Genomic DNA, 49895 nt, shown 5'->3' with positions numbered 1-49895 from the left:
CACCGAACAGCCGATCACCGACCCGGCCGATGCCGGGATCGATCTCCCGGCCCTGGGTGAGCCCGGGATCGATGCAGCCGGTGTAGAGGGTGAGCCAGGGGAAACGCTCGCCGATCAGGGCCAGGCCCGGTCCTGAGGCCAGAGCCGTGATCACCCGCAGGCGATCGCCCGTCACACCGCGCCTCTGCAACTGCTCCAGCAGGGCCGCCAGGCTGTGGCCCGTGGCCAGCTCGGGGGCGAACACCAGCACGCCGCAACGGCTCTCGATCGAGTCGGGCAGCGTGGTGCCGCATCGGTCCACGTGCTGCACCCGGGCAGCGGGCAGCACCTGGCGGGCCCCATCCCACAGGCCCAGCCCGGCGGTGAGCACGGGAAGGGCCAGAAGCGGTACGGCGGGATCCACCACCATCCCCTCGGTGGAGCCCAGGCATCCATCGATCGGGGTGGCTCGCTGGGGCAGCCAGTCGCGCAGGGCCTCGTAGGTGAGCCAGCGGCCCAGTTCGGCCATGGCCGTGGCGTAGACGGCGGATGGGGTGTGCCGGTTGCGCAGCACGCTGAGCCAGTGGCCGATCAGGGGGTGGGGGGGAACCACCACCCGCAGGGTCATCCCCATGGTTGCCATAAGTTGAGGCTTCACCGTAGTTGTGCGCCGATGGGCCCCGTCCGTTCCCTGCTGCACGCCCTGAGCCGCCGGCTGGTGATGGCCTGCCTGCTGGGCGCGATGCTGCTGGTCCTGGCCCCCGGCGCCCAGGCGATCACCGCCCCCGAGCTGAGGGGCCAGAGGGCCCTGCAGGATCTCCAGCCCGACATGCATGGCCGCAACCTGCGCCAGCAGGAGTTCCTGAAGGCCAGCCTCGAGGGGTTCGACTTCAGCGAGGCCGATCTGCGCGGCGCCGTGTTCAACGGCAGCTCCTTGCGCGAGGCGGACCTGAGCGCCGCCAACCTCGAGGACGTGGTGGCCTATGCGACCCGCTTCGATGACAGCAACCTGGAGGGGGCCATCCTGCGCAACGCCATGCTGATGCAGAGCCGCTTCAAGGGCAGCAGCATCACCGGCGCCGACTTCAGCGACGCGGTGCTGGACCTACCGGAGCAGAAGGCGCTCTGCGCCCGGGCCACCGGGGTGAATCCCAGCACCGGCGTCTCGACGCGCGAGAGCCTGGCCTGCCGCTGACGGCATTCCCATCGCCGCCACGCCCGGCGATGAGGTCGGTGGAGAAGTTCTGGGGTCTGCCCATAGGATCGGACTCCGGTTCCGCTGGTGAACAGCCAGCGGAGGCAACGGGGAAAGCCGGTGAAAGTCCGGCACTGTCCCGCAGCTGTGATGGCGGAGTGAGCCTGGCTCGCTCCCGCCCAGTCAGAACGCCCGCCGGTTTTCCTGATCTCTCGGCGCGGACCGAACCATGACAATCCAACAAAGGGCTGGCCGCTCCACCGGGCTGGGCCTGGCCCTGACGGTGTTCAGCCTGGCCCTGCCGGCACGGGCCCATCACCTGCTCGACATCAATGGCCTCCAGCCCACGCCCCTGAACGGGCTGGTGAGCGGCCTGCTCCATCCCGTGATCGGCCCGGACCATCTCCTCTTCCTGCTGGCCCTCTCCCTGGTGGGCTGGCAGCGGCGGGGCGCCTGGATGGTGGCCTTGCTGGCCGTGGGTCTGCTGGGCAGCGCGGCGGGCCTCGTGGCACCAGGGCTGCCGGGGGCCGAGCTGATCGTGGCCGGCACCCTCAGCGTGGTGGCCCTGGTGCTCTGGGGCTGGCTGCCCGCCGTGGCACTGCTGCCGGCGATGGCTCTGCACGGTTACGTGCTCAGTGGCTCGGTCCTGGGCTGGAGCGCCATGCCGCTGGCGTCCTACGGCCTGGGTCTGCTGCTCAGCCAGGCCGCGCTGCTGCTGCTGTCCCTGGCACTGCTGCGGCGCTTCACCGCCCGACTTCCCGCCGCAGGGCTCCGCTGGGCGGGGGCCCTGCTCGTTGGGGTCAGCGCCACCCTGGCCCTGGCCAGTGGCCTGGCATGAGCCATTCCCCTGGCATGACAGCAGCCATCAACACAGTCCCATCGCCTACCGGAGGCGGCCGGTTGCCGGTCACCGTGGTGACCGGATTTCTCGGTGCCGGCAAGACCACCCTGCTGCGGGAATTGCTGCTGCATGGTCAGCAGCGGCTGGCCGTGCTGGTGAACGAGTTCGGCGAGGTGGGCCTCGACGGGGATCTCCTGCGGGGCTGCGGGTTCTGCCCCGAGGAGGAGATCGACAGCCGCCTGGTGGAACTGGCCAACGGCTGCCTCTGCTGCACGGTGCAGGAGGACTTCTTGCCCACGATGCAGCAGCTGCTGCAACGGGCCGACCAGCTGGACGGCATCCTGGTGGAGACGAGCGGTCTGGCGCTGCCCGAACCCCTCGTGGCAGCCTTCGGCTGGCCGGAGATTCGCGCACGCACCCGAGTCAACGGGGTGGTGACGGTGGTGGACGGCGAGGCGGTGGCCGCCGGCTCGGTGGTGGCCGATCCGGCGGCGCTGGAAGCCCAGCGCCTGGCGGATCCCAGCCTCGACCACGCCACGGCGATCGATGAGCTGTTCGCTGAACAGCTGGAGTGTGCGGATCTGGTGCTGGTGAGCCGCGCCGATGGGCTCGATGCAGCTGGGCTGCAGCGGGTACGGCAGCGGGTGGAGGGTCTGGTGCGGCCCGGCACACCGATCCTGCCGATGGAGCGGGGTCATATCGATCCATCGCTCGTGCTGGGCCTCGGGGACCCGAGCCAGGGCGTCCAGACACCCGACCACGACACCGGTCCTGACCATGACCATGACCACCACGATCACAGCCATGTGGCCGTGGAGGCGGTGGCCATCCGCCTGCAGGGCACCTGGCCCCGGGCAGTAGTGGAGGCGGCGGTGCAATCGCTCAGCCGGGAGCAGGGACTGCTGCGGGTGAAGGGGCGTGCCTGGCTGCCCCGGAAGGCCCGTCCCCTGGTGATCCAGACGGTGGGACCCCGGTTCGACAGCTGGTTCGAAGCGGCCGATGGCGACGGCATCAGCGCGGCAGCAGGCCAGGCACCGGGCCTCGAACTGGTGCTGCTGGGCTTCAGCCTGGATCAGGCCGAGCTCCAGAAGGCCCTGCTGCGGGCCCTGCAGCAGGGCTGATCGATCACGCCCGACTCGACCTAGTGATTTCCCTGGTGACGCGCTCTAGTCGAGCGGGATGTCGCCCTGGGCGCAGATCCCGTCCCAGCAGAGGGCGGGCTCCTCACTCCAGCGGGCTTCCACCGGAATCCAGGGCGAGGCCGAAGTTGGCCGGCTGGGGCTGGGCCGTTGCATGGTGACCGAACCGCGCCCATCGTGGCGGAATTCGATTCTCTGGTCATCGAGGATCAGGCTCCAGCGCTCACCGACGGAGTCCACCAGCATCTGGCAGTCCCGCCACGGACCCTGCCGATCACGGCAGCGCAGGGCGATGGGCTCCTTGGACGGCGGCGCGCCGGAACCATGGCTGCCGGTGGCACCGGCACTCACCGGCTGCCCGGGCAACAGCAGCAGGCCACCCAGCAGCAGGGCCAGAACGCCAGGGGTGGGCCGCGCGGAAACGAGAGGATCCGGAACGACACGATCCGCGTCGCGATCGCTCCGGTGGTGGCGGTGGAGAACGGACACCAGGCCCCGCTGCCTGCTACCTCTTCACGCTGCCAATCGCCAGGGGGGCGGCGGCCTGTGGGCTGCCAAGATTTAACAAACACCCACTCCTCCGTGCCCGTCTACTGCGCCCGCGTGCAGGTTTCCCTGCGTCCCTCGGTTCTCGACCCGGCCGGAGAGGCCACCCGCGCCGCCGCTGCCCGGCTTGGTGTGGTCAACCTGCGCCGCCTGCGGATCGGCAAGGCGATCGAGCTGGAACTGGAGGCGCCCGATGCCGCCACGGCCCGGCAGCAGCTGGAACTGCTCAGCGATCGACTGCTGGCCAACCCGGTGATCGAGAACTGGACGCTCGACCTCAAGGAACAGCCCGAGGAGCCGCAGGCATGACCGTCGGCATCGTGGTGTTCCCCGGCTCCAACTGCGACCGGGATGTGCGCTGGGCTCTGGAGGGGTGCCTGGGCGTGCCGACACGGTTCCTCTGGCACGAGGAACGGAACCTGGACGGGCTGGATGCCGTGGTGATTCCCGGCGGCTTCAGCTATGGCGACTACCTGCGTTGCGGGGCGATCGCCCGCTTCGCCCCCGTGCTCACGGAAGTGCGGCGGTTTGCCGAGCAGGGAGGGCCGGTGCTCGGCATCTGCAACGGGTTCCAGGTGCTCACCGAGATGGGACTGCTGCCTGGCGCCCTCACCCGCAACGCCCGCCTGCATTTCGTGTGTGAACCCACGGGGCTGGCGGTGCATCCGGGCCAGTGCCGCTGGCTGCAGGGCTACGGCGAGGGCGAGACCATCGAGCTGCCGATCGCCCATGGCGAGGGACGCTTCCAGGTGGAGCCCGACCAGCTCACCAGCCTGGAAGCCAATGGCCAGGTGGTGCTGCGCTACGCCGCCAATCCGAACGGTTCAATGGGCGATGTGGCGGGCCTCACCAACGGACAGGGCAATGTGCTGGGCCTGATGCCGCACCCGGAGCGGGCCTGCGATCCGCTCATCGGCGGCATCGATGGCCGACGATTGCTGGAAAGCCTGATGGGCTGAGCGCTTCCGGTCGTCTGAACCTGCCAGGAGATCTCTCCTTGCCATGAAGATTGTCATGAAAAGGGGCCCCGTCAGGGGCCCGGATGGCGCCATGGGGCGCCGGCCATGGTGCTGTGGGAATCAGTTGACCGCAGCGAAGAAGTCCTTCGATTTCACGGGGTCGGGATTCATGGTCTTGTCACCGGGCTGCCAGTTGGCCGGGCAGACCTCGTCGGGGTGGGACTGCACGTACTGGAAGGCCTGCAGGACCCGCAGGGTTTCGTCCACACTGCGGCCGACGGGCAGGTTGTTGATCGTGCTGTGCATGATCACCCCGTCGGGATCGATGATGAACAGACCCCGCAGGGCCACGCCGGCTTCCTCGTCGAGCACGTTGTAGGCGCGGGCGATCTCTTTCTTGAGGTCAGCGATCAGCGGATAGTTGCAGGCACCCAGACCACCGTTCTTGCGGTCGGTCTGGACCCAGGCCAGGTGGCTGAACTCACTGTCCACCGACACACCCAGCACCTCGGTGTTCTTGCTGGTGAAATCGCCGTAGCGGTCGGAGAAAGCCGTGATCTCCGTGGGGCACACGAAGGTGAAATCGAGCGGATAGAAGAACAGCACCACGTACTTGCCGCGGTACTGAGAAAGGGAAACCGTCTGGAATTCCTGATCCACCACAGCGGTGGCCGTGAAATCGGGAGCGGGCAGGCCGACGAGCCGGGACATACGTGCGTGCAAGGTGAAGAACGGAAGGCGCGTGCGGCCGGCCAGGACAGACTGCCTGAGCGTACTCGTACCGACTTCCAGTTACATCCTACAATTTATCACAGGTGCGTGGCGGCCACGCCATAGGCTGGCAGCAGTTCGACGATTCGAGGCTATGGGTTGGGACCCTGCCGTGCTGCGCAAGTACAACACCACGGGCCACTTCCGGCTGCTGAGCCAGCTGAAAGGGGAACTCAAGAGCAACCCGCTCGTCCGTCCCAAGGAGGGACAGACCGTGGGGGAAGTGAACCGCAGCAAGGGTCTGATCAGGGCGATGGAGGCCCGCGGCACCGGCCGCAGCCGACGGGCGACGGCCGCCGCCCAGGCCGCTGCCGCGTACCCGGTGGTCGTGCGGGAAGACCCGGCGGCAGCCCAGGTGGCCTCGGACAGCGCCATGCCGGCTGAGGACGTCGGCGAAGCGCCGTTCACCGGTGATCACGACGGGGAGAACGGCGCGGGCAGCTTCCGCGCCCGCCTCAATGCCATCGACCTGCGCTGAGCACAGGCCGCAAGCGTCTCGGGCTGGCCGGGAGGCAGCCTGAAGGAGTACTCAGACATCACCTCCCCCTGGCCGTTTCCGTGCCTGGGAGAGGCGTTGGATGCCAGCACAACAGTGCCAGGCTCAAATTGTGGCGTGCACTGACGCCGGACAACCCACGGATTGAGGGAAACGCTCTGATGCAGTGAAACCCACTGAAGGGTTGAAACCGGCCTGGACTAAAGGTCCCGACCATGGACCACATTCAGAACGAAATCATGGCCGCAGCTTCTGATCTCAGAAGGCCACACAATGGCTCGGGGGAGACTTGAACTCCCGACCTTGGGGTTATGAATCCCACGCTCTAACCAGCTGAGCTACCGAGCCGCGGTGGGATGAGTGTATCAGGCGCGGGGTGGCAGGAACTGGAGCGGATTGGCGGCACCCTTGGAGGGCGGATGGATCTCGAAGTGCAGGTGCGGACCGGTGCTGCGGCCGGTGCTTCCCATCAGGGCGATGAGGGTTCCCTGGGCCACCTCCTGACCCGCGGACACCATCAGGCGGCTGTTGTGGGCATAGAGGGAACGGCTGCCGTCGGGGTGGGCGATCGTCACCAGATAGCCGTAGCCACCGTCATGCCAGCCGGAGAACGACACCCGGCCGCGGCGGGCCGCCACGATGGGGGTGCCCACGTTGTTGGCCAGATCGATGCCCTTGTGCATCCGCCCCCAGCGCCAGCCGTAGCCGGAGGTGAACACCCCCTTGGTGGGCCAGATCCAGCCGTCGGCGATCACGTTGCCTCCCTGTCCCCCGGGTTCGGTCTCCACGCCGGGGATCTGGGGCCAGCTGAGGCCTCCACTGGTGGAAGGCTTGAGGCCGAGCACGGCCCGCTGGCGCACCGGAGCCGCCTGCACCAGTTGCACCTCGTTGCCGGCCACCAGCCGGGCGGTCTGCATACCGGGGTTGAGGCGGAGCAGCTCCGCCATGGTGAGGCCGTAGCGCTGGGCGATCTTCATCACGGTGTCGCCAAGACGCACCACGCCGGTGGCCTGCACCGGGGGAGGAGCCTGAAGGGGGGGGGTGCGCCGCAGCTCGGTGGTGTCGATGGCCGCCAGCAGTTTCACGGCACGGGTCTGCTGGGAGGGCACCACGAGCCAGTCTCCGCGGTCGAACTCGTGGTCGGAAGCCACGTCGTTGAGGGTGGCGAGCCGATCGGGCTGAATGCTGAGGTCGCGGGAGAGTTCGTCCAGGCTCACCGGACGTCGCACCTTCACCCAGAGCTTGTCATTGCTGGCCTGAGGCAGCGAAGCCAGCAGCTGATCCACAGCGGGATCGTCGGATTCGGCGGCGCCGAAGGCCTGGGTGACGGCAGGCATGCCGGCGGCCAGAGCCGCTGTGAGCAGAAGGGACGTTTTGATTGATGTCAATGGCTTCATCAAAGGTTCCCCAAACGACAAGGCTCAGTAGAGAAGCCGAGATCTCTGAGCCGCGCAGACAGTAGCGGACGGGCCTGGGCGGTTCAAGTGCGCCCGCCTACAGACAGGACACAGGAACAGGCCACTGGCAGGGCGTTCACTGGGATCGGGGCGGGCCGATCAGGGGCGGTCGGCCTCCTGCCGCAGCGCTTCGAACAGCACCACACCCACGGCCACCGAGAGGTTGAGGCTGCGCACGCCCCCCTCGGGATGGTGCCGGGAGCGCCGCATCGGGATCGTGAGCACCGCGTCTGCCCGCTGGAGGGGCTCCGCGGGCAGGCCATCGCTCTCACGGCCGAACAGGAGCCAGTCGTCGGGCTGAAAGCGAAACGCGGTGTAGGGCGTAATGCCGTGGGCGCTGAGGGCCACCAGGCGCCCCCCCTGCCGGCCCTGCACCCCGGTGAAGGCCGGCCAGTCGGCATGGAGCGTGAGGGGCACATAGGGCCAGTAGTCGAGGCCGGCACGGCGCAGGGTGCGATCGCTGATCTCGAACCCAAGCGGACCCACCAGATGCAGCTCCTGGGCCGTGGCGGCGCAGGTGCGGGCCACGTTGCCCGTGTTGGGCGGAATCTGGGGCTGGTACAGCACGACCCGGGGCATGGTCAGGACAGCGGGGGCAGCGGCTGGCTCAGCGGGGCACCGGCTGACTGATGGCCGCCAGATCGAGGGCCCGGCCCGCCACCACCAGCCAGCAGCGCTGGCACAGAGGCGCCAGCCGTTGCTCCAGCGCGCCCAGACGATCGCGGAAGCGACCACCAATGGCCGTGGCGGGCACCACCCCCCAGCCGGTCTGCTCGCTCACCACGATCACCCGGCCGGGGCAGGCCGCCAGGGCGGCGCAGAGCTCCTCGCTGCTGCGGAGCCACTGGTCGTCGCTCTGGTCCAAGCCCCATGCCACCCAGGTGCCCAGGGCATCCACCAGGGCCAGCTCCGCCGGATCCAGATGCCGCAGGGTCTGCGCCAGCGCGGCCTGCACCTCCAGGACACGCCAGCTGGGGGGGCGGCGCAGACGATGGACCTGGAGGCGAGCCTGCCAGGCGGGATCCTGCTGACGGGTGTCGGCGGTGGCGAGGTAGAGCACCGGGCCTGGATGGGCGGAGGCGAGGTGTTCGGCCCAGCGGCTCTTGCCGCTGCGCGCCGGGCCGGTGACCAGCTGGCAGCGGGTGTCAGCGTCCACGCTCAGCCGCCACCGTTCATGTTGCGCAGGGTCGCCACCGAGGATGGGGACACGCGGTTCAGGTAGCGGAAGATCCAGTACTTGAACACCGTGGCCAGCACCACCGGGAAGGTGGCGATGAACAGCATGATGAAGTTCTCCTGGGCGGGCAGACCCAGGTGGTGGGCGACCCCATCCAGCAGCACGGTCCAGCCTTCCGGGCTGTGGAACCCCACGAAGATGTCGGTGAAGAGGATGATCGCGAAGGCCTTGGCGCTGTCGCTCAGGCCGTACACCAGTTCATCCACGAACCCGCGCAGCACCTGAAGATCGCGGCGCCAGAAGAGGCACACCAGCACGAATCCCACCAGTCCGGCCAGGTCTGCCAGCACGTTCTTGATCGCGTGGGTGCTGGCCTGATCGGCTTCCTCCTTGAGTTCCTGGGCCCTCTCGGCCAGTTTCTGGTGCAGCTCGTCGCTGGTGGGCAGGCGGTTGCCGGTGAGAAGGGCGTCGAACTCGATCTCGGCGCGGTACACCCGCAGCTTCTCCACGGCCCGTTCCTCCAGCTGGGGGCGCGGATAACTCAGGAAGCCGTGGTCGGGGGCAAAGCGATCCACCAGGGGAGACACCACATAGGTGCGGCTCACCTGCTGCAGCAGGACGGGCACCAGCACCATCAGCAGCAGGATGCGCAACGACACCAGCGTGGAGTCGCGCCGGCGGCGGAAACCGGCGACCATGTTCGCCTCGGCCTTGGGGTCGAGCTGGCGGCGCACCTGGTCCACCACCCCAAGCAGGCTGCGGGGCAGCACTTCGGGGGAGCGGCTGATGGCCGGCAGGGGCTGGCGGCGCGGGTCGTAGCGGCCCACCACGGTTTCGATCAGCTGCAGCTGCCGCAGTTCCTGGCCCAGCAGCTCGCCGCGGTTCGGCTCGAGCACGGCCAGGCTCTGCCGGCAGACGTCCAGGGCGGCCCGGAACCGCCGCAGCACCTGGTCCTGCACCCCGCGCGGCAGGGCCAGCTCCAGTTCGGGACGCACCGGGCGGTCGTTGTAGTGCTCCAGCTCGATGCTCTGAATCAGCAGCGCCGCTTCATAGCCCCGCTCGAGGTGATGACTGAGATCCAGTGCCTCGGCACGACCGAAGGCACCCAGCCAATCGGTGAGGCCCATGGGAGATCAGCGGGAGAAGACCCACCAGGTGGCCATCGGCACCACGGTACCGACCACCAGCAGCACCACCACCCAGGTGAAGGCGTTGCTCTCGGCGGTCTCTTCCTTGGTGGGAACGTTGGTGGGGAGCGTCTCCACCTCGGCCACCACGGGCTCCCCGGGATCCTCCCCGCCCTGCAGCACGGTCTGCAGCCGGCTGATCCCATCCAGACTGGCCTGGCGGAAGCGGGCGCCGTCGCGGATCGGCTGGGCCATGGTGGTGCGGGCGGTGCTGCGCAGCAGCGACGGGCTCAGTTGGCCCTTCAGCTCAGGCGAGCTCACCACCGCAGCGGAGTTGGTCTGGCTGTCGATCAGGAACAGCAGCTGGCCCTCATCGCCGGCGGTGGCCTGCCAGCGCTCCAGCAGCTCGCTGCCCAGCTGGGGCAGGGACAGGCCGTAATCGAGCCGGGTGAGGGTGATCAGGTGCGCGTCCACCCGCTCGGCCTGCAGCGCCTCCAGCTGACGGCTCACCTCGGCATTGGCCGCCCGGCTGAGCACGTTGGCCGTGTCGAGCACCCGCTCCTCGGGCGGGCTCTCCGGGAAGGCGTTGGCGGAAACGGCCAGGGCGGGGGCGGCGGCCCCCAGGCCCAGCACCAGCACGGCCAGGGCCGCCCAGCAGGCCTGCAGGACACGCTGCCGCCGCGACAGGACGCCGCGGCGGTGTGGGGAGATCAGGGCCTGGGGCAGGATCAACTCGATCGGCGCGCGTCCCCCTAGTTTGCCTGGTTCCGCCAGGCCTGTCCCCCGCGCCGTCATGAGCCTCCCCGCACCCGCCCGCACCGCCCTGGGGTGCGGTGTCCTCGGGCTGGTCCTGGTGGTGGTGAACCAGCTCAGTGCCGGGGGACTGACCCCCCCCCTGGAACGGGCCGGAGTGCTCGCCAGCCTGCTGGCGGTGGGTTTGATGCTGGTGGGGGTGCTGTGGACCCGGGCAAGCCCCGAGGCCGCCGCCAGGTCCCCGCTGGCGGGCCAGGAGGGTCTGGAGCTGGCGGAGGAACTGCCGGCCGAGGCGGTGGAGGAGCTGGGCTGGGGCAGCCAGATGCTGCTCACGGCCACCCCGGCGGCCGTGGTGCTGGTGCAGTGGCGGGGAGAGACCCTGCTGCGCCGGGGGCTGCTCACCAGCACCCCGTTCGAGCCGGGTGCCATCTGCGCCAGGGCTATCGAACGCCAGCGACCGCTGTCACTGGTGAACCTGCACCTCTACCCGGGACGCGCCGAGTTCGAGAGGCTGCTGCCGGAGCTGCCGGCCGTGGTGGTGCAACCCCTGGGCAAGGAGGGGCTGCTGCTGCTGGGCGGCTGGTCGGTGCGCTGCTTCAGCCGCAGCGACCTCACCTGGGTGGAGGGCTGGGGCCGGCGGCTCACAGCCCGATTGGAGCCGGTGCGGCCCGGTCGCGCCGGCTCCGATCCGGCGCCTCCGGAAGCCGAAGCTGGGTCCTGACCCGGGCTCCCGAACCGCCGAACTGCACGAAGCCGTTCTTCGACGCCGTGCCGGTGAGCCGCTCGGCCCTGGTCACCTGGTCGTTCTCCTCCCGCCGCAGGGTCACACCGCCGCTGGCCTCGACGGCCCCGGTGTCCCAGTTCCACTGACAACGCTGCGCCTGCAGGCTGTCGCCGGGCTGGTTCAGGCGGCAACCGGAAGGCACCACGGCCGTGGTGGTGGCGAAGTTGAGCTGGAAGCCCGATCCGCGCAGGCTGGCTTCCCCCAGACGCCCCTCGAAGGGCTGATCGCTGGTGAGCAGGCGGCGCTCCAGATCGATCCGCGCCCCTCGGGCCAGCAGCTCCCCGTTCTGGCCGGGATCCACCACCCGCACGGGGCCGCGCAGGTCGATGGTGCGGTTGCGGGTGTTGGCCGTGAGGGAGGGGGCCGTGAGGCGCTGAGCGGGGCGGTCCGGCACGGCGCGTTGGCCCCGCACGGGCCCGCGGCCCTGCAGGGCGCCGCTGCCGGGCCACCAGTCCACGCGGCTGAGCTCCAGGCGCAGCGGTTCATCCCCGGAGCGCACCAGCGTGGGCTCCCCCTGCAGCTCCAGGCGGTCATCCCCGATCAGGAACCGCACCCGCTGGCTGGTGAGGCGCAGATCATCCTGGGTGGCCACCGGAGCGCGGTCGAGCTCCATCAGCTTGCGGGCCGGATACCACCGCACCCGCAGGGCCGTGATCACCAGGGGCTTGTCCCCCTCCTCCAGCCGCTGCACCCGGGTGGGGCCCTCCAGCTGCACCACCTCGCCGTCGTTCAGCACCACGCCGTTGGCGGCCGTGAAGCGGTAGAGGGGCTTGCCCTGGCTGTAGAGCACACCGCGCAGGTCCCGGGCCTGGGCCACCCGGCGGCTGAGGTCGTAGCGGGTTTCCGGGCTGCTCAGCTCCCACAGGGTCCTGCCGTCGCCGTCCTGCTGGCGCAGGTTGAGGCTGCGGAACACGAAGGGGGGTGCCGCTTCCGGTTCCTCCGGAGGGCCCGTGCAGGAGGCGAGCAGAAGGGTGAGACCAAGGCCGGCGGCCGGCCAGGACAGGCGGATCACAGCGGGGAGTCGAGCTCGAGCCGCAGCAGCACGGGCTCGGGCGGCGGCAGGGGCTGCCCCGGCGGCAGCAGCCCCCAGCGCTGGGCCGCGAGCCACGGGCTGGTGGCAGCCTTGGGCTGGGCCGCCACCCCGCTGGCCGCGCTGTCGAAGGGTTCAAGACCCAGCTGGTGGAGCATGCGGGCCGACAGTTCCGGCACCAGGGGAGCCAGCAGCACCGCCACCGAGCGGGTCGCCTCCAGCACGGCATAGAGGTCGGCGGCCACACCCGTCTCCTGGTCCGGAAGCTTCATGCGCTTCCAGGGAGCCTGGTCGTTGAGATAGCCATTCGCCGCCGTCGCCAGCTGCAGCACCGCCTCCGCCGCCCGGCGGAAGTCGAGCCGTTCGAGGCCGGCACAGGCCTGCTCGCCGGCCAGCCGGGTGGCCTGGGCCAGGGGGTGGTCCCCGGCGCTGGCCTCACCGGCCGGCGGCACGGCACCGTCGAACCACTTGCGCGCCATCGAGCTGGTGCGGTTCAGCAGGTTGCCGATGGTGTTGGCCAGGTCGTTGTTGACCAGGTCGGTGAAGCGCTGCTGCTGGAAATCGCCGTCGTCGCCAAAGGGGATGTCGCGCAGCAGATACCAGCGCACCGGGTCGCGTCCGCAGCGCTCGAGCAGCACCTCCGGATCCAGCACATTGCCCAGGGACTTGCCCATCTTCTGGCCTTCACGGGTGAGAAAGCCGTGGCCGAACACCTGCCGGGGCAGGGGAAGTCCGGCCGAGAGCAGCATGGCCGGCCAGTAGACGGCGTGGAAGCGGAGGATGTCCTTGCCGATCACGTGCAGCTGGGCCGGCCAGCCCCGCTGCAGCAGGGCGTCCAGGTCCACCGGACCGGGCGGGCCGCTGCCATCCGCCGCCAGCAGGGCGGAGAGGTAGCCCAGCAGGGCATCGAACCACACATAGAAGGTGTGTCCTGGATGCCCCGGCACCGGAATCCCCCAGGGCAGATCGATCCTGGAGATGGAGAAATCCCGCAGGCCCTGGGCCACGAAATTCTCCACCTCGCGGCGGCGGCTGGGAGGCTGGATGAAGTCGGGCTGGGCGATGAGCGCCTCGATCTCCGCCTGATAGCGGGACAGGCGGAAGAAGAGGTTCACCTCGTCGCGCCACTCGAGCGGCCGGCGGTGGGTGGGGCACTCCGGATCCTGCGCCTCGTGGGGGTCGTCCTTGAATTCCTCGCAGGCCACGCAGTACCAGCCCTGCTGGCGGCCCTCCACCACATCGCCCCTGGCCTCCACCCGGGCGAAGAACTGGGCCACCAGCTCGTGGTGGCGTGGATCGGTGGTGCGGATGAAGCGGTCGTGGCTGATCTGCCAGCGGTCCCAGAGGTCGCGGTAGCCGGCGCTGATGCGGTCGCAGTGGTCCTGGGGACTGACCCCGGCGGCCTCGGCGGTGCGCTGGATCTTCTGGCCATGCTCGTCGCACCCGGTGATGAACACCACCTGCTCGCCGCAGAGCCGCTGGTAACGGGCGATCGCATCGCAGGCCAGGGTCGTGTACGTGCTGCCCAGATGGGCGCGGTCGTTGACGTAGTAGAGCGGGGTGGTGAGGGTGTAAGACATGCGGCGGGAGATGGTCCGGCGGTACTCCGGGCTCGTTGCGCCGCTGCAGCGGACCTGTGCCGGGGCCGGATCCTACCCATCATTCCCCGGACCCTTCCCCGCCCTGCCTGAACCCCGATGCAAGACGAGCGGTATCCCGTCGTGGTGTGGGGAGGGGGAACCGGAGGGGTGGCGGCGGCCCTCCAGGCCGGCCGCAGCGGCACGGCCACCCTGTTGCTGACCCCTGGAGCCTGGCTGGGGGGAATGGTGAGCGCCGCCGGCGTCTGCTGCCCGGATGGCAACGAGCTCACCCCCTGGCAGACCGGCCTGTGGGGAGCCCTGCTGCGGGAGCTGGCCCGGCGGGAACCGGAGGGCCTGGACCACAACTGGGTGAGCTGCTTCGGCTACCGCCCCGCCACGGCCGAGGCCATCCTCCGGGAGTGGGTGGCGGCGGTGCCCCAGCTGGACTGGTGGCCGAACACGCGGCTGCTGGCGGTGAAGCGGCAACAGGACCGGGTGGAGCGCCTCGTGGTGGAGCGTCCCGCGGCCTCCCAGTACGCGGGCCAACCGGTGACGCTCCACACCCGGGACGGGATCGTGATCGACGGCAGCGACCGCGGGGAGCTGATCGCCCTGGCCGGGGCGGGCTACCGGCTCGGGTGGGAGGCAAAGGAACGGTGGCAGGAGCCGAGCGCTCCCACCGCCGGCGCGATCGCCACCGAGTCCTTCTTCACCGAGCAGCCGGTGCAGTCACCGACCTGGGTGGCGATGGGACAGCTGCAGCACGAGGCCCCGCGGCGGGGCGAAGAGCGGCCGCTGCCGGAGCCCTTCGCCGGCGCCACGGCCAGCTTCGGGTTGGAGCGCACCATCACCTACGGCCGCCTGCCCGGCGGTCTGGTGATGCTGAACTGGCCCCTGCACGGCAACGACTGGCACGAGGGCCTCGCGGCAGCGTTCAACCCCGATCAAGGCCGCCAGCGGGCGCTGGAGCGGGCGATGCAGGCGCACAGCCTGGCCTTCGCGACCGCGCTGGAACAGGCGAGCGGCGGCTGGATCAAGCTGGCGCAGGTGTATCCGCGATCAGTCGCCGAGGCCAGCCTGCAGGGGCCCTCGCCACTGGCCCTGATGCCCTACTGGCGCGAAGGCAGGCGCCTGAAGGGCTTGAGCACGGTGATCGAGCAGCAGCTCCTGCCCGTCGGCAGCGGTGCCCGGCTGGCCCCCCTGCCCTGGCACGACGGAACAATGGAGGCGGTGGCCGTGGGCAACTACGCCAATGACCACCACTACCCAGGAGACGACTGGCCCCTGGCGCCGAAGAGCTGTCCGTGGGGAGGCCGCTGGACCGGCACCCCGTTCTGCATCCCTTTCAGCGCCCTGGTGAGCCGGGACACGGCGAATCTGATGGCGGCCGACAAGGCCATCAGCACGAGCCACATGGCCAACGGCGCCACCCGCCTGCAGCCCCTGGTGCTCAATGTGGGCCAGGCCGCGGGACTGGCGGCGGCGCTGTGCCAGCGGCAGGGCTGCCTGCCGGCCCAGTTGCCGGTGCTCCAGCTCCAGAGGGCGCTGGTGCTGGATGGGCAGGCACCGGCCGGCCCCCTGCCCCTCTGGGACACGCCTTGGCACCACCCGGACTGGCGCCAGCGCCAGCTGGCGGCGCTGCAGGATCCTTCGCTGCTCGGCGGCGATGGCACGCTCGCCGCCAGCACCGCTGCCGAGGGCCTGGGCCGTCTGGACCCGGGCTGGACGGGAGCACCGCCCGAACCCCACGAACGGCTTTGGGAGGGGTGGCTGCGCAGCGATACGGCCGGCCGCTACACCCTGGAGACGGAGTCGGGGGCCTGGCCCGTGATCACCCTGGAGCCGGCGCTGCACCGCTGGCTGCAGCAGCTGGAGGCGCCGCGCGCCGCACGCCTGGTGGGCTGCGCCAACCCCTGGGGGCCGTGGCTGCGGCTCTCGCGCCTGGCTGTCTGACGGGCCCCGCGGCGGACCTCAGGCGCTGGCGACCAGACGCAGCTGATCCCGGAGCGGGTCCACCAGCTGCACCCGCACGATCAGGGCGTCCCCCGGCTCCGCGTCCGCCGGGCAGTGGGCCGCCAGATCCATGGCGAGGTCCTCGAGGTGGACCAGGCCCAGTCCGTCCTGGGCCCTCAGCCAACGCAGGAACTGGGCGGACCACTGACGGGACCGGTGGCGGGAGAACCACACCTGCTGCCAGTGGCGCTGGTCTTCCCGGCTGATCTGCAGCCCCTGGCGAATCGGATCCTCCAGCTGGTCCAGCAGGGCCTGCAGGGCCTCGGCATCCAGCGGAGGCCGGCCCTCCTGCACGGCCAGCAGCTGACGCTGCACCACCAGGTCGCCATAGCGGCGGATCGGAGAGGTGGCCTGCACATAGGCCGGCAGGCCGAGGCTGAAGTGGGCGCTGGGCACGGCTCCGGTATGGCCGCGGCTGAGGCAGCGCTTGATCGCGGCGTGGCGCACCGGGCCTGCCGGCAGTGCCTCGAGCTCGCTGGGGCGCGGCAGCTCGGCCGGCAGCTGGCTGCGGTAGGGAAGCGCCAGGTGGTGCTCCTGGCCATGGGCGGCCACCGCAGCACCGGCAAGGATCATGGCCTCCGCCACCATCAGTCGCGAGGGGCTGGGCTCGGTGATCTCCAGCTCGGGCTCCCCGTCGCGCACGCGGATCCGCCCTTCCGGCTGATCCATCTGGATGGCACCCCTGGCCAGCCGCCAGCGGCGGCGGCGCTCCAACAGGCCATGAAGCTCGGCCAGATCGGGATCCTCGGGCGGAGCCAGGTCGATCAGCTCGTCGGCATCGGCATAGCTGAGCCGGTAGGTGGGGCGCACCCAGCTGCGCGCCAGGCGGGTGGCCGTGATGGCGCCCTCTCCGTCCAGCTCCAGCCCCAGGCTCCAGGCCGCGTTGCGCCGGCCGGCGACGAGGCTCAGGGGTCCGGTGGCCAAGGCCTCAGGGAACATCGGCAGGGTGCCGCTGGCCAGGTAGAGACTGCTGCCGCGGCGGCGCGCCTCCACATCCAGGGGGGAGTCCAGCGCCACCAGGCGGCCGGGATCGGCGATGTGGATCCACAGGCGCAGCAGGCCATCCGCACAGCGCTCCAGCCCGATGGCGTCATCGATGTCGCGGGTGTCGGCGTCGTCGATCGTGACGCAGTGCAGGGCGGTGAGGTCGAGGCGATCCCCATCGCCCGCACATGGACCGTCAGCCCGATCGATCAGGCGCCGGGCTTCGGCCTCCAGGTCGGCGCTGAACCCGGTCTCCCAGGTGGTGGCGTGCAGGGAGGGCAGATGGTGGGGATCCCACTGGCCCAGATCCACGAGCAGATGCCTGACGGCACCACTGTCGGCGGCACAGTGGGCGGCCTGGAGCGCCCGCCGCAGGCCCGGCGGCAGCTCCGGGGCCTCCTGCCCCGCCGCCAGGGCGAGCAGCTGTTCCAGCTCGCGCTGTTGCGGTGGGCCGAGCATCGAGCGCTGCAGCGGCTGCCGCCGTGCCAGGGCCTCATGCCACAGCTGCTCGCAGCGCAGCTCCAGCGCCTGGCGGTGCAGGTCTCGGCGCAGCTGGCGCAGGTCCTCGGCCGGGCGGGCGGTGATGCCCTGCTGCCGCAACCGGAACAGCTGCTGGGGCCCTTGCAGCCACAGCCAGCAGGCCGCCAGCACGATCGGATCCCGGCGACTGCACACCAGCTCCACCCAGTCGGGGAGACTCCAGCTCTGCCCGTCGTCGACGAGCAGGAGCCAGGCCGCCGCAAAGTCCCGCCGGCGGGGCAGGGCAGCGGCCAGCTCCTGCTCGTCGAAGGCCCACGGGGGCAGGCCGAGACGGCCCGGCGGGTCTGCGGTTCCAGGCAGGGGTGCCAGGAGCGATGCAGACCGCCGCGGCAGGGACTGGTGCCGATGCTGGAAGCCGACGCTGAGATCGAGCTTGGAGCCATGCTCCCTGAGCACCACCGCCAGGTGGGCACCCCGCTCGTCCTTGACGCCGACGAGATCGCCGGGATGGAATGCGGGCGTGGCCAGGGGCTCAGCCTTCGGGATTCACGAACGGGAGCAGAGCCACAATGCGGGCGCGCTTCACGGCATTGGTGAGATCACGCTGCTGCTTGGCGGTCAGGCCCGTGAGCCGGCGGGGCAGGATCTTGCCGCGTTCGGTGATGAATTTCTTGAGCAGATCGACGTCCTTGTAGTCGATCGGATCGCCCGGCTTGATGGGAGACAGGCGCTTCTTGAAGAAGGAGCTGGACATGACAGGAGAGGAGAAGGTCTGGAAGGAGGCCGATTGCAGAGGAGGCCAGTGGCAGAAGAAGCCAGTGGCAGACAAGGCCATTGGCAGACACAGCCGATGGCAGAAACCGTGATCCGAAGCGGATCAGCGGAGCACGGCGTTCGATCAGCGGAGCAACGCGCTCACTTGATTTCCTTGTGAACGGTCGACTTGTTGCAATGCGGGCAGAACTTCTTCAGCTCCAGCCGTTCGGTGGTGTTGCGGCGGTTCTTCTCGGTGGTGTAGCGGGACACACCAGGAGACCGCTTGGCGGGGTTGGACCGGCATTCCGTGCACTCGAGGGTGATCACGATCCGGACGCCCTTGTTCTTAGCCATGAAGGACGTTGCGCCGCGTGAGCGATGCGAAAGGACAATGTCGCACCATACGTCCTGAAGGGTCCTGCACCCTGCCTCCGCCGGCGGGGTGCAAAGCCACGCGTCCCTAGGATCCGCCGTCACTGACGCACGACGGACACCATGCGGGTATCGCTCCAGTGGCTGCGCGAGCTGGTGGGCGGGCCTGCGGCGGCGTCCGGATCCTGGCCCGAAACGGCGGACCTGGCCGAGCGGCTGTCGATCGCCGGCTTCGAGGTGGAGGCGATCGATGACCTTGCCGCCCAGGCTGACGGCGTGGTGGTGGGTCTGGTGAAGGAGCGGGCGCCCCACCCCGACGCCGACAAGCTGAGCGTGTGCCAGGTGGATGTGGGCGCCACGGACACCCTTCAGATCGTGTGCGGCGCAGCCAACGTGCGGCAGGGCATCCACGTGCCCGTGGCCCTGGTGGGTACCCGGCTGCCGGCGGTGGATCTCACAATCAAACCGGCCACCCTCCGGGGCGTGGCCAGCAGCGGCATGATCTGCTCCCTCAGCGAACTCGGCCTGGAGGAGGGCTCGGCCGGGATCGCCGTGCTCGATGACCTGCTGGAGCTGGTGCCACCGCCGGGTACTCCGGTGGGTCCGAGCCTGGGGCTGGATGACACCGTGCTGGAGCTGGCCATCACCGCCAACCGGCCGGACGGACTGTCGATGCAGGGCATGGCCAGGGAGGTGGCGGCCCTGCTGGGGCTGAAGACCACCCTGGCGGCCGTGCCCCAGGCCTGTCACGCCGAACCGCTGGTGGTGGCGGCGGCCGATCGCCAGACCATGGAGCGCGGTGGGCTGTTCAGCCTCACCGCCCTCGAGGGGGTCCGCGTGGCGCCGTCGCCCCGCTGGCTGCAGCAGCGCCTGCAGAAGGCCGGAATCCGGCCCATCAACAATGTGGTGGACATCACCAACCTGGTGATGCTGGAAACGGGTCAGCCCCTGCACGCCTTCGACCGCGACCGGGTGGCGGCCCTGGGAGGCGGCAACCCCGACCCAGGCGGGATCGGGCTGCGGCAGGCCCGCCCGGGCGAGCGCCTCACCACCCTGGACAAGGAGGAGCGGCAGCTGGATGCGGAGGCCCTGGTGGTGACCTACCAGGACCGGCCGATCGCCCTGGCCGGACTCATGGGGGGCCAGGGCGAGGCGGTGGATGCCGGCACCGGTGCGATCTGGCTGGAGGCCGCGGTGTTCGCTCCCCGGGACGTGCGTCGCTCCGCCCGCAGCGTGGGACTGCGCACGGAAGCCAGCAGCCGCTTTGAGAAGGGTCTGCCGGCCGAATCGACGCTGGTGGCCAGCGACCGGGCCTGCCAGCTGCTGCAGGAGCTCACGGGTGCAGAGGTTCAGGGCCGCTGGGTGCATCAGCGGCCGGGTAAGCCGCCGGAACGCATACCGCTGCGCCGGGACGCCCTCCACAACATGCTCGGACCGGTGCTGGGCGAGCAGGGCCCGGAGGATCTGGACGACGACCGGATCGGGCAGACCCTGGAGGCCCTCGGCTGTTCCCTCGAGGAGAGCGGCGAGGGCTGGCAGGTGCAGGTGCCGCCATCGCGGGCCACGGATCTGCAGCGCGAAGTGGATCTGATCGAGGAAGTGGCGCGGCTCGTGGGCTACGACCGCTTCGCCTGTCATCTGCCCGATCCGGTTGAACCGGGCGGACTGGATCCTTCCCAGCAGGCGGAGCGGCGGCTGCGGCGGGCTCTGTGCGCGGCCGGCCTGCAGGAGCTCTGCAGCCTGTCCCTCGTGGCTGAGGCCGAAGGCCGCCTGCCCCTGGCCAACCCGCTGCTCGCCGACTACGGCCATCTGCGCGATGAGCTGCACAGCGAGCTGCTGGCCGCGGCGCGTCGCAATCTCCAGTGCGGCCAGCCCGGATTCTGGGGCTTTGAGATCGGGGCCGTCTTCGATGGCGCCGGCAGCCAGAGCCAGCAGCTGGTGGGTGTGATCTGTGGCGAGAACCGCTCCGAGCGCTGGACCAGCAGCGGCAAACCCCAGGCGCCGGACTACTTCAGGGCCCGTGGTGTCCTGCAGCAGGCCCTTGCCGCGCTACGGATCCCGAGCGAAGACCGGCCTCTCACCGGGAACGACCTGCTCCATCCCGGTCGCGGCTGCCAGATCGTGGTGGAGGGACGGCCCCTGGGCTGGTTCGGACAGCTTCACCCCGCCACCGCCGAAGGCCAGGAGCTGCCCACCGCCACCTACCTGTTCCAGCTGCAGCTGCCGCCGTTGCTCACGGCGGCCACCCGGCCCAACCGCTGGCAACCGGCATTCCGCAGTTTTCCCACCGTGCCGTCGGCGGAGCGGGATCTGGCGCTGGTGGTGCCGGTGAACACGCTGGCGGCGGACCTGCTCCAGGTGATCCGCAAGGCCGGCAAGCCGCTGCTGGAGCACGTGGAACTGGTGGACCGCTACGAAGGGGATCAGCTGGGAGAGAGAGAATGCAGCCAGGCCTTCCGGCTGCGCTACCGCGACCCTGAGCGCACCCTCACCGACAGTGATCTGGAAATGGCGCACGGCCGGATTCAGGCGGCCCTGGAACAGCAGCTCGGTGCCAAGCTGCGCAGCTGAGCCGGCGTCCTGGAGTCCCAAGGGACTGCCATCCCTGTTCAGGCCCCCATCTCGTTTCAGGCCATCTGCCTCAGGAGGAGGGCTCCGCACGGCGCAGCACCGCCAGGGTTTCGATGTGGCTGGTCTGGGGGAAGAAATCCAGGGGCTGCACCCGGCTGACGGTGTAGCCGCAGGATCGGGTGAGCAGACCCAGATCGCGTGCCAGCGTGGCCGGATCGCAACTCAGGTACAGGAGCAGGGGGGGAGACGAAGCCTGCAGCGCCGCCATCACAGCCCCATCGAGTCCGCGGCGGGGAGGATCCAGGAACAAGGCCTGGCAGCGGGGCAGCCAGGGCGGCAGCAACGCGGCCACATCCCCGGCCTCGAAACTGGCCAGCTCTGAGAGCCCATTGATTGACGCATTGAGCGCTGCCAGCCGGACGGCCTCCGGGTTGCGCTCCAGGCCATGCACCCGCCAGCCCCCTCGGGCCAGGGGCAGGCTGAAGGTGCCGATCCCGCAGTAGGCGTCCACCAGGAGCCCCGGAGTCAGCCCCTCCAGAGCGTGCTGGAGAGAGGGAAGCACCCGTTCGGCCTGGGCTGTGTTCACCTGAAAGAAGGTGTCGCTGGCGATCCTCAGCTCCTCACCGCAGAAGCGCTCGCGCAGCCAGCTGCGGCCGGCCACCAGTTCGGTGTGGGGACCGAGCAGGGTGTTGGTGGGCTGGGGCTGCAGGTTTAGGGTCACGCCCACGATCTGGGGCCAGCGCGTCCGCCAGGCCTCGGCCCGGCTGGCCAGCCCCTCGAGCTCGGCATGGCTGCTCACCAGGGTCAGCAGCACCTCGCCGGTGTGGTGGCCCAGGCGCAGCGCCAGATGGCGCAGTCCACCCTGCCCTTCCAGCTCCCGGTCCACGGGCCAGCCACTGGCCTCCAGGTCCTGCTTGAGCGGGGCAATGAGGGCGTCCAGGCGCGGATCCAGCACCGGACAGTGGTTCATGTTGACGATGCGGTGGGTACCGCGGCGGTAGTAGCCGGCGCGCAGGGATCCATCCGCGCGGCGCTCCAGCGGGACGATGGCGCGGTTGCGGTAGCCGAGACAGGCGGGGGCCGCCACCACGGCTTCCACCGGAGTCGTCAGCCCACCGATCCGCTCGAGGGCCTCCTGCACCCGCTCTCCCTTCCAGCGGGACTGGAGGTCATCACGGAGATGCTGCAGGCTGCAGCCGCCGCAGTGGTCGGCGAGGATGCAGGGCGGGCGACGCCGGGACAGAGAGGTCTCCAGCACCGCCTCCAGGGCCGTGAGCCAGTGCCGCCGGGCGCGGTGCAGGAGCCGAACCGCCACCCGCTCGCCAGGCAGAGCGCCGGGTACGAAGCAGGCCATGCCGTCATGGCGTCCCACCCCCTGGCCGTCATGGGAGAGACCATCGATGCGGATCTCCACCCGATCTCCCACGGTGCCCCCAGGCCACCGCCCGACCCTAGACGTGCAAAGGGGCGTTACACCTTCTGCGGACATCGCAGGAGTGGCCTGTGATGTGGATACACTTCTGCCTGCGTCTGGTCGCTGCAATGAGCGTCGTTCGGGATCTGATCCTTCAGGCCGATGATCAGCTCCGCTACCCGAGCGGCGGTGAGCTGCGCTCGATGGTGGACTATCTCAGCGGTGGGGCCCAACGCCTCTCCGTGGTTCGGGTGCTGACCGACAACGAGAAGAAGATCATTGATGAAGCAGCCAAACAGCTGTTCAGCCGCAAGCCGGACTACGTGGCGCCGGGTGGCAACGCCTATGGCCAGAAGCAGCGGGCCCAGTGCCTGCGGGACTACAGCTGGTACCTCAGGCTGGTGACCTATGGCGTGCTGGCCGGAAGCACCGAGCAGATCCAGGAGATCGGTCTGGTGGGTGCCCGGGAGATGTACAACAGCCTCGGCGTGCCGATGCCCGGCATGGTGGAAGCGATGCGCACCCTCAAGGACGCCGCTTTGTCGCTGCTGGGAACCGAAGAAGCCGCCATGGCCGCCCCCTACTTCGATTACCTGATCCAGGGGATGCAGACGCCCACCTGAGCTTCCCGCTGGTCGCTTCATCACCTTCAGACCCCTGGATGGCGAGCGGGCACGCCTTCCAGGGGTTTTGTGTTGCATGCCCCAGGCCTTGGCCAGAGCGAGACGCACTCGCGAAGCAGGAGTCTCGCCCTGGACCAGTTACGGGACTTTTAATGAGACCAACGCGAGAGGAGGCAGACGGAACCGGAGACGGGTTCAGGAGGGAGCAGCTGGAGGTGAAGCCAGCTCAATGGCGCCTGAGACGTCGGTCGCCGGCAACGCCATCGACCGACAAGCTTGTCTTGCATCAGTCAGCCGTGACCCGTCCCAAGACTCATCACGGTTCCCATTCGGGACCCCTGGGATCGTCTATCGGGCTTGCGGACCACTTCTTGGTGACGGGTGCCATCGCCAGTCCTGACACCAGGGCCGTTGGTCGCTCTGCCGGCGCAGGCCACACCATCGCCATGAAATTCCTTGCCATGTCATCCCGGCCTGGAGGCAGGGCCGATGTCATCCCCAGACTCCGATCGCCGATCCCAGATGCGACAACGCACGAGACTCGTAGAGCGTCTCATGCGGGACATGTGAGCGCACCAGCGACCTCCTGCCGCCGGCTCGGCCGCACGGCCGCGCTCATCTCTGGCCATTGGATCGGCGTACCTGCATCTACCACAGATACGCGGCAGGACAGAAGCCCGTTGCCACGGGGTTTCTGGTTGGCTCTGGCAGGACCTGGACAACCTGGGAGCCCAACCGTTGGCCAGGATCAGGCTCAGGCAAAAGGCCCAGGGCCGACGTCGTGCTCCATCGGGACCCATGCAGTCGTCAGGAAGCCTGATTCTCACGAATCCATCCAGACCATTCCCACGGGGCACCCACCCGTCCCACGTCCCAAGAGCCCTAGAAGGAATTCAGAATCAGCAAAAAATCAAGGTATGGGGTGTCGCAGACTGGTCTAGTTCCAAGTCCTGCTGCAAGACCTTTCCGAGATGTCTGAGACGGTGATCTCAGGTGCGATGACGCCGTGGTTCGAAGCTGAACCGTGATGAGCATGGCAGCCGTCGCTGCCATTCAGGAACGGCCAATGGAGTCTCAGCAGGCGCAGCCAGGACCCATTGCGGGTCTCAGAAGGCGTCCCATCCGAGAGCTGCAAAACGAACGGATGATGTGACTGATCGGCTCAGCGGGTGCGGTAGAGCTCCTTGAGCAGCTGGTAGGCCTCGTTGAGGCGACGCATCGCCTCCTCAGAGCCCCCGGCGTCGGGATGGTGGGCCAGGGCCATCTCCCGGTAGGCCTCCCGGATCTGCGGCAGGGTGAGACGCTGACCTGGATCGGTGGGAAGCTGCAACAACTTCAGGGCACCGTGCAGGGTCATCGTGTGCTCGAGCGTCTGGAACGAGGCCCCCGGGCGGCGGCGGCGGAAGCGGTGCACGAACCGCCGGATCACCGTGGGGATGCGAAGCTCCAGCGTGGCGCTGCTGAAGGGGTCCTCCAGCACCCCGGCCATCACGATCACCCGGCTGAACGAAGGTGGCTGCTGGGGCCAGTCGGGTGTGAGCTGGCGCATCACTTCACCGGCAAGCGACCAGGTGAAGGGCCGGCCTTCGCTCTGGTCGCTCTGGGGCCAGACGTCTTGAGCCATCCACAGCATCGCGGCTTCCAGCACCGCGGCGTTGGCGGGCTGGCCGTAGAGCTCCAGCCAGTGCGCCTCTGCCCTGGCCAGGGCAGAGGCGATCCGTGCAGCTGGAACCTGGGGGAGCGGCTCGAAGCGACTGGGGGCATCGACCGCTGTCGGATGAAGGCTGCGGCGCAGCTGCTCGGTGCGGCGCTGAACGAAGCCAGGCAGATCGATGCCGCGGCTGGCGGTCCCCCGCCCCGGTGGATCGCCCGGGCCTGGAGCCGGGCCGGAATACGCGGCCTGATCGCCGCCGGCAGCGTCAGCCAGCCCGTCGAACACCAGGTCGCCGGCCAGCCGTCCCGCGCGCAGCACCAGGGCGCCTCGCTCGTCGAAATCGCTGTCGAAGCCGGAGGAGCCCTCGTCAGGGTGTTCAGCCGTCGCCGGGGAACTCGGCGGAGGCGGCACCGCCGCCGAATCCGCAGCGGTGGACGGCCGGTCTGACACCGGTGTCTCCATGTCCAGCGGCAGGCTGGACTGCACCGGACGATCGTCATCTCCGGTGAGCAGGCTCTGCAGCAGCCGTTCGACGATCGCCCCGCGGCTGCGGCAGCCGAACTCGCCCTTGAGCGCATCGATGCGGCTGATCAGCTCCTCCGGCAGCCGCAGGCTGATCTGGCGACGGTCGTGCGGCTCTTGGTCAGCCATGGTCAGCCACAGGCGGAAGGGTGCGCCGGCGTGTTCAAGGACCCATCAGCTCCCGCATCATGCGCCTCTGGGCATCGAGCGCCTCCTGATAGCGATCCAACAGGGAGGGGCTCACCTGTCGGCCCGTGGGAGCCGGGGTTGTCGCTGTGGGAGCCAGGGGCCTGGCTCGGGGCGTGGCAGGCGCCACCGGAGGAGCCTGACGCCGGGGTGTCGCCACCGGTGGGGCGGCTGGTCTGGGGGTGGCAGGGGCTGCCGGAGTGGGCCGAGGGGTTGCCGCAGGCGCCGGTCCGGCGGCAGCGGCAGCCTGCTGGGCCTGCTCCCGGGCCTGCACCATGGCGAGCTGGGTGGCCGGCACCACGCTGAGCAGGTGACCCGGGGTGGCGTCGGCGGGGTAGACCACGCTCACCCGCACCGGATTGCTCACCCCAGGCCGCAGATTGAGGGTGGTGAGACCCAGGCTCTGGCCTGATCGCAGGCCCACATGCACCTCCTCGAGGCCGTCGGGCGTGCGGATCTGAAGCGAGCCGCGAAAGGCGGTGAAGGGGTTGAGGCCCGCCACCGTGGGATGGCTCATCACCAGCTCATAGGGCCCCGAGCCGTAGAGGTTGAGGTCGACATCGAAGCGCACGCCGTAGGTGCCGACGTTGTCGAGGGAGGAATCGATCATGCGGCTGGCCAGGGGGTTCACCTGGATGTCCTGGGTGCCGAAGTGATGCCGCACCGTGCTGGTGAGCGGCACATGCAGGGGACCCTGACGGTTGAGGTCGTGCTTGATCGAGGCCTGGTACTCGTCACCCAGGGCCACGCCTCCGACGCGCGAGAACACCCGCCGGCTGTTGATCGCCGCCACCTGATTGAGGTACACCCGGCCGGGCGCGAGCCGGCGCTGATCGAGCACCGCCACCAGATCGGCATCGCTGTAGGGATTCCGCGCTGCCACCACCGCCATCTGGAACGGGCCGTTGCTGCGACCACGCAGCAGGGCATTGGCGATGCCGAGGGCCGGCAGCTGGGTGCGGAACAGCACCACCCGGCTGCGGGGCGGGATGGTGATCTGCTCGCTGAGCTGGCGATCCAGGTTGCCCCGCAGCATCTGAACGGCCGTGGCATCTCCGGGACCGGTGTTCCAGGGCCGCACTCCCAGGGGCTTGACCCCCATCAGGTGGTTGGCGAGGTAGGGAGCCTCGAAGCTGTTGCGCACGGCACCCCGCTCAAAGCGAATCTGCACCGGCCGCAGACCTGGATTGATCAGGATCAGTCCCAGGGTGAGCTCGGTGCGGCGCTCGCCGGGTCGAATCTGGCTGCGGTAGTCCGGGAAGTATTTGTGGTGCATGTGCACCCCGAACTCCCCGTTGAAGGTGAACTCGGCATTGCGCAGGGCCCGGCCGTCCTCGGCCGCATAGGACATGCCGGGTTCGGTGCTGATCAGGATGCCCGGCCCCTCCACCTCCTCCGGCTGGTTCGAGTGGAGCACCGGCACCTTGTTGAAGCTGCCGTTGAGAGGGCGCGCCCGCTGCCCGGCCATGAGGGCCACGGCTGCCGCGGCGGGCCGCACCGGGGAAGCCACCACCGCCACGGTGGCCACCAGCGCCATCGGCACCAGTGCGGCGGTGAAGGGCGACAGCCGGGAGGCAACCAACGGTCTCAAACTTCTTCGGGGGTGAAAGAACTGAGCAGCGTGGATCTGCAGGTGGGACGGCCGGTCGAGTCCGGCGCGGATCCGACCCGGCCGTCGGTGTCTCCGGCCCCCGGAACTCCGGGATCCAGGCGACGGGTGGTGGTGAAGGAGCGTGCCGTTGAAGCCGACCACCACCAGGTTGGGCAACCCTACAAGAACCGCAGCGGCCCGACCGATCGGGTCAGGCGATCCCCCTCTCGCCAGGGATGAGCCGATCGCTAGAACCGGTTGATCCGATCGCCCCTTCCATGCTCCCTCCTTTTGGCTGCTGCCACGACGCCGACGGCGGGCTGGCGGCCCACCGTCGCTATCAGGAACGCAAGCTGCGCATGCTCCGCTTCTGGCGGGATGGGGTGGAGCGGCAGCTCGCCGCGGTCACCGCCGCGATCAGCACCCTGGAGCAGCAGATGCAGCGTGACGCCAGCCCTGCTCAGGACTGATCAGACAGCCGCGCAGCAGCGCCAGGGCCCTATGCAGGCGACGCTGCACCGTCATCGGGCTCACGTTGAGCGCCGAAGCCGTGCGGCGGTAGCTCCAGCCGGCCAGGATCACCCGTTCCACCACCTGCCGCAGCGGCTCCTCCAGCCCGGCCAGCAGGGCCGCGGGGGCTGAGGCCTCCTCGCCCCGACAGGGGTCGGCGGGGCCGGTCTCAGTCTCGGCGCAGGGCGGCTCGCCGCCGTCATCCAGCCAGAAGTCCAGTGACTGGACCCTCACCAGCTGCTCGGCGGCCTGGAGCCGGTTCCAATGGCTCTGGTCCAGCCCCAGCAGCTGCCGCAGCTCCTGCTCCGTGGCCGGGCGGTGGTGGGCGGCCAGCCAGCTGCTGCGCAGGCGAGCCAGCTGCAGGCGCTGCTCATCCAGCCTGCGGGGCAGGCGGATGGGCAGCGCCACATCCCGCAGGTAATGAAGCAGGGCACCGCGCACATGGGGACGGGCGAAGGCCTCGAACGGCGTGGCGGTGGAAGGGCGGTAGAGCTCGGCGGCCCGCAGCAGTCCCATCAGGCCCACCTGGATCAGATCGTCCAGCGGTTCGGAGCAGCGGTGGTGGTAGTGGAGGGCGATCGGGCGCACCAGAGCCTTGTACTGCTCGACCCGCCGGTTGCGGGCCTGGATCGCGCGGCAGTCCTGGTGGCTGGACAGTCGGCCGGAAGTCAGAGTCGTCATCGGGGCAGAGATAAAAACGGTTGTAGGGAGTCGCCGTGGGGCGGCTCCAGATCCAGCCACGCCCATCCCGGGTGCTCCCCGCAACGGTGGAACCACGGGATCGGGCAGCGTCACCCCCGGCGCCCTCAGCGCGGTGCGGCCACCCGCCGCAGCAGCTCCCAGGGTCCGTGGCGCTCCAGCCAGGCGCCGTCGGAGCGCTCCGTGGCCAGCAGGTAGCCGCCGAAGCCGAGCGCATTGATGCTGTAACCGGCGCAGTGCTCCTGGACGCGCCGCACGGTGACGAACCAGTCGTCGTCGAACAGCAGGTTGTAGGGGTGGAGCGGCTGGTCATCGCGGTCTGGATCGCCCAGCTCGAGCTGCCGGGCCTGGCGCAGGTAGATCGCCTGCAGCTCGGCCGGATCGTCGGGACAGAGCCGGGCATCGATGGCGTAGCGCCAGGGCCAGTCCAGCGGCTCCCCCCCGATCTGCCGCAGGAAACAGGACGCCAGGGGACAGCTGGGCACACCTGCACGTCGCGGCAGCAGCTGCAGATGGCGGTGGGGCTGGCTGGCCCCGGCGGCGGCACAGCTGTTGAAGAACCAGAAGCCGCCGGTGTCGCGGGCAAGCTCGGCCACGGCGCGCCAATCCTCCGCAGCAATCCAGCCCTTCTGCGGTTGCCAGTCCTGGGTGATCAGCAGCAGATGGGCCGGCTGCACGGGGTACTTGTTGAGCAGCACCACATGGCCGGACCCCAGCCGTTCAAGCTCCAGGGCCGGCTCCCAGGGCAGGAACGGGTTCGGACGAGGTCCGCCGCCACGCAGATGCTTGGGGGTGCGGCTCAGCAACCGCCGCAGCACGAACGGGCGCAGCCCCGGGGCCTCCACCCGTTCGGTGCGGAGGGGCACCAGATCGCCACTGGCCCGGGCGGCTTCGGAGAGCGCCAGGGCACCGCGCCAGAGGCGTTCAGCCCGCACCGGCCTTGAGCCGAGCCAGGGCGGCGCCCTGGTAGTAGTGGCCCAGAATCTGGTGGTAGCGGTAGCCCTGCTGGGCGAGATCCTGGGCTCCGTGCTGGCTCATGCTGGCGCCGAGATGGCCGTGGGCTTCCAGGCTGATCTGACGGTTGGCGGCGTAGAGGCTCTCCACGATCGCGCCCTGGTAGCTCAGGATCAGCCCGGCCGTGGAGCCCGTGGCCTGGCGCGTCCGCTCCGTCACGCTGGTGAGGCCCCGGTAGGCCTGCCAGCGGGTGGTGTCGCCGAGATGCCAGTGCCGGTTCGCGGGCCTGGCCATGTGGGCCAGGGCATAGGAACGGGCGGCCACGGCCTGGGCACGCAGGGCTTCCAAGGACCAGCTGCTGGGCATCTCGGCTCCCACCACCGAGCTGATGTAGGTCTCGAGTCCCACGTGGTTCACCAGCCGCAGGCCGCCGCCCTCCTGGATCAGCCGGATCCGGCCGGCGTACGGCTGGCCGTTCACTAGCAGGGCCGGACCGGAGGTCTGCAGCCACGCCTCCGGCACCTGCTGCAGGCCACCTTCCAGGGACACCGGATCACCCGCGCCCCCCTGCTGCAGTAGCTGGCCCTCCCGGCTGAGCAGCTGCCACGGCCCCTGGGCCGAGAGGCGGGGGTAAGAGCCGGCCCGCAGCAGCGCCACCCGGATCTCCAGATCGATCGGCGCGGCCGCCTCGGGCTCGGCCAGTCCCAGCGCCGGGGCCTGGGGGGCGGTGGACGGATCCAGCCGCCGCGCCTGGAGATGGCGCAGCTGGTCGGCCGCTGCGACCGTGTCGGGGGGAGGCGGCGGCACAGCCATCAGGGTGTCGAGCAGCTCACCGTGCACGGCCTCCGGAGCCCGGGGAGCCAGGCTCTGGGCGGCGAAACCCGTGGCCACCGCCACCACGGCCATCGGGGTGGCGAGCAGGAACTGGCGGGTGAAGGGGCTGCGCAGCCTCAGGCCCAGAGGCGGTCCCAGCCGGAACCAGTCGGGGCGTCGGAATCGAGATGCAAGTGTCCGTCCCACAGCAGGTGGCCCGTTCCGGTCAGGCGGATCATGCCTGAAACCGCGGTCTCGCACACCATTCCACCCCCGCGGGGCGAGCATTGCCAGCCCGCCAGGCGCTCGAGGCCCAGGCGCTCGAGCCACCAGGGGGCCACCAGGGCATGGGCCGACCCGGTCACCGGGTCTTCGTCGATGCCGAGACCGGGAGCAAGGAAACGCAACTGATAACGGCAGGGCTCACCCAGCACCTCCCAGACCGGACCATGGGCCGGCAGGGGCTGCATCAGCACCAGGCCCTGGCGGTTGGTGGCCGGCACAGCGGCGGCCGGCAGCGGCGTGGACGCCAGTGGCGCGCTGGCGGGCAGCAGCGCCACCGTGTAGCCGAGGGGGGAGGTCCAGTACTGCTCCGCCGTGGTGCCCAGCAGCTGGTCCAGCATCTGCTGCAGAGCGGTTGGCGGTGGCGCCGGGATCAGCCCCGCGCTGGGCAGCAGGATTGAGCCCGCCGGCATGCCTCCCGGCCCGGAGCCCTCCAGGGTCGCCGTGAGTGCACCGCTCAGACTCCAGAACTCCAGGGGCTCCCCTGGGGTCCCCAGGCCCCAGTGGCCAAGGGCCAGCAGGGCCCCCAGGGTGCCGTGGCCGCAGAGGGGCACCTCGCACGTGGGGGTGAACCAGCGCAGGCCCCAGCGGCCGCCGCGATGCCAGAGGAAGGCGGTTTCCGACTGGTTCAGGCTGCGGGCCACCGCCTGCAGCGTCCCATCGGCGAGGGGCCGCTCCAGCAGCACCACGGCAGCGCCGTTGCCCGAGCAGGGCCTGGCCGTGAACGCCTCCACCAGCACCGCGGGCAGCCTGGTCATGGCCGGGAGGGCGGAGCCACGTGCTCGGGTCTGAGCTCGCGCTCCATCAACCCCCAGGCCGCTTCCACGGGATTCAGGCGTCCATCGAGGAGAGCCACCACCTGGCCGCAGATCGGCAGCCGCCAGCCATGGCGCCGCGCCAGCATCAGGGCGGCCCTGGCGGTGCGCAGCCCCTCCACGGTGGCTCCCACGCCCCGTTCCGCCTCGGCAGGGGAGTGGCCCTGCGCCAGCAGCCGCCCGCAGCGGTAGTTGCGGCTCAACTCACTGGTGGCCGTCGCCATCAGATCCCCGAGCCCCGCCAGGCCGTACAGGGTGGCGGCCTTCCCCCCCAGACCCTCCAGCACCACACCGATCTCCGCCAGGCCGCGGGTGAGGAGAGAGGCCCGGGCATTGGCACCCAGGTCGAGCCCATCGGCGATTCCGGCCGCCAGGGCCATCACGTTCTTGAGGGCACCCGCCGCCTCGGTGCCGAGGGGATCGGCATTGGTGTAGAGGCGCAGGTTGGCGCCGCTGAGGGCCTGCTGCAGCCGCACCGCTGTGGCGCCATCCTCGCTGGCCAGCACGCTGGCGGCCGGCAGCCCCTGACGCAGCTCCGCCGCCAGGTTCGGGCCGCTCAGCACCACCAGGGGCACGGCGGCAGGGAGATGGCGGCGCCAGAGCTGGCCGGGGGTGGCGAGCAGGTCGAGATCCAGGCCCTTGGTGCAGCTGAGCAGGGGAGTCGCCCCGGGCCACAGGCCCCCCAGCCGCTGGGCCAGGCTCTCCACGCCCGCCATCGCCACGGCCGCCACCACCAGGTCCACCCCCTGCAGCACCGCCTCGGGTGCGGTGCCATCCCGCCGCGACCAGCTCGAGATGGCGTGGCCCTGCCGCTCCCAGAGCTCGGACAATGTCTGCCCCCAGGCCCCGCGGCCGAGCACGGCGATGCGTAGGGGCATGGATCGAACCGGACGCGCGCGAACAGGGTCTTGCCATCATGGCCCTCCTGGCCTCCGCCCCCATGGACTCACTCCTGCCGCCCCTGTCGCAGTGGCAAGGGCTGGCCCTGGTCGTGGGCAGCGGTGGCATCGGCATGGCGCTGCTGCGGGCCCTGGCCCAGCGGGCTCCGGGGCTGGAGCTGGTGGCCACATCGCGGCGGCCGCCACCGACCGCCGGCCTCCAGCGCTGGGTCCCCCTGGATGTGACCTGTGACGAGAGCCTGGAAAACCTGAGCCGTGAGCTCGCCCAGGGGCCGCCGCTGCGGCTGGTGATCAACACCGTGGGGCTGCTGCACGGCCCGGACCTGCAACCGGAAAAACGCCTGGCCCAGCTCAGGCGAAGCGCGCTGGAGCGCAGTTTCGCCGTGAACGCCTTCGGCCCGGTGCTGCTCGCCCAGGCCCTGGAGGGGGTGCTGCCCCGCCAGAGCCCGTTCCAGTTCGCCAGCCTCTCGGCGCGGGTGGGCAGCATCGGCGACAACGGCCTGGGCGGCTGGTACAGCTACCGGGCCGCCAAGGCCGCCCAGAACCAGTTGCTCCGCACCCTGGCGCTGGAGTGGCGCCGGCGTTTCCCCCAGGCCTGCGTCAGCCTCCTCCATCCAGGCACCACGGCCACGGCTCTGTCGCAGCCGTTCCAGGCCACTGTGCCCACCACCCAACTGTTCAGCGCCGGGAGGGCCGCCGGTCATCTGCTCGATGTGCTGGAAGGCCTGGGACCGGAGCAGAGCGGCGGGTTCTGGGCCTGGGATGGCCAGAGGATCCCGTGGTGAACGGGGGCACTGGCGGGGGCGCTGAAGGAGGTCTCAGGCCGGGTGCTGACGCAGCACCTCCAGCGGGATCACCTCCAGGGTGCTGGCTTCAGTGGCCTGGAGACGCACCGGCGGTGCCATGCCGTCTTCATAGGCCTCCAGCCAGCGCGGGGCACACACGCACCAGTGGTCACCGGGTCTGAGGCCAGGGAAGCCGTACTGGGGAGCCGGGGTGCTGAGGTCGTTGCCCTGGGCGCGGCTATAGCTGAGGAAGGCCTCGGTCACCACGCAGCACACCGTGTGGCGGCCCAGGTCGGCGCCGTTGGTGCGGCAGGAGCCGTCGCGGAACCAGCCGGTCATCGGCTCGCAGCTGCACACCTCCAGGGGCTCCCCCAGCACATTGAGGGCCTGGGTCTGGGCCGGGCTGGTCTGGGTCACAAGGTCCACACGTGCTTGGGGCCCAGTCTGACGAATGTGACGGACTTCCCGTCATCCCCTTGAAGTTGGCCCAGGGAGTTGACGAAATCCGGGGGGGAGGCGTTAAAGGTCGTTGACCGCGTTTCATCCGTCGTTCGACGCGCCAACCCCTTCATGAGCTGGGAATTCACCGAAGACGCGGCCTTCCTGGCCCTCTGCGATGCCTACAAGGAAAGCGGTGAACCGTCGGCCGTGGAGTTCCTGGCCCACGGTGAGGGAGCCTTCCATTTCCAGGAGCTGACCCAGAACGCGGCCGGCGAGGGCCTGGACCTCAGCGACTCCTCCGACCTGGAGGACTTCCAGCAGGACGTGATCGACGCCCTCGAGGAGATGTGCAGCTGAGCGGCCCTCAGCCGTAGAAGAACGCGATCTCCTTGGCCTTGAGCCCCTCCCAGCCGGCGCCCTTGAGGCGCGCGTCGAGGGTCTGCTGATCCAGGTGCTTGGCACCGGTCTTCACCACCCGGTTCCGCATGGATTTGAGAACGCCCGAGCGGGGCCGGCGGCTCTCCAGCTCCATCACCTCGTTGTAGAGCTCGAGCATCGCCGCGGGGATCGGCGAACCGTCGAGGTCCACCCCCGCCTTGATCGCGGCATCGACTCCATCGGGACCGGCGATGACCATGGCGTGCGAAGGGCTTCGGGCTGGAACCCAGCCACGCTAGGCCCAGTCAGCGCCGATCCAGGGCCGATGGGGGCAGGGATTGCCGGAGCTGGCTTCAGGCGCTGAAGTAACGCGCCTTGCTGTGCAGGGCCACCAGGGCGGTGGTGCTCTGTTCCGGCTCCAGCTGATCGCTGGCGTCCATGCTGAGGCCGATGCGCTCGGCGCCGAGCCAGTCCAGCTGCTGGCGCGAATCGGCCACGTTGGGACAGGCGGGGTAACCGAAGGAATAGCGACTGCCCCGATAGCGCTGGGCCAGCACATCCCGCAGGGCTTCAGGCTCCTGATCGCCGAAGCCCAGTTCATGCCGGATGCGGGCATGGGTCCATTCGGCCAGGGCCTCGGCCATCTGCACCGCCAGACCGTGGAAGTAGAGGTAGTCGGTGTACTGGTCGGCGGCGAAGAGCTGCTGCGCGAAGCGGGTGGCCTGCTCGCCCATGGTGACGGCCTGCATCGGCATCACATCGGTGGGCAGCGGCTCGCCGGCCGGTCCCACGGCGAGGTCGCGGTAGAAATCGGCGATGCAGTAGCGGTTGCCCGCCCGTTGACGGGGCAGGTGAAAGCGCCCCAGGGGCCGGGACCGCTGCTCAGGATCGAACACCACCACAGCATTGCCGTCGCGGCCGCAGGGGAAGTAGCCATAGGCCACCCGGGGGGTGAGCAGGTGCTCCGCGAGGCAGCGCTGCATCCAGCCCTGCAGCACGGGTTCTGCCTTCTCCGTCAGCATCGCCTCGTAGGCCTCGCGGCTCTGCTGCTGGCTCTTGCGCAGCTGCCACTGGCCGGCGAAGAGGGCGTTGCGATCGAGGTAGGCGAACACCTCCTGCAGGGGAATGGCCGCCTCGCTCAGCACCCGGCTGCCCCAGAAGGGGGGCTCCAGCGCCGGCTCCTCGGGCACCGCCTCGGAGCGGTGATCGCCGGCGGGGGGGTGGACCGTCGCGGAGCTGCTGTCGTTCGCGTCCGCCGGGTCGGCGGGGGCGGTCGCGTCCCCCTCGGCCGCGGGGCGGCTGGTCCCCAGCTCCACGCCCTCGGGGGCACCATGGAGGAAGCCCTGCAGGTCATCCCAGCCCTCGGCCGCCTTGGCGTCCATCAGCGCGTCCATGAAGCGCAGATCGGCAAAGGCATCACGGCCGTACACCACCTGGCCGCGGTAGGCGGCACGGCAGTCGCCGTGCACGAAGCGGGGGGTGAGAGCCGCTCCCCCGAGAATCACCGGCACCGTGATGCCGGCCTCATTGAAGGCCTCCAGGTTGTCCTTCATGAAGGCCGTGGACTTCACCAGCAGCCCGCTCATGGCGATGCAGTCGGCCTGGTGCTGCTGCTGAGCTTCGATGATGGCTTCGCAGCTCTGTTTGATGCCGAGATTGATCACCTCATAGCCGTTGTTGGTGAGGATGATGTCCACGAGATTCTTGCCGATGTCGTGCACATCGCCCTTCACCGTGGCGATCAGGAATTTGCCCTTGCTGCTGCTTTCCCCTTCCACCCGCTCCATGTGGGGTTCGAGACGGGCCACCGCCGCCTTCATCGTTTCGGCGCTCTGCAGCACGAACGGCAGCTGCATCTGACCGGAGCCGAACAGCTCCCCCACCACCTTCATGCCGTCCAGCAGGAAGGTGTTGATGATGTGCAGAGCCGGATAGGTCTGCAGGGCCTCGTCGAGGGCCGTCTCCAGGCCGATGCGCTCGCCATCGATGATGTGCTGCTTGAGGCGCTCCTCCACCGGCAGATCGGCCAGGGAAGGCCCCGAGGCGCGGGCTTCCTTGGCGCTGACGCCCTCGAACAGGGTGGTGAGGGCCGTGAGCGGGTCGTAGGTGCAGATGGCACCGGGCTGCTCGCTCTCGAAGCGGCGCCGGTCGTAGATCAGATCGCGGCAGATCTGCTGGTGCTCATCGCTGATCTTGATCAGGGGCAGGATCTTGGCCGGACTGACGATCGCCGCGTCCATGCCCGCCTCGCAGCAGTCGTGCAGGAACACCGAATTGAGCACGATGCGTGCTGCCGGTGAGAGGCCGAAGCTCACATTGCTCACCCCGAGCACCACATGCACACCCGGGAGGTTCTCCCGGATCAGCCGGATCGCCTCCACCGTGGCGAGACCGTTTTCGCGGTCTTCCTCGATGCCGGTGGAGATGGGCAGGGCCAGCGGGTCGTAGAAGAGTTCGTGGGCCGGAATGCCGAACTCCAGGGCATCGCGGTAGGCCCGCTGGGCGATGGCGAACTTGCGCTCCGCCGTGCGCGCCATGCCCTCCTCATCGATGGTGCCCACGACCACACCGGAGCCGTAGGCCCGCGCCAGTTCCAGCACCTTGAAGAAACGCTCGTCGCCGTCTTCGTAGTTGGTGGAGTTGAGGATGCACTTGCCGCCGGCCACCTTGAGGCCGGCCTCCATCTTCTGCCACTCGGTGGAATCGAGCATCAATGGCAGATTCACATTGGTCACGAGCCGGCTCACCAGCTCGTGCATGTCCCGTTCCCCATCCCGCCCCACGTAGTCGACGTTCACATCGAGCACGTGGGCGTTCTCCTTCACCTGGCCGCGGGCCACGGCCACCAGCCCGTCCCAGTCCTCCTCGGCAAGCAGTTCCCGCACCTTCTTCGAGCCGCTGGCATTGAGCCGCTCGCCGATGATCAGGAAGGAATTGTCCTGGTGGTAGGGGGTGGTGCCGTAGATCGAAGCGGCCGAGGGTTCCACCTGCAGCAGCGGCCGGTCATGCCGGGTGGCGGGGGTGCGTACCGCCCGGGGAGCCGGGGTGAGCTCTGCCGCCAGCTCCGCCAGGGCGCCGATGTGGGCCGGCGTGGTACCGCAGCAGCCGCCGATCACCTGCACCCCGAGGTCCTCCACGAAGTGCAGCAGCTGCATCTTCATCTCCAGCGGCGTCAGCCGGTAGTGGGCCACCCCGCCGATGTTCTCCGGCAGGCCGGCATTGGGGATGCAGCTCACCACAAACGGGCTGTGCTCGCTCAGGTAGCGGATGTGCTCCTTCATCTGCTCCGGCCCGGTGGCGCAGTTGAGGCCGAGCACGTCGATCGGGAACGGCTCCAGGATCGCCACCACTGCCGCGATGTCGGAGCCCACCAGCATCGTGCCGGTGGTCTCCATGGTCACGCTCACCATCAGCGGCCGCCGCTGGCCCGTGGCCGTGAAGGCCGCCTCGATCCCCTGCAGCGCCGCCTTGATCTGCAGCACGTCCTGGCAGGTCTCCACGATGAACAGGTCCACATCGCCGGCCAGAAGCCCCTCGGCCTGCTCCTGGAACGAGGCCTTCATGGTGTCGAAGTCCACATGGCCCAGGGTGGGCAGCTTCGTGGTGGGCCCCATCGATCCCGCCACGAACCGGGGCTTCTCCGGCGTGCTGAAGGCGTCGGCCATCTGACGCGCCAGCTCCGCCGCGCGCTGGTTGAGGGCGAAGGCCTGGTCGGCGATGTCGTACTCGGCCAGCACCAGGGAGGTGGCTCCGAAGGTGTCGGTCTCGATCACGTCGGCGCCCACCTCCAGGAACTGGCGGTGCACCGCCTGCACCGCGTCGGGACGGGACACCACGAGGTATTCGTTGCAGCCCTCCAGGGCGGCACCACCGAAATCCTCGGCGGTGAGGTTCATCTGCTGCAGGGACGTGCCCGTGGCGCCATCGAAGACCAGCACGGGGCGCCCGGGAGCATGGAGACGCTCGAGGAACCCGACGCGCTCAGCCCCGTGTGGGGGCCGGGGCGGCGTGGAAGAACTGACGGGCCGTGTGGTGGTCATCGCAGGGGCGCTCAGCTGTCGATGCGGATCCGCGTCACCCAGTGGTCATAGGCGGGATCGCGCCCTTCCGTGATCAGGGTGAGGCGATCGCGCAGCCGTTCCATCACGGGACGCTCCGAGGGCAGGTCGGTGGTCTCCACCCGCCGCACCGGCGTCACCTTGGCGGCGGTGCCGCTGAGGAACACTTCGTCGGCGATGAACAGTTCGCTCTTGTCCACGGCGCGCTCGATCACCTCCAGACCCATGGCCCGGGCCAGTTCGATCACGCTGGCACGGGTGATGCCCTCGAGGATGTCCTGATCCACCCCGGGGGTGATCAGCTGGCCATCGCGCACCAGGAAGAGGTTCATGCCGCTGGCCTCGCTCACCTTGCCGCGGCTGTTCATCAGGATCGCCTCCTCGAAGCCGCTCTTCACGGCCTCCGTCTTGGCCAGGGAGCTGGTGATGTAGGCGCCGCTGATCTTGCCGCGCAGGGGCAGGGAGCGGTCTTCCTGACGGGTCCAGGAACTGATGCGGCAGCTCACCCCGTCGGGCGAGAGATAGTCGCCAAGCTCGAGGCCGTAGATGAGGAAGTTGGTCTCGATGTTGTGCAGACGCGGGGCGATGCCCAGATCGCTGGTGTACACGAACGGCCGCAGGTACACCGGGCAGGTGGGCTGGTTGGCCACCAGGAAGGCCTGGATCGCCGTGTGGATGGTCTCCTCCGGCAGGTCGGTGAGCAGCAGGCGAGCGCTCTGGCTCAGCCGGCGGGCATGGCGGTCAGCCCGGAACAGCAGGATCTCCTTGGGATCGGCAGGGTTGGGCAGGGCCCGCATCCCCCCGAAGGCGCCGGTGCCGTAATGGAGGGCGTGGGTCGCCACCGAGAGGGTGGCCTCCTCGAAGCGCACGACCTTGCCATCGAACCAGGCGTAGGGCAGGAACTGGTGCATGGGGGCGCGGGTATCGGCGAGGCCTGGCGTGCCCCGATCTTCTCACTGCAGCCAGCAGGATGGAGCCATGCACAGGCTGGCGGCACTACCGGGGGGATCGGACCAGGCGGACCAGGGGGCCTACGTGGAGCAGCCCGCTGCACCCGTGATCCTGCTCACCCACGCCGACACCGACCTGGTGGCGGTGGACCGGGTGCTGGCGGAATCGCCGGACCTGGTGGAGGGGGCGGTGCGGGGCCTCAACCTGGCCGCTCTGGCCCATCCGGCCGTGATCGACCACTACATCGCCACAACGGTGCGGCAGGCGCGGCTGGTGGTGGTACGGCTGCTGGGGGGCCGTGGTCACTGGACCTACGGGCTGGACCAGCTGGCCCTCTGGGCCGAGCCCGAGGGCCGCGACCTGGTGGTGCTGGCCGGCACGGCGGAGGAGGAGGTGGGGCTGGCCGGCTGCGGCACCGTGGACCCCGCGCTGGCCATCGCCCTGGGGCGCTGCCTGCGGGAGGGCGGCGCCGCCAACGTGCGTTCAGTGCTCAAGGCCCTGAATGGGCTGCTGCAGGGCCGGATGCCGCTGCCGCCGGCCGTGCAGCCCCTGCCGGATCCCGCTGCCCACGACTGGCGCGACGAAACGGGGCCACGGGTGGGGGTGATCGCCTACCGCGCCCTGCTGCAGGCCGGCGATCTGGCCCTGATGGACCGCACCCTGGCGGCGCTGCGCGGCCGGGGATTGTGTCCGCGGGGCCTCTGGGTGAGCGGGCTGCGGGATCCGGCGGTGCAGCGCGGCGTGAGCGATCTGCTGCGGCGCGAGGGGGTGGCGGCGGTGCTGTGCAGCACCTCGTTCGCCTCGGTGCAGTTCGAGGACGCCGGGCTGGGGGCGCCCCTGTGGGAGGCCCTGGATGTGCCGGTGCTGCAGCTGCTGTGCAGCAGCCAGCCCCGGGCGGCCTGGGCCGCCAGCAGCATCGGGCTGACCCCCACCGATCTCACGCTGCAGGTGGCGCTGCCGGAGCTGGATGGGCGCATCACCACCCGCATCGGAGCCTTCAAGCAGACGCGCGCAGCCAGCGAACGGCTCGCCTCAGGGCTGCAGGGCTACGACCCGGATCCCGGCCGGCTGGAATGGATCGCGGAGCTCACGGCCCGCTGGGTGACGCTGGGACGTACAGCGGCGGCCGAGCGCCACGTGGCTCTGGTGCTGGCCAACTACCCGACCCGCAACAGCCGTCTGGCCAACGGCGTCGGCCTCGACACCCCGGCGTCCACAGCCCTGATGCTGTTATGGCTGCGGGAGGCCGGCTACGACCTCGGCGAGCGGCAGTTGCCGGCCGATGGCGATGCCCTGATCGGCCAGCTGCTGGCGGGACTGAGCAACGACCCCGAGAGCGGCCATCGGCCGGCCCTGGATCATCTGGGCCTGCGGGCCTACCAGCACTGGTACGCCACCCTGCCGGAGCAGGGCCGGGAGCGTCTGGAGGCGGTGTGGGGTCCTCCGGAGCGGGATGGAGGGCTGGTGACCACGCGGGAGCGGCAGCAGGCCTTCCCGATCCGGGGGCTGCGCTTCGGCCGTGTGGTGGTGCTGATCCAACCGGAACGGGGCTTCGACCGGGATCCGAGCCTCAGCTATCACAGTCCGGATCTGCCCCCCACCCACGCCTACCTGGCCCAGTACCTGTGGCTGCGGCAGAGCTTCGGCGCCCAGGTGGTGGTGCACGTGGGCAAGCACGGCAACCTCGAGTGGCTGCCCGGCAAGGGGCTGGGGCTCTCGGACCAGTGCTACCCGGAGTGGGCCCTGGGGCCGATGCCCCACCTCTATCCCTTCATCGTGAACGACCCCGGTGAGGGCTCCCAGGCCAAGCGCCGCAGCCAGGCGGTGATTCTCGATCACCTCACGCCGCCGCTCGGGCGGGCTGGGCTGCACGGGGATCTGCAACGCCTGGAGGGGCTGCTCGACGAGTACTGGGAGGCGAGCCAGCTCGGCGGTGCCAGGGCCGACGCCCTGCGCAGCACCCTGCGGGAGCGGCTCCAGGCCCTGGACCTGCCCCTGGCCGCGGCGGAGGCCGATCTCGATGCCCGGCTGGATGCGGCCGATGGTTACCTGTGCGAGCTGAAGGAAGCCCAGATCCGCCTGGGGCTCCACACCTATGGACGCCTGCCCGAATCCGGGCGGCTGGCCGAACTGCTGCTCTGCCTGGCTCGTCCGCCCCAGGCCGGCATGGCGGGCCTGACCCAGGCCCTCGCCAGAGACCGGGGGCTGGACTTCGATCCCTGGAGCGATCCGGAAGAACAGCGTCTGGCGGAGACCGACCGGCAACGGCTCCAGGCTGGTGTCGGCGCCGCCCAGGCCCCCGGTGTTCTGCGCACGGTGGGCGATGGAGCGGCCCTGCTGGAGCAGGAGGCTCTGGCGCTCTGCCGCCAGGCCCTCCGCCTGGACACGGCAGCGGACAGCCCCAGGCCAGGCCCCATCACCCGGGCGTGCCTGGATCACCTGCACCGGCAGCTCTTGCCCCGCCTGCTGGGCTGTGGCGACGCCGAGCGGCAGGCCTTCCTGCGGGGACTGGAGGGCCGGCGCATCGCCGCCGGACCGGCCGGAGCACCCACCCGGGGCCGGCCCGATCTGCTGCCCACCGGCCGCAACTTCTACGCGGTGGACCTGCGCGGCCTCCCCACCGAGGCGGCCTGGGACCTGGGTCGCCGCAGCGCCGAGCTGCTGCTGGAGCTCCATCTGCAGGACGAGGGGGAGCATCTGCGCCGACTCGCCCTCTCGGTATGGGGCACCAGCACGATGCGCAACGGCGGTGAGGATATCGCCCAGGCCCTGGCCCTGCTGGGCGTGCGGCCCGTGTGGGATGGACCGACGCGCCGGCTGGTGGACCTGGAGCTGATCCCGCTCAACCTGCTGGGGCGGCCGCGGGTGGATGTGACCCTGCGCATCTCCGGCCTGTTCCGCGATGCCTTCCCCCAGCTGGTGGGGTGGATGCACCGGGCCACCACGCTGGTGGCGGAGCTCGAGGAGGACGAAGCCCACAACCCCCTGGCGGCGGCAGCACGGCGGGAGGGTCACTGCGCCCGCATCTACGGGTCGGCCCCGGGGGCCTACGGGGCGGGCCTGCAGGGCCTGATCGACAGCGGCCAGTGGGAGGAGCGGGACGATCTGGGCGAGGCGTTCCTGAACTGGAGCAGCTGGAGCTATGCGCCGGAGGGTTCAGGTCATGCGGGGGCGGCGTCGATCGAAGCCCGTGCGGATCGGCAGGGGCTGGAGCAGCGGCTGCGCAGCGTGCAGGTGGTGCTGCACAACCAGGACAACCGGGAGCATGACCTGCTCGACTCCGACGACTACTACCAGTTCCAGGGGGGGTTGAGCGCCGCTGCCGAACGGCTGCAGGGCCGCCGGCCGGCCCTCTGGTTCGGCGACCACTCCCGCAGCAGCCGGCCGCGGGTGCACCGGATCGAGAAGGAATTCGACAAGGTGCTGCGCAGCCGGGTGCTCAACCCGCGCTGGATCAGGGCGATGCAGGAGCACGGCTACAAGGGCGGCTTCGAGATGGCCGCCACCCTGGACTACCTGTTCGCCTACGACGCCAGCACCGGACGCATGCCTGCCTGGAGCTACGGCGCGGTGTGGGACCACTGGCTGGCGGATCCCGAGGTGCGCCGCTTCCTTGAACGCCGCAACCCGTGGGCGCTGCGCGACATGGCCGAACGGCTGCTGGAGGCCCACCACCGCGGCCTCTGGAACCACGCCGGTGCCGAACGGATCAGCCAGCTGGAGCAGCTGGTGCTGGACACTGAAAGCCTAATCGAACAGTCACCCTGAGCTGGCAGCCGCTCAGACGTCCGACACCGGCCAGGCAGCGTGGCCTTTCAGTTGTTCAGGTCCCGCACCATCTGGCGGAAGGGATCGATGGCTCCGGGCTTGGAGGGGATCTGCTGGGTGATCTGGGGCTGGGCGACAGGGGATGCAGCGGTCTGCTCCTGGTCCTTCTTGGCGGCGGCCGGACCGCCGGGCACATTCACGCCCAGGGCCGAGCCACGCCGGCGCTGTTCCAGCTGAGCCTGGGACATCTGCTGGGCGAACGTCTTCTTCACGGGCTTGGGAACACCGCCGGTGAGATTCAGTTCGGCCTCGCGGCGAGCGGCGCCAGGCAGGCCTTCGGACATCTTCTCCAGCTTGGTCTCCATCGAGGACACCTCGGCCACCATCTCCTTGTTGCCGGGGTTGTCGGCCGTGCCGGGGAAGGTGTGGCGGATGGTGTTCGCCCGCTTCATCAGGTTCACATCGCCCAGGCTGCTGGCGGCATCGGCATCCAGGAAGACGGCCTCCGTCTTCTTGCGGGGCTGGGGCTTGGCGGCAGGGGCGCTGTTCGCGCCGGAGCCGGAGGAGAACAGGCGATCAAACAGACCCATCGTCGGCCAAGGGGAAAGCGTCAGCAAACCCTAGCGGCCGCAGAGGTTCACCCCATGGGTATCCGTACCACAACTCATCAAAAGGCGACGATGGCCTAGATCCCTGGCGATCGCCTCGCACACCAGCGGCGTGGGTGACCAGGCCGCCTGGAGGTCGTAGTCGTACCAGGCCTCGGCCCCGTCGAAACCGAGGTCGGCCGCCGCCGCCAGCAGGTGCGGGAAGGGGCGGCGGTAGCGGGCCGGATGGGCCAGCAGAGCCAGGCCCCCGGCGGCATGGATGGCCTGCACCACGGCCCCGGCACGCAGGGCTGGCCCCACCACGGACCGGCCCTGCAGGTAGGGCTCCAGGGAAGGGTGCTCCGCTCCGAAGCCGAGGGCCAGCACATGCACCAGACACCCCTCCAGCAGACAGCTGATCTCCACACCCCGCCAGAGGGTCGGAACCGCCTGGCCCCGCGCCGAGGCGGCCTCGAACACCGCGGAGATCGGGGCATGGGCCTGCAGGGCATGGTGATCGGTCACGGCCAGGTGATCGAGACCGATCGCCAGAGCCTGATGGGCCAGGCCCTCCGGGGTGAGGCTGCCATCGCTGCAGATGGTGTGGCAGTGGAAGTTGAACCGGGTGGGACAACTGGCCGGCTCCACCTGCGCCAGCACGGCGGACAGGGGATGGGAAGCACGGGGAGAGGCGGGAACGGCCATCGGGCTCAGGCGTCGGCGGCCAGCCGCTCGGCCCGCAGCCGGCGCCAGCGCGCGTAGAACTGGATCGACGCGGCCATGAACACCACCAGGGCCACCACGAACCAGGTGGCGGCGCCGGTGGGGAACTGGTTCTTGAACACCACCAGCATCACCACGATCACCAGCAGCAGGGTTGGGAGCTCGTTGAGGGCCCGCAGCTGGCGGCCGTTCCAGTTGCAGCGGCCCTGCTGCAGCTGCCCCATCAGCCGGTAGCAGAAGGCGTGATAGGCCAGCAGGGCGGCCACGAAGGCGAGCTTGGCGTGCATCCAGCCCTGCTGCAGCCAGGTGGGATTCACGCTCAGAAGCCCCACGGCGCAGACCACGGCCACCACCATGCCCGGCGTGGTGATGATGTTGGCGAGGCGGCGTTCCATCAGGGCGTACTGCTCCTGGAAGGCCAGCTTCAAGGGGGGGTCCAGTTCCTCGGCCTCGCGGTGGTAGATGAACAGGCGCACCAGATAGAAGAGGCCCGCGAACCACACCACCACGCCCACGATGTGGAGCGTCTTGAACCACAGGTAGGCCTCTGGAGGCCAGCTGAAGACGAACACCATGCCGCTGCGCCGGGGGCCACAGGCTAGAAGCCAGGCACCGCGTCATCGGATGGGCCAGGCACCGTGTCGTCGGATGCGCCAGGCGCAGCGCCGGCCGGTGCGATCGCAGCTACAAGTTCTGCTGGGCAGGATGTTGCCTGCAGTGACATGCCGCCGTGGTTCGGAGGAGTGGCTCGGGACGGATCCCAGGGACAACCACTGATTCAGCTGATTCAGCCCCGGTGCTGGTCTTCGACGGCGGCTGCCTGTTCTGCCGACACTTCGCCCTGCTCAGTGAGCTGAAAGGCGGCATCCCCGATCTGCAGATCCGCGATGGCCGGGCCGACACGGCGCTCCGCCATGCGTTGGCAGCGCGGGGCCATCACCTGCGGGATGGCGCCATGGTTCTGAAGGGAGACCAGGTGTGGCACGGGGCCGAGGCGATCGCCTGGATCAGTTCCCGGATGCGGCCCAGCACGGCCCTGCTGCAGTTGCTCAAGCTGGTGATGGCGGAGCGGAGGCGGGCTCGGTGGCTCTACCCGTTGCTGCTGCTGGCGCGTCGCAGCGCTCTGGCCTGGCGCGGGCTGCCCGTCGACCCCGATCAGGCCTCCTGCTGAGCCCGGGCGCTGGCCCGGGCCGCCTCCACCGCGGTCACCACCGCCAGAAGCAGGAAGCCCGCCAGGCCCACCAGCTGGTTGCGCTGCACCACATCGGGCATCAGCGTGGGATCCACGCCCTGGCCCTGAACAAGGCCGACACCGAACCAGAGCGTAGCGAGCACCGAGGTGATCCAGTAGGCCTTCCAGCGGCGCTGGTAGATGTATCCGGTGCCGAGCCCTGGCACCACGTTGAGCAGGGCCGCCACCCAGCCGCTGCCACTGGCCACGATCTGGCGCTTGCTGAGGAGGTCCATGGATCGGTCGGCTACGCCTCCATCCCTAGCGCAGGCGGGCCCGTTCCAGGGTCCAGGTTTCTAGGGTTCGGTGAGGGACTCACCACCGAGAGGCCCTGGAACACCGAAGCGCTGGCGGCGGTGGAGCGTCTGAACGGGTGGGTGGCGAGGCTCGGTTTTCTGGCCGCGGTGGTGGGGGAGGCCCTCACGGATGAAGGGATCGTGGGACAGCTGGCCGCGGCGCTGCGCTGGTTGCTGGGCTGAATGCAGCCGGTGAAACATCCCACCGGCCGGACACCGATCAGGGCAGGAATCCCAGGTCAGCGAGCTGGGGCACCAGCCAGCCAGGAATGCCGTCCTGGTCCCACTTCCAGAAATCGCCTCGGCCCAGATACACCGCTTCGCGGGCCAGGTAAGCCTGGGCCACCACCGCCAGATCCACGGCCTGAAGGGCATCCTCGCGGCTGGAACGGCGCAGCCGCTCCGACGGGCTCAAGGCCCGGTCGGCGTCGCGCGTGGCGTCAATCCCCCGTGCGGCAGGGCCGGGGAGCCAGGAGCCCCATCCGGCACGGAAGCGACGCCCACCCACAACTGCCTTGCCTGTCATCCCCTCACCGGACCATCCCGGACCTGAAAAGCAGGCAACAGGGTAGGGGGCGAACCCGGTTTGGGTTCAGCGCGGTGTGTCGTTGTACACCACCTGCTCGACACGGCGCCCATCGGGAGAAATCCGCAGTTCGGTCTCCGCGGTGGGCAACTGGTCCCGTTCCTCCCAGCCGGGAGGACCGCCGAGAAAACGGAACACGAAGCCGTCGGCGTTCTCCTCCACCAGGCAGGGATTGCTGCGGGCTGCCGTGGCGAACATGCACTGGGCCGGGCGGTAGCGCTCCAGGCCGCCATTCACCCGCACGGCGTAGGTGCGGGCGACGTTGATGGCGCGCACGGCTGCGGGGGTGACCCGTTCCTCGGCCTGGAGCGGCGCGAGGCCAGCGACGGAGGAGAGGACGGTCAGCCCCAGAGAACCGATGAAAAGCCCGGGCAACAGCGGGTGACGGCGGAGCGATCCCTGCCAATAGGCCCTGGAGAGCAGGGCACGGAGGGGTGAGGCAAGGCAGGCCATGGCGGTCGGCGGGTCACGTCCTACTCTCCAGCCTTAGCGCCGGACAGCGGCCTCGGCAGCGCTAGCGCTGGAATCGGCGGTCGGTCTCAAGCCAGCGCTCGAAGGCCGCCAGGGCTTCGACGGTGGCCCAGAGCGAAAGCCCCACCGCCAGGGCACCGCCCACCACCAGCACGGAGGCCAGCACCAGGGGGATGGCGGCCATCAGCACCAGCGGGATCACCACCAGGGCCCCGACTGCGGCCAGACCGAGCACGGGAGCCACCAGAGCCGAGGGGGGGCCCTGACGCGGCAGACCGGCGCGGTGGAGGGGATCGGAGCTTGCCATGGCGCGGCCGAGACGGCAGAGGTGGTCATTCTGGGCCCGAAGGCCTGGGGCTCTGTAGCCGGGGAACCGAACCCAGCCGAACCCTGGCCGCTGGTGGCGGCGCCTGGCCGCCCCTAGAACGGATGCATGGCCGGCCTGGGCATCCAGTGTCCCCACCGCAGCTTCTGAGCCCCCCTGCAGCTGCCGAAGGGACACCGCGCTGCCGCCTCAGGGCCGAGGGACCGGGACGCTTTCTGGTGGCCGGCTTCCTGTCGGCGTGGCTGGTGGGGTGGGGGGCCGGCGAAAGCTTCGCCCTGTGGGTGCTGTGGGGGGCCTGTGGACCCTCGGAGGGGTCCTGGCGGTGGGGGAGGTGCTGCGCTGCCTGTGGACATTCGGAGGGGCACCAGGAGCTGGTGGTGTGCCGCTGGGAGGGGCCGTTCAGGCGCTGCCGCCGCATCGGCTGGAAGCAGATCCGGCGCTTCGAGGCGACAGTCCAGGGACCCCAGGCCGGCGCTCTGGTGGCGGTGCTGGATGACCGTCGGGTGGAGATCACACGCCTGGGCAGCGAACGGCAGCGGTTGGAGGCGGCCGTGCTGGGCGGGCTCACCCTGGCCTGTGCCTGGGGGTTGGCGTGGCTGCTGGCCGGACGGAAGGAGTGGCGGCTGGAGGCCCGCCGTCTGGTGCTGCAGCGGCGCTTCGCCGGCCGGGTGCACGTGGTGGGGGAGGGCCGGGACCTGGAGCTCCGGGAATCGGTGGACGCCGATGGCGATCGCAGCTACCGGCTGCAGGCCAAGGGAACCGACGGCAAGCCCCTCACTCTGGACACTGCCAGCGACGACCCCTCGAGCCTGCGGGGGCTGGGGGCCTTTGTGGCGGCCCGGACCCGCATGCCCTTCACCGATTGTGTGCCCACCGAGGCCCAGCGGCGGCAGCAGCGCAGCGACGAGCTGAGGACGCTGCACCAGCAGCTGCTGGAGTCGGGACCGCTCGGTCGCTGGGCCGCCCGCTGGATCCCGCCGGAGCCGCCCGGCGATCAGACTTAGGCTCCTGGAAGCGCGGTGGTCCGTAGCTCGGGGCCGTCATGGCAGCGGGACCGTCATGGCAGCGGGACACTGGCTGAAGCAGGCTGTGGCGGGAACGGAGACTGCAGCGTGAAACAGGTTGGACTGGCCCTCGGCAGCGGTGGTGCCCGGGGCTGGGCCCACATCGGCGTGATCCGAGCCCTGCAGGAGGAGGGCATCGGCATCAGCGGCATTGCCGGCGCCAGCATCGGCGCCCTCGTGGGGGCGATGTACTGCGCGGGGGAACTGGACGACCTCGAGGATTTCGTGCGGGATCTGCGCTGGCGCGACCTGCTGACCTACTTCGACATGGTGTTTCCCACCAGCGGCCTGCTCGACGGCAACCGCGTCTACGAGCTGCTGTCGGAGCACATGCAGGCCATGCGGATCGAGGACGCCGCGATCCCGTTCTGCTGCGTGGCCACCGACCTGATCCGCGGCAAGGAGGTGCAGCTCCGCTCCGGTTGCATGGTGGATGCGGTGCGGGCCAGCATCTCGGTGCCGGGCATCTTCACCCCGTTCTGCGATGGAGACCGCTTCCTCGGGGATGGCGGCATCGTCAATCCGGTGCCGGTGGACGTGGCCCGCGACCTCGGGGCCGAGCTGGTGATTGCGGTGAACCTGAACCGCAACCACGTGACCGGCGGGCTGGCGGAAACAGCCCGGCCGTCCGCGGTGGGTGAGTCCCGTAACCAGGAGACGGTGGAAAGGAAGAGACGTGAAGGGGTCAACCAACGCCGCGAGACCTTTCTGCGCAACCTGCAGCAGCGCTTCGAGAGCCTCCAGGACACCCTCAACGACAAGATGGATCAGTGGTTTGATGCGGAGGACCCCGGACCGAACATCTTCGAGGTGATCGGCACGTCGCTCAACGTGATGGAGCAGCAGGTGACCCGCGGACGGCTGGAGGTGCACGTGCCGGATCTGCTGGTGGAGCCGCCCCTGCATGACTTCGCCATCTTTGACTTTCATGAGGCCAGCCGGATCATCGCGTTGGGGCACCGGGCGATGCGCGACCAGCTGCCGGCGCTGCGGGAGCTGCTCTGATGGATCTGCCGTCGCTGGAGAGGCTGCCGCTGCTGCGGGATCTGCAGCAGTGTCTGGAGGTGTGGTCAGGGCGGCGCGGCCAGGCGCGGTTGAGCGAAGACCCACTGGAGCCCCTGCCGCCGGGGCGGCTCGAAGCGCTGCGGCAGCGGGTGGGGGAGCTGGAGGTGCCCCCGCCCCTGGTGAGCGATGTGGGGGCGGCCCTGCGGGAGGCCGTGCAGGCCTGGCGCGCCGACTCCCAGGCACCGAACGTGCTGATCGTGCTCAGCCGCCCGGTGGAGCCCATGGCCCCGGTGATCGAGGCGGTGCTGGCTGACTGGAAGGACGGGGAGATTCCCTGCCGCACCCTGCTGCCCTGCCGCCGCCGACCGGCCGACCCGGCGGCAGTGCCACGCATGCTCACGGCGGCGCTCGAGACGGCCCCGTCCTCGGCAGCCGGGGATGGCGAGTCGGCGCCCTTGGGATCGGCGACGTCGACAGAGCCGCTGCTGCTGAGCCTGCCCAATCTCGACCAGTGCTTCCTGCGCTGCATCGATGGCTGGAGCGGCATCGAGCGGCTGCGCCAGGTGATCCTGGAGCGGCGCGACCGGTTCTGGCTGCTGGGCTGCAACCGCTGGGCCTGGAAGTTCCTCGACCACGTGAGCCAGTTCAGCTCGTACTTCCCCAACGCCACCACCCTGCCGGCTCTGGATGGAGAGGCCCTGCGGCAGTGGCTGGCGCCGGTGGCGGAAGACCTGGGGCTTGAGCCCCCTGACGCGGAAGGAACCCCAGACCGCCACAGGCGCGGGAACGATCACGGGGGGGACGATCGGGGGACGAGCGATCCCGAGCGGACCGATCACTGGGACCTGCTGGCGGATGCGGCGGAAGGCAGCCACCGGATCGGCGCCGAGCTCTGGCTGGCCAGCCTGCGCCGCAAACCGCCCAAGGAGGAGTCGGGGGAGAAGGAGGTGGAGAAGGAGGGGGAGGAGCCCGGGGAGGAGGAGGAGGAGGAGCTGGTGGCCGCCCGGCCGTTTCTGCCGGACCTGCCGGCCCTCACCGATGAAGACCGCTATCTCCTGCACAGTCTGCTGATCCACGGTTCCCAGCGCCGCAGCCACCTGGCCTATGGACTGGGGATGCCCAGTCACCGGCTGCAGCCCCGCATCCAGTGGCTCCTGGCCGAAGGGGTGCTTCAGGACACGGCGGGGGAGCTGGGGGTGCGGGCCTGCCACTACCCGAACCTGCTGCGGCAGCTGGCGGACAACAATTTCTTCA

Annotated in this window: 50 protein-coding genes, 1 tRNA gene and 1 riboswitch (1 of these 52 cut by a window edge); of the genes, 18 read left to right on the top strand and 33 right to left on the bottom strand. The window is 69.8% G+C overall.

Annotation, left to right across the window (positions count from 1 at the left end):
• The coding region (upp, locus tag CPCC7001_RS02710) for a uracil phosphoribosyltransferase (protein ID WP_083782552.1) at positions 1-613 on the bottom strand (613 nt) is incomplete at its 3' end.
• Between the two features lie 39 nt (positions 614-652).
• On the opposite strand from upp, the gene CPCC7001_RS02705 reads away from it, so the two are divergent.
• The 3 genes from CPCC7001_RS02705 to cobW all read left to right on the top strand — a co-directional run bounded on the left by CPCC7001_RS02705 (position 653) and on the right by cobW (position 3136).
• Positions 653-1174 carry a pentapeptide repeat-containing protein gene (locus CPCC7001_RS02705; protein WP_006909715.1) on the top strand — a complete coding sequence of 174 codons (522 nt, stop codon included), beginning with the start codon at positions 653-655 and terminating at the stop codon, positions 1172-1174.
• 59 nt (positions 1175-1233) lie between these two features.
• Positions 1234-1389: riboswitch (cobalamin riboswitch) on the top strand.
• 14 nt (positions 1390-1403) lie between these two features.
• Complete coding sequence (locus CPCC7001_RS02700; RefSeq protein ID WP_006910728.1) at positions 1404-2012, top strand: HupE/UreJ family protein; 609 nt, start codon at positions 1404-1406, stop codon at positions 2010-2012.
• Positions 2013-2026: 14 nt separating this feature from the next.
• Complete coding sequence (gene cobW / locus CPCC7001_RS02695) at positions 2027-3136, top strand: cobalamin biosynthesis protein CobW (protein ID WP_050757042.1); 1110 nt, start codon at positions 2027-2029, stop codon at positions 3134-3136.
• Between the two features lie 45 nt (positions 3137-3181).
• Here cobW and CPCC7001_RS14935 read toward each other — a convergent pair whose 3' ends face one another.
• Complete coding sequence (locus CPCC7001_RS14935; RefSeq protein WP_006910332.1) at positions 3182-3643, bottom strand: hypothetical protein; 462 nt, start codon at positions 3641-3643, stop codon at positions 3182-3184.
• Between the two features lie 93 nt (positions 3644-3736).
• Between CPCC7001_RS14935 and purS the strand changes: the two genes are divergently transcribed.
• Entirely contained in the window at positions 3737-4009 is a 273-nt protein-coding gene (gene purS / locus CPCC7001_RS02685; protein WP_043368523.1) for a phosphoribosylformylglycinamidine synthase subunit PurS, read from the top strand.
• Positions 4006-4659, top strand: coding sequence for a phosphoribosylformylglycinamidine synthase subunit PurQ (purQ, locus tag CPCC7001_RS02680; protein WP_006911211.1), 654 nt, complete (start codon positions 4006-4008; stop codon positions 4657-4659). Before purS ends, purQ begins: the two co-directional genes overlap by 4 nt.
• Positions 4660-4779: 120 nt before the next feature.
• Here the strand turns inward: purQ and CPCC7001_RS02675 are convergent, their stop codons facing one another.
• Positions 4780-5370: a peroxiredoxin gene (locus tag CPCC7001_RS02675; RefSeq protein WP_006911012.1), complete on the bottom strand. Its 591-nt coding sequence runs from the start codon at positions 5368-5370 to the stop codon at positions 4780-4782.
• Positions 5371-5524: 154 nt separating this feature from the next.
• On the opposite strand from CPCC7001_RS02675, the gene CPCC7001_RS02670 reads away from it, so the two are divergent.
• Complete coding sequence (locus tag CPCC7001_RS02670; protein WP_006910251.1) at positions 5525-5908, top strand: hypothetical protein; 384 nt, start codon at positions 5525-5527, stop codon at positions 5906-5908.
• 292 nt (positions 5909-6200) lie between these two features.
• Here CPCC7001_RS02670 and CPCC7001_RS02665 read toward each other — a convergent pair.
• The 6 genes from CPCC7001_RS02665 to psb32 all read right to left on the bottom strand — a co-directional run bounded on the left by CPCC7001_RS02665 (position 6201) and on the right by psb32 (position 10353).
• Positions 6201-6274: transfer RNA gene (locus CPCC7001_RS02665), tRNA-Met, on the bottom strand.
• A gap of 17 nt (positions 6275-6291) precedes the next feature.
• Positions 6292-7263 (bottom strand): peptidoglycan DD-metalloendopeptidase family protein, encoded by a 972-nt coding sequence (locus CPCC7001_RS02660; RefSeq protein ID WP_225867153.1) that lies wholly within the window; start codon positions 7261-7263, stop codon positions 6292-6294.
• Positions 7264-7482: 219 nt separating this feature from the next.
• Positions 7483-7962: a tRNA (cytidine(34)-2'-O)-methyltransferase gene (locus tag CPCC7001_RS02655; RefSeq protein WP_043368521.1), complete on the bottom strand. Its 480-nt coding sequence runs from the start codon at positions 7960-7962 to the stop codon at positions 7483-7485.
• Positions 7963-7990: 28 nt separating this feature from the next.
• Positions 7991-8539 carry a bifunctional adenosylcobinamide kinase/adenosylcobinamide-phosphate guanylyltransferase gene (cobU, locus tag CPCC7001_RS02650; protein ID WP_006911740.1) on the bottom strand — a complete coding sequence of 183 codons (549 nt, stop codon included), beginning with the start codon at positions 8537-8539 and terminating at the stop codon, positions 7991-7993.
• A 2-nt stretch (positions 8540-8541) separates the two neighbouring features.
• Entirely contained in the window at positions 8542-9687 is a 1146-nt protein-coding gene (gene pxcA, locus CPCC7001_RS02645) for a proton extrusion protein PcxA (RefSeq protein ID WP_006911181.1), read from the bottom strand.
• A gap of 6 nt (positions 9688-9693) precedes the next feature.
• Positions 9694-10353, bottom strand: coding sequence for a photosystem II repair protein Psb32 (psb32, locus tag CPCC7001_RS02640; RefSeq protein WP_043369405.1), 660 nt, complete (start codon positions 10351-10353; stop codon positions 9694-9696).
• A 127-nt stretch (positions 10354-10480) separates the two neighbouring features.
• Between psb32 and CPCC7001_RS02635 the strand changes: the two genes are divergently transcribed.
• Positions 10481-11161: a cofactor assembly of complex C subunit B gene (locus tag CPCC7001_RS02635; protein ID WP_043368519.1), complete on the top strand. Its 681-nt coding sequence runs from the start codon at positions 10481-10483 to the stop codon at positions 11159-11161.
• Here the strand turns inward: CPCC7001_RS02635 and lptC are convergent.
• The gene (gene lptC / locus CPCC7001_RS02630; protein WP_006911078.1) at positions 11082-12236 is read right to left on the bottom strand and encodes an LPS export ABC transporter periplasmic protein LptC; all 1155 of its coding nucleotides are present in this window, start codon (positions 12234-12236) and stop codon (positions 11082-11084) included. The two genes, CPCC7001_RS02635 and lptC, sit on opposite strands and share 80 nt — an antisense overlap.
• Positions 12233-13834: a methionine--tRNA ligase gene (locus CPCC7001_RS02625; RefSeq protein ID WP_006909922.1), complete on the bottom strand. Its 1602-nt coding sequence runs from the start codon at positions 13832-13834 to the stop codon at positions 12233-12235. The genes lptC and CPCC7001_RS02625 overlap by 4 nt, the downstream gene beginning before the upstream one ends.
• Before the next feature lie 117 nt (positions 13835-13951).
• Between CPCC7001_RS02625 and CPCC7001_RS02620 the strand changes: the two genes are divergently transcribed.
• Positions 13952-15787: an FAD-dependent oxidoreductase gene (locus CPCC7001_RS02620; protein ID WP_043368517.1), complete on the top strand. Its 1836-nt coding sequence runs from the start codon at positions 13952-13954 to the stop codon at positions 15785-15787.
• An 18-nt stretch (positions 15788-15805) separates the two neighbouring features.
• Here CPCC7001_RS02620 and CPCC7001_RS02615 read toward each other — a convergent pair whose 3' ends face one another.
• The 3 genes from CPCC7001_RS02615 to rpmG form a co-directional block, all read right to left on the bottom strand.
• Complete coding sequence (locus CPCC7001_RS02615; RefSeq protein WP_006909699.1) at positions 15806-17770, bottom strand: RNB domain-containing ribonuclease; 1965 nt, start codon at positions 17768-17770, stop codon at positions 15806-15808.
• Between the two features lie 73 nt (positions 17771-17843).
• The gene (gene rpsR / locus CPCC7001_RS02610) at positions 17844-18065 is read right to left on the bottom strand and encodes a 30S ribosomal protein S18 (RefSeq protein ID WP_006041316.1); all 222 of its coding nucleotides are present in this window, start codon (positions 18063-18065) and stop codon (positions 17844-17846) included.
• Between the two features lie 161 nt (positions 18066-18226).
• On the bottom strand, positions 18227-18421 hold the full coding sequence (rpmG, locus tag CPCC7001_RS02605) for a 50S ribosomal protein L33 (protein WP_006910077.1): 195 nt from the start codon (positions 18419-18421) through the stop codon (positions 18227-18229).
• Between the two features lie 141 nt (positions 18422-18562).
• Here rpmG and pheT point away from each other — a divergent pair, with 141 nt between their 5' ends.
• A complete protein-coding gene (gene pheT / locus CPCC7001_RS02600; RefSeq protein WP_006911535.1) occupies positions 18563-21010 on the top strand; it encodes a phenylalanine--tRNA ligase subunit beta in 2448 nt (815 codons plus the stop codon).
• A gap of 70 nt (positions 21011-21080) precedes the next feature.
• Here pheT and rlmD read toward each other — a convergent pair whose 3' ends face one another.
• On the bottom strand, positions 21081-22436 hold the full coding sequence (gene rlmD, locus CPCC7001_RS02595) for a 23S rRNA (uracil(1939)-C(5))-methyltransferase RlmD (RefSeq protein ID WP_006909322.1): 1356 nt from the start codon (positions 22434-22436) through the stop codon (positions 21081-21083).
• Positions 22437-22552: 116 nt separating this feature from the next.
• Between rlmD and apcD the strand changes: the two genes are divergently transcribed.
• Entirely contained in the window at positions 22553-23047 is a 495-nt protein-coding gene (gene apcD, locus CPCC7001_RS02590; RefSeq protein ID WP_006911552.1) for an allophycocyanin subunit alpha-B, read from the top strand.
• A 1162-nt stretch (positions 23048-24209) separates the two neighbouring features.
• Here apcD and CPCC7001_RS02585 read toward each other — a convergent pair.
• Positions 24210-25352: a DnaJ domain-containing protein gene (locus CPCC7001_RS02585; protein WP_006911764.1), complete on the bottom strand. Its 1143-nt coding sequence runs from the start codon at positions 25350-25352 to the stop codon at positions 24210-24212.
• A gap of 34 nt (positions 25353-25386) precedes the next feature.
• Positions 25387-26946 carry a DUF3370 family protein gene (locus CPCC7001_RS02580; protein ID WP_043369402.1) on the bottom strand — a complete coding sequence of 520 codons (1560 nt, stop codon included), beginning with the start codon at positions 26944-26946 and terminating at the stop codon, positions 25387-25389.
• Between the two features lie 332 nt (positions 26947-27278).
• On the opposite strand from CPCC7001_RS02580, the gene CPCC7001_RS02575 reads away from it, so the two are divergent.
• Positions 27279-27470, top strand: coding sequence for a hypothetical protein (locus tag CPCC7001_RS02575; RefSeq protein ID WP_043368516.1), 192 nt, complete (start codon positions 27279-27281; stop codon positions 27468-27470).
• Here CPCC7001_RS02575 and CPCC7001_RS02570 read toward each other — a convergent pair.
• From CPCC7001_RS02570 to CPCC7001_RS02550, 5 genes are all read right to left on the bottom strand, one after another.
• Positions 27418-28191: a sigma-70 family RNA polymerase sigma factor gene (locus tag CPCC7001_RS02570; RefSeq protein WP_006910580.1), complete on the bottom strand. Its 774-nt coding sequence runs from the start codon at positions 28189-28191 to the stop codon at positions 27418-27420. The two genes, CPCC7001_RS02575 and CPCC7001_RS02570, sit on opposite strands and share 53 nt — an antisense overlap.
• 125 nt (positions 28192-28316) lie before the next feature.
• Positions 28317-29144: a DUF4922 domain-containing protein gene (locus tag CPCC7001_RS02565; protein WP_006910274.1), complete on the bottom strand. Its 828-nt coding sequence runs from the start codon at positions 29142-29144 to the stop codon at positions 28317-28319.
• The gene (locus CPCC7001_RS02560; protein ID WP_225867152.1) at positions 29134-30183 is read right to left on the bottom strand and encodes a SpoIID/LytB domain-containing protein; all 1050 of its coding nucleotides are present in this window, start codon (positions 30181-30183) and stop codon (positions 29134-29136) included. Before CPCC7001_RS02560 ends, CPCC7001_RS02565 begins: the two co-directional genes overlap by 11 nt.
• Positions 30114-31016 (bottom strand): PhzF family phenazine biosynthesis protein, encoded by a 903-nt coding sequence (locus CPCC7001_RS02555; RefSeq protein ID WP_006911512.1) that lies wholly within the window; start codon positions 31014-31016, stop codon positions 30114-30116. The genes CPCC7001_RS02560 and CPCC7001_RS02555 overlap by 70 nt, the downstream gene beginning before the upstream one ends.
• Positions 31013-31951 (bottom strand): NAD(P)H-dependent glycerol-3-phosphate dehydrogenase, encoded by a 939-nt coding sequence (locus CPCC7001_RS02550; RefSeq protein WP_006911499.1) that lies wholly within the window; start codon positions 31949-31951, stop codon positions 31013-31015. The genes CPCC7001_RS02555 and CPCC7001_RS02550 overlap by 4 nt, the downstream gene beginning before the upstream one ends.
• 62 nt (positions 31952-32013) lie before the next feature.
• Between CPCC7001_RS02550 and CPCC7001_RS02545 the strand changes: the two genes are divergently transcribed.
• The gene (locus CPCC7001_RS02545; protein ID WP_043369399.1) at positions 32014-32757 is read left to right on the top strand and encodes an SDR family NAD(P)-dependent oxidoreductase; all 744 of its coding nucleotides are present in this window, start codon (positions 32014-32016) and stop codon (positions 32755-32757) included.
• Positions 32758-32790: 33 nt separating this feature from the next.
• On the opposite strand, the gene CPCC7001_RS02540 is transcribed toward CPCC7001_RS02545, so the two are convergent.
• Entirely contained in the window at positions 32791-33183 is a 393-nt protein-coding gene (locus tag CPCC7001_RS02540; RefSeq protein WP_006911715.1) for a DUF2237 family protein, read from the bottom strand.
• 144 nt (positions 33184-33327) lie between these two features.
• On the opposite strand from CPCC7001_RS02540, the gene CPCC7001_RS02535 reads away from it, so the two are divergent.
• Positions 33328-33555 carry a hypothetical protein gene (locus CPCC7001_RS02535; RefSeq protein WP_006909789.1) on the top strand — a complete coding sequence of 76 codons (228 nt, stop codon included), beginning with the start codon at positions 33328-33330 and terminating at the stop codon, positions 33553-33555.
• A gap of 7 nt (positions 33556-33562) precedes the next feature.
• Here the strand turns inward: CPCC7001_RS02535 and CPCC7001_RS02530 are convergent, their stop codons facing one another.
• The 3 genes from CPCC7001_RS02530 to CPCC7001_RS02520 all read right to left on the bottom strand — a co-directional run bounded on the left by CPCC7001_RS02530 (position 33563) and on the right by CPCC7001_RS02520 (position 38545).
• Entirely contained in the window at positions 33563-33835 is a 273-nt protein-coding gene (locus CPCC7001_RS02530) for a DUF4090 family protein (protein WP_006910648.1), read from the bottom strand.
• 94 nt (positions 33836-33929) lie between these two features.
• Entirely contained in the window at positions 33930-37472 is a 3543-nt protein-coding gene (gene metH, locus CPCC7001_RS02525) for a methionine synthase (protein WP_369699356.1), read from the bottom strand.
• A gap of 155 nt (positions 37473-37627) precedes the next feature.
• Positions 37628-38545, bottom strand: a complete 918-nt coding sequence (locus tag CPCC7001_RS02520; RefSeq protein WP_006910057.1) for a branched-chain amino acid transaminase — start codon at positions 38543-38545, stop codon at positions 37628-37630.
• A gap of 67 nt (positions 38546-38612) precedes the next feature.
• On the opposite strand from CPCC7001_RS02520, the gene cobN reads away from it, so the two are divergent.
• A complete protein-coding gene (gene cobN, locus CPCC7001_RS02515) occupies positions 38613-42353 on the top strand; it encodes a cobaltochelatase subunit CobN (protein WP_006910052.1) in 3741 nt (1246 codons plus the stop codon).
• A 47-nt stretch (positions 42354-42400) separates the two neighbouring features.
• On the opposite strand, the gene CPCC7001_RS02510 is transcribed toward cobN, so the two are convergent.
• Genes CPCC7001_RS02510 through hemJ form a run of 3 tightly spaced genes read right to left on the bottom strand, consistent with a single transcriptional unit; the run spans position 42401 to position 44238 of the window.
• Positions 42401-42943, bottom strand: a complete 543-nt coding sequence (locus tag CPCC7001_RS02510; protein WP_006909638.1) for a hypothetical protein — start codon at positions 42941-42943, stop codon at positions 42401-42403.
• Between the two features lie 30 nt (positions 42944-42973).
• The gene (locus tag CPCC7001_RS02505) at positions 42974-43645 is read right to left on the bottom strand and encodes a PHP domain-containing protein (RefSeq protein ID WP_006910358.1); all 672 of its coding nucleotides are present in this window, start codon (positions 43643-43645) and stop codon (positions 42974-42976) included.
• Between the two features lie 5 nt (positions 43646-43650).
• Entirely contained in the window at positions 43651-44238 is a 588-nt protein-coding gene (gene hemJ, locus CPCC7001_RS02500) for a protoporphyrinogen oxidase HemJ (protein WP_006909804.1), read from the bottom strand.
• A 221-nt stretch (positions 44239-44459) separates the two neighbouring features.
• On the opposite strand from hemJ, the gene CPCC7001_RS02495 reads away from it, so the two are divergent.
• Complete coding sequence (locus tag CPCC7001_RS02495) at positions 44460-44834, top strand: DCC1-like thiol-disulfide oxidoreductase family protein (protein WP_043368512.1); 375 nt, start codon at positions 44460-44462, stop codon at positions 44832-44834.
• On the opposite strand, the gene CPCC7001_RS14930 is transcribed toward CPCC7001_RS02495, so the two are convergent.
• The 4 genes from CPCC7001_RS14930 to CPCC7001_RS02470 all read right to left on the bottom strand — a co-directional run bounded on the left by CPCC7001_RS14930 (position 44819) and on the right by CPCC7001_RS02470 (position 46554).
• Positions 44819-45130, bottom strand: coding sequence for a hypothetical protein (locus CPCC7001_RS14930; protein WP_006911103.1), 312 nt, complete (start codon positions 45128-45130; stop codon positions 44819-44821). The genes CPCC7001_RS02495 and CPCC7001_RS14930 overlap by 16 nt on opposite strands.
• Positions 45131-45410: 280 nt before the next feature.
• Complete coding sequence (locus CPCC7001_RS02480) at positions 45411-45605, bottom strand: hypothetical protein (RefSeq protein ID WP_006911083.1); 195 nt, start codon at positions 45603-45605, stop codon at positions 45411-45413.
• A 177-nt stretch (positions 45606-45782) separates the two neighbouring features.
• Positions 45783-46151 carry a hypothetical protein gene (locus tag CPCC7001_RS02475; protein ID WP_225867151.1) on the bottom strand — a complete coding sequence of 123 codons (369 nt, stop codon included), beginning with the start codon at positions 46149-46151 and terminating at the stop codon, positions 45783-45785.
• Positions 46152-46290: 139 nt separating this feature from the next.
• Positions 46291-46554 carry a hypothetical protein gene (locus CPCC7001_RS02470; protein WP_006910961.1) on the bottom strand — a complete coding sequence of 88 codons (264 nt, stop codon included), beginning with the start codon at positions 46552-46554 and terminating at the stop codon, positions 46291-46293.
• A gap of 392 nt (positions 46555-46946) precedes the next feature.
• On the opposite strand from CPCC7001_RS02470, the gene CPCC7001_RS02465 reads away from it, so the two are divergent.
• From CPCC7001_RS02465 to CPCC7001_RS02455, 3 genes are all read left to right on the top strand, one after another.
• On the top strand, positions 46947-47576 hold the full coding sequence (locus tag CPCC7001_RS02465; protein WP_156796652.1) for a hypothetical protein: 630 nt from the start codon (positions 46947-46949) through the stop codon (positions 47574-47576).
• A 108-nt stretch (positions 47577-47684) separates the two neighbouring features.
• Positions 47685-48641, top strand: a complete 957-nt coding sequence (locus CPCC7001_RS02460; RefSeq protein WP_006909441.1) for a patatin family protein — start codon at positions 47685-47687, stop codon at positions 48639-48641.
• Positions 48641-49895 carry the 5' portion of a hypothetical protein gene (locus CPCC7001_RS02455; protein WP_006910167.1) on the top strand. The gene runs 14 nt beyond the window's last position, so 1255 of the gene's 1269 nt are visible here — the first part of the coding sequence; the start codon lies at positions 48641-48643; its stop codon lies beyond the right edge, outside the window. Before CPCC7001_RS02460 ends, CPCC7001_RS02455 begins: the two co-directional genes overlap by 1 nt.

Source organism: Cyanobium sp. PCC 7001 (genome assembly GCF_000155635.1).
Taxonomy (GTDB): domain Bacteria; phylum Cyanobacteriota; class Cyanobacteriia; order PCC-6307; family Cyanobiaceae; genus NIES-981.
The sequence above is the reverse complement of the archived record's forward strand: the minus strand, read 5'-3'. Positions and strand labels throughout refer to the sequence as shown.

Excerpts from the sequence above, each read along its gene's own strand:
- CPCC7001_RS02705 (WP_006909715.1), top strand. The coding sequence starts at position 653 with ATGGGCCCCGTCCGTTCCCTGCTGCACGCCCTGAGCCGCCGGCTGGTG.
- CPCC7001_RS02700 (WP_006910728.1), top strand. The coding sequence starts at position 1,404 with ATGACAATCCAACAAAGGGCTGGCCGCTCCACCGGGCTGGGCCTGGCC.
- cobW (WP_050757042.1), top strand. The coding sequence starts at position 2,027 with ATGACAGCAGCCATCAACACAGTCCCATCGCCTACCGGAGGCGGCCGG.
- purQ (WP_006911211.1), top strand. The coding sequence starts at position 4,006 with ATGACCGTCGGCATCGTGGTGTTCCCCGGCTCCAACTGCGACCGGGAT.
- CPCC7001_RS02675 (WP_006911012.1), bottom strand. The coding sequence starts at position 5,370 with ATGTCCCGGCTCGTCGGCCTGCCCGCTCCCGATTTCACGGCCACCGCT.
- CPCC7001_RS02670 (WP_006910251.1), top strand. The coding sequence starts at position 5,525 with ATGGGTTGGGACCCTGCCGTGCTGCGCAAGTACAACACCACGGGCCAC.
- CPCC7001_RS02660 (WP_225867153.1), bottom strand. The coding sequence starts at position 7,263 with ATGCCTGCCGTCACCCAGGCCTTCGGCGCCGCCGAATCCGACGATCCC.
- CPCC7001_RS02655 (WP_043368521.1), bottom strand. The coding sequence starts at position 7,962 with ATGCCCCGGGTCGTGCTGTACCAGCCCCAGATTCCGCCCAACACGGGC.
- pxcA (WP_006911181.1), bottom strand. The coding sequence starts at position 9,687 with ATGGGCCTCACCGATTGGCTGGGTGCCTTCGGTCGTGCCGAGGCACTG.
- CPCC7001_RS02635 (WP_043368519.1), top strand. The coding sequence starts at position 10,481 with ATGAGCCTCCCCGCACCCGCCCGCACCGCCCTGGGGTGCGGTGTCCTC.
- CPCC7001_RS02625 (WP_006909922.1), bottom strand. The coding sequence starts at position 13,834 with ATGTCTTACACCCTCACCACCCCGCTCTACTACGTCAACGACCGCGCC.
- CPCC7001_RS02620 (WP_043368517.1), top strand. The coding sequence starts at position 13,952 with ATGCAAGACGAGCGGTATCCCGTCGTGGTGTGGGGAGGGGGAACCGGA.
- rpsR (WP_006041316.1), bottom strand. The coding sequence starts at position 18,065 with ATGTCCAGCTCCTTCTTCAAGAAGCGCCTGTCTCCCATCAAGCCGGGC.
- rpmG (WP_006910077.1), bottom strand. The coding sequence starts at position 18,421 with ATGGCTAAGAACAAGGGCGTCCGGATCGTGATCACCCTCGAGTGCACG.
- pheT (WP_006911535.1), top strand. The coding sequence starts at position 18,563 with ATGCGGGTATCGCTCCAGTGGCTGCGCGAGCTGGTGGGCGGGCCTGCG.
- apcD (WP_006911552.1), top strand. The coding sequence starts at position 22,553 with ATGAGCGTCGTTCGGGATCTGATCCTTCAGGCCGATGATCAGCTCCGC.
- CPCC7001_RS02585 (WP_006911764.1), bottom strand. The coding sequence starts at position 25,352 with ATGGCTGACCAAGAGCCGCACGACCGTCGCCAGATCAGCCTGCGGCTG.
- CPCC7001_RS02580 (WP_043369402.1), bottom strand. The coding sequence starts at position 26,946 with ATGGCGCTGGTGGCCACCGTGGCGGTGGTGGCTTCCCCGGTGCGGCCC.
- CPCC7001_RS02575 (WP_043368516.1), top strand. The coding sequence starts at position 27,279 with ATGCTCCCTCCTTTTGGCTGCTGCCACGACGCCGACGGCGGGCTGGCG.
- CPCC7001_RS02570 (WP_006910580.1), bottom strand. The coding sequence starts at position 28,191 with ATGACGACTCTGACTTCCGGCCGACTGTCCAGCCACCAGGACTGCCGC.
- CPCC7001_RS02555 (WP_006911512.1), bottom strand. The coding sequence starts at position 31,016 with ATGACCAGGCTGCCCGCGGTGCTGGTGGAGGCGTTCACGGCCAGGCCC.
- CPCC7001_RS02550 (WP_006911499.1), bottom strand. The coding sequence starts at position 31,951 with ATGCCCCTACGCATCGCCGTGCTCGGCCGCGGGGCCTGGGGGCAGACA.
- CPCC7001_RS02545 (WP_043369399.1), top strand. The coding sequence starts at position 32,014 with ATGGACTCACTCCTGCCGCCCCTGTCGCAGTGGCAAGGGCTGGCCCTG.
- CPCC7001_RS02535 (WP_006909789.1), top strand. The coding sequence starts at position 33,328 with ATGAGCTGGGAATTCACCGAAGACGCGGCCTTCCTGGCCCTCTGCGAT.
- CPCC7001_RS02530 (WP_006910648.1), bottom strand. The coding sequence starts at position 33,835 with ATGGTCATCGCCGGTCCCGATGGAGTCGATGCCGCGATCAAGGCGGGG.
- metH (WP_369699356.1), bottom strand. The coding sequence starts at position 37,472 with ATGAACCTCACCGCCGAGGATTTCGGTGGTGCCGCCCTGGAGGGCTGC.
- CPCC7001_RS02520 (WP_006910057.1), bottom strand. The coding sequence starts at position 38,545 with ATGCACCAGTTCCTGCCCTACGCCTGGTTCGATGGCAAGGTCGTGCGC.
- cobN (WP_006910052.1), top strand. The coding sequence starts at position 38,613 with ATGCACAGGCTGGCGGCACTACCGGGGGGATCGGACCAGGCGGACCAG.
- CPCC7001_RS02510 (WP_006909638.1), bottom strand. The coding sequence starts at position 42,943 with ATGGGTCTGTTTGATCGCCTGTTCTCCTCCGGCTCCGGCGCGAACAGC.
- CPCC7001_RS02505 (WP_006910358.1), bottom strand. The coding sequence starts at position 43,645 with ATGGCCGTTCCCGCCTCTCCCCGTGCTTCCCATCCCCTGTCCGCCGTG.
- hemJ (WP_006909804.1), bottom strand. The coding sequence starts at position 44,238 with ATGGTGTTCGTCTTCAGCTGGCCTCCAGAGGCCTACCTGTGGTTCAAG.
- CPCC7001_RS14930 (WP_006911103.1), bottom strand. The coding sequence starts at position 45,130 with ATGGACCTCCTCAGCAAGCGCCAGATCGTGGCCAGTGGCAGCGGCTGG.
- CPCC7001_RS02470 (WP_006910961.1), bottom strand. The coding sequence starts at position 46,554 with ATGGCAAGCTCCGATCCCCTCCACCGCGCCGGTCTGCCGCGTCAGGGC.